The sequence below is a fragment of the Janthinobacterium sp. PSPC3-1 genome (genome assembly GCF_049896105.1).
Classification (GTDB): Bacteria; Pseudomonadota; Gammaproteobacteria; order Burkholderiales; family Burkholderiaceae_D; genus Janthinobacterium.
Genome location: NZ_JAFCTQ010000025.1, coordinates 54,641 through 98,544 on the forward strand (window position 1 = coordinate 54,641; position 43,904 = coordinate 98,544).

At 57.2% G+C, this 43,904-nt stretch carries 34 protein-coding genes (1 of these 34 cut by a window edge); 10 read left to right on the forward strand and 24 right to left on the reverse strand.

From position 1 onward, the window contains the following. The 4 genes from purB to ACP7B7_RS22400 form a co-directional block, all read left to right on the forward strand. Positions 1–910 carry the 3' portion of an adenylosuccinate lyase gene (purB, locus tag ACP7B7_RS22385; protein WP_426078125.1) on the forward strand. The gene continues 470 nt to the left of window position 1, outside the view, so the window shows 910 of its 1,380 coding nt (coding positions 471–1,380); the start codon falls outside the window, past its left edge; the stop codon is at positions 908–910. A gap of 192 nt (positions 911–1,102) precedes the next feature. Then, positions 1,103–1,627: a cytochrome b gene (locus ACP7B7_RS22390; RefSeq protein ID WP_426078126.1), complete on the forward strand. Its 525-nt coding sequence runs from the start codon at positions 1,103–1,105 to the stop codon at positions 1,625–1,627. 47 nt (positions 1,628–1,674) lie between these two features. Continuing rightward, complete coding sequence (locus tag ACP7B7_RS22395) at positions 1,675–2,229, forward strand: YceI family protein (protein ID WP_308924068.1); 555 nt, start codon at positions 1,675–1,677, stop codon at positions 2,227–2,229. 133 nt (positions 2,230–2,362) lie between these two features. Beyond that, positions 2,363–2,938 carry a YceI family protein gene (locus ACP7B7_RS22400; RefSeq protein WP_426078127.1) on the forward strand — a complete coding sequence of 192 codons (576 nt, stop codon included), beginning with the start codon at positions 2,363–2,365 and terminating at the stop codon, positions 2,936–2,938. A gap of 92 nt (positions 2,939–3,030) precedes the next feature. Here the strand turns inward: ACP7B7_RS22400 and ACP7B7_RS22405 are convergent, their stop codons facing one another. The 16 genes from ACP7B7_RS22405 to ACP7B7_RS22480 all read right to left on the reverse strand — a co-directional run bounded on the left by ACP7B7_RS22405 (position 3,031) and on the right by ACP7B7_RS22480 (position 23,868). After that, a complete protein-coding gene (locus tag ACP7B7_RS22405; protein WP_426078128.1) occupies positions 3,031–3,591 on the reverse strand; it encodes a sugar transferase in 561 nt (186 codons plus the stop codon). Beyond that, positions 3,588–4,535: a UDP-glucose 4-epimerase family protein gene (locus ACP7B7_RS22410; protein WP_426078129.1), complete on the reverse strand. Its 948-nt coding sequence runs from the start codon at positions 4,533–4,535 to the stop codon at positions 3,588–3,590. The genes ACP7B7_RS22405 and ACP7B7_RS22410 overlap by 4 nt, the downstream gene beginning before the upstream one ends. After that, a complete protein-coding gene (locus ACP7B7_RS22415; RefSeq protein WP_426078130.1) occupies positions 4,532–5,782 on the reverse strand; it encodes a glycosyltransferase family 4 protein in 1,251 nt (416 codons plus the stop codon). Before ACP7B7_RS22415 ends, ACP7B7_RS22410 begins: the two co-directional genes overlap by 4 nt. Positions 5,783–5,792: 10 nt before the next feature. Beyond that, on the reverse strand, positions 5,793–6,923 hold the full coding sequence (gene wecB, locus ACP7B7_RS22420) for a non-hydrolyzing UDP-N-acetylglucosamine 2-epimerase (RefSeq protein ID WP_426078131.1): 1,131 nt from the start codon (positions 6,921–6,923) through the stop codon (positions 5,793–5,795). Between the two features lie 2 nt (positions 6,924–6,925). Next, positions 6,926–8,029 (reverse strand): UDP-2-acetamido-2,6-beta-L-arabino-hexul-4-ose reductase, encoded by a 1,104-nt coding sequence (wbjC, locus tag ACP7B7_RS22425; protein WP_426078132.1) that lies wholly within the window; start codon positions 8,027–8,029, stop codon positions 6,926–6,928. 3 nt (positions 8,030–8,032) lie between these two features. Then, positions 8,033–9,061, reverse strand: a complete 1,029-nt coding sequence (locus ACP7B7_RS22430; RefSeq protein WP_426078133.1) for a polysaccharide biosynthesis protein — start codon at positions 9,059–9,061, stop codon at positions 8,033–8,035. 71 nt (positions 9,062–9,132) lie between these two features. After that, positions 9,133–10,296, reverse strand: coding sequence for a hypothetical protein (locus ACP7B7_RS22435; protein WP_426078134.1), 1,164 nt, complete (start codon positions 10,294–10,296; stop codon positions 9,133–9,135). A gap of 46 nt (positions 10,297–10,342) precedes the next feature. Beyond that, complete coding sequence (locus ACP7B7_RS22440; protein ID WP_426078135.1) at positions 10,343–11,602, reverse strand: glycosyltransferase; 1,260 nt, start codon at positions 11,600–11,602, stop codon at positions 10,343–10,345. A 66-nt stretch (positions 11,603–11,668) separates the two neighbouring features. Further along, on the reverse strand, positions 11,669–12,928 hold the full coding sequence (wzxE, locus tag ACP7B7_RS22445) for a lipid III flippase WzxE (protein ID WP_426078136.1): 1,260 nt from the start codon (positions 12,926–12,928) through the stop codon (positions 11,669–11,671). Further along, positions 12,916–14,055, reverse strand: a complete 1,140-nt coding sequence (rffA, locus tag ACP7B7_RS22450) for a dTDP-4-amino-4,6-dideoxygalactose transaminase (protein ID WP_426078137.1) — start codon at positions 14,053–14,055, stop codon at positions 12,916–12,918. The genes wzxE and rffA overlap by 13 nt, the downstream gene beginning before the upstream one ends. Positions 14,056–14,058: 3 nt before the next feature. Next, the gene (locus ACP7B7_RS22455; RefSeq protein ID WP_426078138.1) at positions 14,059–14,781 is read right to left on the reverse strand and encodes a GNAT family N-acetyltransferase; all 723 of its coding nucleotides are present in this window, start codon (positions 14,779–14,781) and stop codon (positions 14,059–14,061) included. Between the two features lie 927 nt (positions 14,782–15,708). Then, positions 15,709–16,605, reverse strand: a complete 897-nt coding sequence (rfbA, locus tag ACP7B7_RS22460) for a glucose-1-phosphate thymidylyltransferase RfbA (protein ID WP_426078139.1) — start codon at positions 16,603–16,605, stop codon at positions 15,709–15,711. Further along, the gene (gene rfbB / locus ACP7B7_RS22465) at positions 16,602–17,681 is read right to left on the reverse strand and encodes a dTDP-glucose 4,6-dehydratase (protein WP_426078140.1); all 1,080 of its coding nucleotides are present in this window, start codon (positions 17,679–17,681) and stop codon (positions 16,602–16,604) included. The genes rfbA and rfbB overlap by 4 nt, the downstream gene beginning before the upstream one ends. Before the next feature lie 123 nt (positions 17,682–17,804). Next, on the reverse strand, positions 17,805–19,001 hold the full coding sequence (locus tag ACP7B7_RS22470; protein WP_426078141.1) for a GumC family protein: 1,197 nt from the start codon (positions 18,999–19,001) through the stop codon (positions 17,805–17,807). A gap of 66 nt (positions 19,002–19,067) precedes the next feature. Next, positions 19,068–21,458, reverse strand: a complete 2,391-nt coding sequence (locus ACP7B7_RS22475) for an SLBB domain-containing protein (protein ID WP_426078142.1) — start codon at positions 21,456–21,458, stop codon at positions 19,068–19,070. Positions 21,459–21,888: 430 nt separating this feature from the next. Further along, on the reverse strand, positions 21,889–23,868 hold the full coding sequence (locus tag ACP7B7_RS22480; RefSeq protein WP_426078143.1) for a polysaccharide biosynthesis protein: 1,980 nt from the start codon (positions 23,866–23,868) through the stop codon (positions 21,889–21,891). Between the two features lie 542 nt (positions 23,869–24,410). On the opposite strand from ACP7B7_RS22480, the gene ACP7B7_RS22485 reads away from it, so the two are divergent. Together ACP7B7_RS22485 and ACP7B7_RS22490 are read left to right on the forward strand one after the other, a co-directional pair. Continuing rightward, positions 24,411–24,680, forward strand: a complete 270-nt coding sequence (locus ACP7B7_RS22485) for a GlsB/YeaQ/YmgE family stress response membrane protein (protein ID WP_065307147.1) — start codon at positions 24,411–24,413, stop codon at positions 24,678–24,680. 250 nt (positions 24,681–24,930) lie between these two features. Beyond that, positions 24,931–27,084 carry a S46 family peptidase gene (locus tag ACP7B7_RS22490; protein WP_426078144.1) on the forward strand — a complete coding sequence of 718 codons (2,154 nt, stop codon included), beginning with the start codon at positions 24,931–24,933 and terminating at the stop codon, positions 27,082–27,084. 84 nt (positions 27,085–27,168) lie between these two features. Here ACP7B7_RS22490 and ACP7B7_RS22495 read toward each other — a convergent pair whose 3' ends face one another. Next, the gene (locus tag ACP7B7_RS22495) at positions 27,169–27,624 is read right to left on the reverse strand and encodes a hypothetical protein (RefSeq protein ID WP_426078145.1); all 456 of its coding nucleotides are present in this window, start codon (positions 27,622–27,624) and stop codon (positions 27,169–27,171) included. A 156-nt stretch (positions 27,625–27,780) separates the two neighbouring features. Here ACP7B7_RS22495 and ACP7B7_RS22500 point away from each other — a divergent pair, with 156 nt between their 5' ends. The 3 genes from ACP7B7_RS22500 to ACP7B7_RS22510 all read left to right on the forward strand — a co-directional run bounded on the left by ACP7B7_RS22500 (position 27,781) and on the right by ACP7B7_RS22510 (position 33,754). Beyond that, complete coding sequence (locus ACP7B7_RS22500; protein ID WP_426078146.1) at positions 27,781–29,469, forward strand: M14 family zinc carboxypeptidase; 1,689 nt, start codon at positions 27,781–27,783, stop codon at positions 29,467–29,469. Between the two features lie 91 nt (positions 29,470–29,560). Beyond that, positions 29,561–31,717 carry an FUSC family membrane protein gene (locus ACP7B7_RS22505; protein WP_426078147.1) on the forward strand — a complete coding sequence of 719 codons (2,157 nt, stop codon included), beginning with the start codon at positions 29,561–29,563 and terminating at the stop codon, positions 31,715–31,717. 87 nt (positions 31,718–31,804) lie between these two features. After that, positions 31,805–33,754: a phosphatase PAP2 family protein gene (locus ACP7B7_RS22510; protein ID WP_426078148.1), complete on the forward strand. Its 1,950-nt coding sequence runs from the start codon at positions 31,805–31,807 to the stop codon at positions 33,752–33,754. A gap of 57 nt (positions 33,755–33,811) precedes the next feature. Here the strand turns inward: ACP7B7_RS22510 and ACP7B7_RS22515 are convergent, their stop codons facing one another. The 6 genes from ACP7B7_RS22515 to ACP7B7_RS22540 all read right to left on the reverse strand — a co-directional run bounded on the left by ACP7B7_RS22515 (position 33,812) and on the right by ACP7B7_RS22540 (position 42,524). Next, entirely contained in the window at positions 33,812–35,770 is a 1,959-nt protein-coding gene (locus ACP7B7_RS22515) for a prolyl oligopeptidase family serine peptidase (RefSeq protein WP_426078149.1), read from the reverse strand. A gap of 70 nt (positions 35,771–35,840) precedes the next feature. Continuing rightward, entirely contained in the window at positions 35,841–37,313 is a 1,473-nt protein-coding gene (locus ACP7B7_RS22520; RefSeq protein WP_308924051.1) for an amino acid permease, read from the reverse strand. A gap of 236 nt (positions 37,314–37,549) precedes the next feature. Next, entirely contained in the window at positions 37,550–38,983 is a 1,434-nt protein-coding gene (locus tag ACP7B7_RS22525; protein ID WP_426078150.1) for an amino acid permease, read from the reverse strand. Positions 38,984–39,044: 61 nt separating this feature from the next. Beyond that, positions 39,045–39,506: a RidA family protein gene (locus ACP7B7_RS22530; RefSeq protein WP_308924049.1), complete on the reverse strand. Its 462-nt coding sequence runs from the start codon at positions 39,504–39,506 to the stop codon at positions 39,045–39,047. Positions 39,507–39,660: 154 nt separating this feature from the next. Next, entirely contained in the window at positions 39,661–41,259 is a 1,599-nt protein-coding gene (locus tag ACP7B7_RS22535) for an ABC-F family ATP-binding cassette domain-containing protein (protein ID WP_426078151.1), read from the reverse strand. 152 nt (positions 41,260–41,411) lie between these two features. Continuing rightward, positions 41,412–42,524 (reverse strand): NADH:flavin oxidoreductase/NADH oxidase, encoded by a 1,113-nt coding sequence (locus ACP7B7_RS22540; protein ID WP_426078152.1) that lies wholly within the window; start codon positions 42,522–42,524, stop codon positions 41,412–41,414. A 160-nt stretch (positions 42,525–42,684) separates the two neighbouring features. Here ACP7B7_RS22540 and ACP7B7_RS22545 point away from each other — a divergent pair, with 160 nt between their 5' ends. Further along, positions 42,685–43,221 (forward strand): glycine zipper 2TM domain-containing protein, encoded by a 537-nt coding sequence (locus ACP7B7_RS22545; RefSeq protein WP_426078153.1) that lies wholly within the window; start codon positions 42,685–42,687, stop codon positions 43,219–43,221. A gap of 6 nt (positions 43,222–43,227) precedes the next feature. Here the strand turns inward: ACP7B7_RS22545 and ACP7B7_RS22550 are convergent, their stop codons facing one another. After that, positions 43,228–43,737: a DUF1993 domain-containing protein gene (locus ACP7B7_RS22550; RefSeq protein WP_426078154.1), complete on the reverse strand. Its 510-nt coding sequence runs from the start codon at positions 43,735–43,737 to the stop codon at positions 43,228–43,230. Positions 43,738–43,904: the final 167 nt, after the last annotated feature.

A 43,904-nucleotide genomic window follows, 5' to 3' on the forward strand; every position in this document is an offset into this window, starting at 1 on the left:
GACGCAGATCGCGCACGCCAATGCCGACGTGCCGATGCTGTCGCGCACGCACGGCCAGACAGCCAGCCCGACCACCCTGGGCAAGGAATTTGCCAACGTCGTGGCCCGCTTGCAGCGCGCCGTGAAACGCATCGCCCAAGTCGAGATCCTCGGCAAGATGAATGGCGCGGTCGGCAACTACAACGCCCATTTGTCCGCCTACCCGTCGTTCGACTGGCCGGCGTTCTCGCAAGCCGTGATCGAGCAGCGCCTGGGCCTGGTGTTCAACCCGTACACCATCCAGATCGAGCCGCATGACTACATGGCCGAACTGTTCGACGCCTTTGCGCGCGTCAACACCATTTTGCTGGACCTGAACCGCGATATCTGGACGTATGTGTCGCTGGGCTACTTCAAGCAGAAACTGAAGGCCGGCGAAATCGGTTCGTCGACCATGCCGCACAAGGTCAACCCGATCGACTTCGAGAATTCCGAAGGCAACCTGGGCCTGGCCAACGCCGTGCTGAAACACCTGTCGGAAAAACTGCCCGTCTCGCGCATGCAGCGCGACCTGACCGACTCGACCGTGCTGCGCAATATCGGCGTCGGCCTGGGCTACACCTTGCTGGCCTACGACAGCTGCCTGCGCGGCCTGAACAAGCTGGAAGTGAACCATGCGCGCCTGGCGCAAGACCTGGACGCGACCTGGGAAGTGCTGGCCGAGCCGGTGCAAACCGTGATGCGCCGCTACGGCATCGAAAACCCGTACGAGCAACTGAAGGAACTGACGCGCGGCAAGGGCATTTCGAAAGAAGCGCTGCAAACCTTCGTCAACGGCCTGGCGATTCCGCAAGACGCGAAAGACGTGCTGCTGACCATGACGCCAGCCAACTATATCGGTATCGCGGCGCAACTGGCCAAGGCCATCTAAGTACTGCCCATCCGCACCCGGCGCCGGGTGCGTTGTAGTCCCGCGGGGCGGCCGGCAAACAAATGCCGCCCGCCCCGCGGTTTTTATCCCCGTCTTTCTTGTAGAATCTGCAGCGCCCCTGCGCACTTTGTTTTTCTTTGGTATATTAGGCCGGATTAGTCCTAACACGTACTACTTTCAAGAAAGCCATCGATGCACCGCTACACCACCACCGCCATCATCCTGCACTGGCTGACCGCTCTGCTGATCATCAGCGCCTTTATCATGGGCCTGGTCATGGTCGATATCCCGGGCCTGACCCCCACCAAGCTGAAATATTTTTCGTGGCACAAATGGCTGGGCGTGACGGTGCTGGCGATCGCCGCCATCCGCCTGCTGTGGCGCAAGGCGAACGTGCCGCCGCCGCATCCGGCCAGCATGGTCGCCTGGCAAAAAAAGGCGGCCGACGCCATGCATGTGCTGCTGTATATCCTGATCTTCGCCGTGCCCATTTCCGGCTACCTGTATACCCTGGCGGCCGGCGTGCCGGTGGTCTACCTGGGCCTGTTCCAGCTGCCGGTCATCATGGCGCCGAATCCCGAGCTTAAGCCGCTCTTAAAAGACATTCACTATGTTCTGAACATGACAATGGCTGCGGCCGTTGCCGCCCACGTGCTGGCGGCGCTCAAGCACCAGTTCATCGACAAGGACGGCGTATTGAAACGCATGCTGCCCTGAGTCTGCCCTACCCTGCCTTGCCCACTAAAAATACCAGGAAAAACAAGATGAAAACCACCCAACGCATCGTCCTCGCCTCCCTGCTGGGCCTGTCCGTGGCCGCCACCGCCGCCACCCTGCTGAAAACTGACCCCGCCAAATCCAGCGTGTCGGCCGTCTTCAAGCAGATGAATGTGCCGGTCGAAGCCAAGTTCAAGAAATTCAATATCGCCATCGATTACAACCCGGCCACGCCGGATGCCTCCAAGGCGACAGTCGAGATCGACACCGCCAGCATCGATATCGGCGATCCGGAATACAACAAGGAAGTGGCGAAGAAAGAATGGTTCAACGCGGCCCAGTTCCCGAAAGCGACGTTTGTGTCCAGCGGCATCAAGGCGGCCGGCGCCGGCAAGCTGACCGTCACCGGCAAGCTCAACATCAAGGGCAAGGCCACCGACGTGACCTTCCCGCTGACCGTGAAATCGGAAGGCGGCAAGTACACGTTTGACGGCGCCCTGCCGATCAAGCGCCTGACTTACAACATCGGCGAAGGCGAGTGGAAAGATACCAGCATGGTCGCGGACGAGGTCACCATCAAGTTTCATGTCGCTGCGCAGTAACACCTGAGAAAACGTCCATGACTGCGTTGCTCTTGCCTCGTCGTGCTATTCACACTGCCTTCGGCAAGGCGCCTTGTCCTGAACGTTTTTCAGGCGTTACTCACTCAGATTAACCCCACCCCCTAGGATATTAATGAAACTTTCGCACCTGATGATCGCCATGCTGGCCGCCGCCAGCGCTGGTTCGGCCATGGCCGCCGCCGATACGTACAACCTCGACCCGACCCACACCTTCCCCAGCTTTGAAGCCGATCACATGGGCATGTCCGTCTGGCGCGGCAAGTTCAACAAGACCAAGGGTACCGTCACCCTGGACCGCGCCGCCAAGTCCGGCTCGCTGGACCTGGTGATCGAAGCCGATTCGATCGACTTCGGCCTGGACGCGATGAACACGCACGCCAGGAAAGCGGACATGTTCAACGTGGAAAAATTCCCGCAGATCACCTACAAGAGCAACAAGCTCATTTTCACCGGCGAGCAGTTGACGCAAGTCGACGGCGAACTGACCCTGCTGGGCGTGACCAAGCCGGTCACCCTGAAAGTGGACAAGTTCAAGTGCATCATGCACCCGCGCTACAAGCGTGAAGTATGCGGCGCCGACGCCACGGCCCAATTCAAGCGCGACGACTTTGGCCTGACTTTCGGCCTGCCGGCGTTCTCGCCGGAAGTCAAGCTGGCGATCCAGGTCGAGGCCATCAAGGCAGACTGATCAATCACGGCCAGGACCAAAAAAAGGGGAAGCGCCATGGCGCTTCCCCTTTTTTATACTGCAAGCCAGCCATGCTGGCGGGCGGTACAGGATCAGTGCACGATGCCGTCGCGCCGTACCACTTTCAGCGCAGTCAGCATGATGACCTTGATATCAAAGGTGAACGACTGCAACCGCAGATATTCGGCATCCAGCTTGACCTTCTCCGGTATCGGCAGTTCATCGCGGCCATTGATCTGCGCCCAGCCGGTCAGGCCAGGACGGATCAGATGGACATTTTGCTCGGTGCGCAGGTCGATCAGGTTTTGCTGATTGAACAGCGCCGGCCTTGGCCCCACCACGCTCATGTCGCCGCAGATGATGCACCACAGTTGCGGGATTTCATCGAGGCTGGATTTGCGCAAAAAGCCGCCAACCGGCGTCAAAAAAGTTTTCGGATCGGCCAGCAAGTGCGTCGCCACCACGGGCGTATCGACGCGCATGGTGCGCAGCTTGGGCATGGAAAAAATCCGGTTGCCACGGCCGACACGATCGGACCAGTACAGCACCGGCCCCTTCGAGGTCGCCTTGACCACGATGGCAAGCAGGCACAGCGGGATGAAAAAGATCACAGCCGCAATCAGGCTCATCAGTAAATCAAATGCTCTCTTCATTGTTTGTTTTGACCATTCATCAGAAAAAACTGCTCAACCGTCTTGTCGATTGCCGCTTGCGGTGTCACCACCGGTCGCCAGCCCAACGTCGCTTGCGTACTGGCAATATCGACCTGCAGCGAACCCGCCAGGCGATCAACGACGCCCTGCTTGCCCAGTAATTTGGCGGCGCCCGCCATCAGCGCCACCGGCACCGGCACCAGCAACACGCGTTTGTGCATCGCCCTGGCGATTTTCGTGACCAATTCCTTGACGCCCATGTCCTCCCCATCGGACACCATGAACACATGGCCAGGCGCCGCAGGATGCTTGCTGCACACGATCAGCAGGTCGACCAGGTTATCGAGCGCCACCATGCTGCGGAAGTTGCGGATGCTGCCAAATGGCAGCGGCACACCCTTTTTCACCAGCTTGATCAGGTTCAGGAAGTTTGCCTTCACGCCAGGACCATAGACCAGTGGCGGCCGAACGATCACCACCTCCAGGCCGGTATCGCGGCCCAGCTGCTGCAAAGCCTGTTCCGCCTCCATTTTCGACACCCCATAAGGATCGCAGGGCTGCGGCACATCGGACGCCCTGAACGGCTGCGTGGTGGTCGCCTCGCCATTCACCTTCACGCTGCTGACAAACACGAAGCGGCGCACACCTGCGGCGATGGCTTGCCTGGCCAGGTTCAGCGTGCCGTCGAGATTGACCTCGCGGTAGGCGCGCAGCGGATCGTCATCCTTGTCCGACATGACATGCACGCGCGCGGCCAGGTGAAACACCACCTCGCATCCTGCCAACGCGGCACGCCAGTCGGTGCTGCCATTGAGATCGCCAACATTGACTTCCCCCTCGGTGGCGCCCCTTCTGACTGCGGCGCGGACGGTGGCGCCGCCGGCGCGAAGGGTGCTGCACAAGGCCTTGCCGACAAAACCATTACTTCCGGTGACCAACATCATTGTGGGAGCCTCTGCGGGGATTTAACTTGATTCAACTGCATATCGATAAGCCATTCTTCCAGTTGCGTGATCAGCGTTGCGCGGTTGAACTGCGACGCACTCGTCTGCAAACCATTATTGCCCATGGTGGCACGCTCAGCCGGCGTCATCGCGGCCATCGCCAGTACGGCGTTGGCCAGACCCTCGGCATCACCCGCATTGCAGGTCAGACCGGCGTTCGCTTGCCGCACCACATCGGCACCTTCGCCATTCAGCATCGCCAGCAAGGGAATACCCGCTGCCAGGTAGGATTGCAATTTTCCCGGGATTGTCATCGAGAAAATGGGTTGATCCTTGAGCGAAACAAGCAGCGCGTCAGCATGTTTGAAAAAGCTGGCCATGCGCTCGACCGGATAGCGTCCAAGCAAAATGAAGCAGTCAGACAGCCCGCGCGCGACAACCTGCTCGGCCAGCCAGCCACTGAGCCGGCCATCGCCGACGATTACCCAGCGAATGGCGCGATTGTGCTTGAGCCGTTCGGCCGCAGCCAGTATCGCCGGAAAATCCTGGGCATCACCCACATTCCCGGCAAACATGACGGTAAATACCGACAAATCACTTTCCATTTCGGCCGCAGGAACGACTTCGGTCATGTCGAACACCGACTCCGCCCAGCTTGGGAAATACTCTACCCGTGCCGACGGACCGGCATACTTCACGATATTGGGCACGAACGCGCGCGACTGCGCGAGAACGACATCGCAACGTTTGTACACGAACGAGACCAGCTTGCCGACTGCGCGTAGCACGGCCGGTGATTTGACCACCCCGATGGCGTGCAGGGTCTCTGGCCACAGATCAAGCACCCAGAATGCCAATGGAGCTTTTTTCACCGCCCGCAATGCTGCGGCAGGCAGGCCGACGGTAATCGGCGAAGGTTCATAGCAAAAAATGGCATCGAAGTCGCGGCCCCGCAGTTTCCACAATCCACCACAGGTGGCGCTCAACGCGAAGCTCAAATAATTGAGCATCAGCCGCACGCCACCCTTGCCGCGCGCAGTATGGCGCACACGCACCACTTCCGCACCGGCATACTGGTTGAACTTTTCCGGCGCAGCGAGAAAGTCGCTAAAAAACTCACCTGCCGGATAATTCGGATGGCCGGTCAAGACCGTGACCTGGTGGCCGCGAGTAACCAGTTCGGCAACCAGGTCATTAATGCGGAAGTTCTCCGGCCAAAAGTACTGCGTAACAACAAGTAGACGCACTTCGATACCTCTATTGCTTTTTCCAAACTACGCGATTGACGTAGTCGGTATAACTATGGACGATCCTGACCACTTTGTCCGAAACATTCGGCATGCTGTAATCGGCCACGAGGCGCAGGCTGCGCTGCTCGCCACGCGGCTGGTCCGCCAGGATGGCCAGGCCCTGCAGGATACGATCGACTTCCAGGCCGGTCATCATCACCGCCGCCTCTTCCATGCCTTCAGGACGTTCATGCGCTTCACGCAAGTTCAGGGCCGGGAAGTTCAGGATCGACGACTCTTCGTTAATCGTCCCGCTATCGGACAACACTGCGCGCGCGCTCGCCTGCAGTTTCACGTAATCCCTGAAACCGAGTGGCTTGAGCAGACGCACCAGCGGGTGGAATTTGGCGCCCAGGGCATCGACCTTCTTCTGCGTGCGCGGGTGGGTCGAAACGATCACCGGCAAATTGTAGGTCTCGGCGACCTGGTTCAATGCCTCGACCAGCTTGGCAAAATTTGCTGGCGAATCGATATTCTCTTCACGGTGGGCACTGACGACAAAATATTCGCCTTCGGTCAACCCCAAGCGCGCGACCGCATCCGACGCATCGATGCGCGCTTTGTAGTGATGCAAGACTTCGTACATTGGGCTGCCAGTCTTGATAATGCGATCCGGCAGCAAGCCTTCACGCAACAGATATTCCCTGGCGATGTCACTATACGTCAGGTTGATGTCCGCCGTATGGTCGACAATCTTGCGATTCGTTTCCTCTGGTACGCGCTGGTCGAAACAACGATTGCCCGCCTCCATGTGGAAGATGGGGATCTTGCGACGCTTCGCAGGAATCGCCGACAGGCAACTGTTGGTGTCACCGAGGATCAGGATGGCATCGGGCTGTTCCTGTTCCAGCACTGCATCGACGGCAATGATGATCTTACCGATCGTTTCGGCAGCATTGCCGCCGGCAGCATTGAGAAAATGATCGGGCTTGCGCACTTCCAGGTCCTGGAAGAAAATTTCATTGAGCTCGTAGTCATAGTTCTGCCCCGTATGGACAATGATCTGCTCGCAATATTCATCGAGCTTGGCCATTACGCGCGACAAGCGGATGATTTCAGGCCGCGTGCCCACAACCGTCATTATTTTCAATTTTTTCATCTTTAAACTTTGTACGTTACGGTATCTGGGCGCTGGCGATCAAAGATCTCATTCGCCCACAACATGACGATCATCTCGACTTCGCCCACATTGGTAATGTCATGCGACCAACCTGGCATGGTCTCGACCACTTGCGGAACGGCACCCTCGGTCAACAGCTCATGGGTGTCACCCGTAACGATGTGGCGGAAACGGAAGCGTGCCTGCCCCTGAATGACCAGGAACTTCTCATTTTTCGAGTGATGATAATGGCCGCCGCGCGTGATGCCCGGATGCGCGGTAAAAAACGAGACTTGACCAGAATCCTTCGTCTTCAATAGTTCGACAAACCGTCCGCGCGGATCGGTATGCATTGGGACCAGGTAAGAGAACTGCTCAGGATTGAAAAAACTCAGGTATGTCGAGTACAAGGCCCGCACAAATCCAGTTCCCACCGGCTCGGTCACCAGCGAGGTACGGCTCTCCTTGAAGGCGCGAATCTGGTCCGCCATCGCCCCGACCGTAGTGGTGTAGACGGTCGCCAGTTCCGGCCACAGCACGCCGCCCGGCTGCTCGTCCATCAGCCGGACAAAATCAGCGATAAGGTCATCGATATAGACCAGGTTCAGCACGGCCGCCGGGTCATTAATCTGGATTGGCAAATCATTTGCAATATTATAACAAAATGTTGCGACTGCCGAATTATAGTTAGGCCGGCTCCACTTGCCAAATATGTTTGGCAAACGGTAAATGTACACCGGCGAACCGGAAGCAGACTCCAAGTCAACCAACGCCTGCTCCGCTTTGCGCTTACTGACGCCATAGCTATTCTCGAGCGACGCCTGCGACGAAGATGTGTAAATCAGGGGAATCTTGCGCCCGCTTGCAGCGATTGCAGCACACAACTGTTCGGTCAGTTCCTTGTTACCCGTTGTGAAATCTTCTGGATTTTCAGGCCGGTTAATGCCTGCCAAATGGAAGACGAAATCCACACCGACCAACAACTCTGGGAACTGCTCCGCAGGTGTATCGCGCGTGAACACGACCGACTCCACCTCCCGTTCGCGCAAATGCGTGACCAGATTCTTTCCGATAAATCCATTGGCGCCAGTAATCAGAACGCGCATAACTTAACCCTCCGGCTGGATATACTCGCCCTGGGTCAGCGCCCTGACAAATGGCAGTTTCATTAGTAATGCCATCATGCCTTCGACATCGAGGCGGGTGGTATTGTGCGAGTTATAGTCAGTGGCATCAGAGATACGCAACTCGCCTTGCTCGACGAATTTGCCGTAATTCAGGTCACGTAAATCCGGCGGTACCTGATAGTACTCGCCCAAGTCACGCGCAGCGACCATTTCCTCACGGCTCAACAGCGCTTCATACAGTTTCTCGCCGTGGCGCGTACCAATGATCCTGATCTCGTGGTCAGGCTTGCCCATCAGTTGCGTCAGCGCCCGTGCCAACACTTCCACGGTAGCGGCCGGCGCCTTCTGGATGAAGATTTCACCCGGGTTTCCGTTTTCGAAGGCGTACAGCACCAGATCGACCGCGTCGTCCAGCGTCATCATGAAACGTGTCATGTGCGGGTCAGTAATAGTGATCGGCTGGCCTGCGCGGATTTGCTCAACGAACAGCGGAATCACGGATCCGCGCGATGCCATCACATTGCCATAACGCGTGGTGGAAATCACCGTCGCTTCGCTGCCGCGGGACTTCGCAACGATCACTTTTTCCATCATCGCTTTGGAAATACCCATGGCATTTATCGGATAAACGGCTTTATCCGTACTGAGGCAGACTACTCGTTTAACGCCGCAAGAAATGGCGGCTTCCAACACGTTCTCTGTACCCAAGATGTTGGTTTTCACTGCTTCCAGCGGGTGGAACTCGCAGGACGGCACTTGTTTCAGCGCAGCCGCGTGAAAAATATAGTCAACACCGCGCACGGCATTCAATACAGATTGATAGTCTCGGACATCGCCAATGTAAAACTTCAGTTTCGGATTGTTGTAGCGTTTCCGCATATCATCCTGCTTTTTTTCGTCCCGACTGAAAATACGGATCTCTTTCAAATCAGAATCCAAAAATCGCCGCAATACGGCATTTCCAAACGATCCAGTACCACCAGTGATCAAAAGCGACAAATTAGAGAACATGCATAACCTCACTAAATAATAAAAAAAACACACCGATGCCTATCGACGGATACTCGTAAATAGCGCGCCGACTATATTAACTCCATCGACGTTCCATAATTATTGCATTTTCGCACGTCAATAAGATAGGCTAGATAGCCGCATACCATTGCATACAGCGGCAAACCATAGGTAACTGAATGAATAAAGACCAACATCAAAGCAATTCCAACAAAAAATCCGCGCGCCCTGCCCAGTGCGTCAATTGCAAGATGAAACGGCAGCAAAAATAATGGTAAAGCGAAAAAACCTAACTCCCAAAAAGCCCCCCCTACACCCGACATGATCTTGTCGGTCGGATCGCCCCACCAGTAACTTGGGAACATAGCTTGCGCCTGCACGATCATCTTCGAAAACGAGGACAAGCCCTGCGGTAAGCCGTACCCGTACAATGGCAGCACCAGGTGATAGAACCGCTCTGAAATACTGCCATCAACGTATAAAATATTGCTCGGGTCCTGGAAGAACTGATTGAGCACGTCGAAAATGCGTATGTTCGAGCCAAGTAGCAGATCAGAATTGCCCAGCGAGTAGCCCAACAGCGTCAGTACCGAAATCACACTAACCAGCAACATCACCCTATTCTGCAAATAATATACCAGCAGCATGGCAAAAAAACTCACGATGGCCAAGGTCGACTGCGAGAAAAACAGAAGTTGAAAAATAAGTAGCAGCAAATAACGCTTTTTTACTTTCGCCTCAATATTCAAGCAAAAAACCAATACTCCAAGAGCCAGTAAATTCAAGCCGTACATCGACGGCTCCGGCGTCAGGCCGGTTACCCCGCGTTCAGGGCTGGTACGCACCGACACCAACAGTTCGAACAGATCACGCGAAATAATCATCTGCGCCACGGCAACAATAAAATTGATCCAGATCGCCAAAAAAACGATACGGACGAACTGCCGATGCACATCGAATGGCGGCTGGGAAATCCCCTTTCCGCCCACCGCGCCGTATTTCAAGGAGAAAAACACAGCGTGCGACACCACAAGTGGCGTGCAATAAAATATGGTAGCACGGAAAATAAGCGACACATCATTGACTTCCGTGATCGCAATCGTCAGCCAAAGCCCCACAATGGGAAGCAGGAAATACTTAAAATAACCTACGACCCGACTATATTTCAAAAAATAAATAAGCGCAGCAATAAAACAATAGGGTTGAAGGTCAAGATTAAGCAGCCCAAGAGACACGAAAGGGAACAAAAACAGTAAATTTATGTAGCGCAAAATTATCGACTCACGTGAGACCGTAGGATTGATCCCTACGGTTACGAAATGTAGAAGACAAGTGGAGAGCGTCTAATAACGCCACACCCACAAACGAGCAACATAAGCGCACGCAGTCGATGGTACCCAGGCCTGGCAATTCAGTCTGCGCGCAGTCGCTAAGCGTGGTCATTGAATTAATGGTCGATTCAATCGAGAATTCCTTTGCTTTTTCACGGCATGCTGATGCGATTTCTTCAGCGAAGACCTGATCCGACAAGACACGTTCGACCAAACTTTGCATACTGAAGCGCGGCACGTCCGGAAGATATTCGTTGTACGAATACCCGTCGATATCCGAAAGGAAGCCATATGTTTCCGGCTGCTTGATCGATTCAATACCAACCATCGCCGGAATACGCAACGCGGCGGCCTCAAGTAAAGCTGTACCGCTACCAATAAACAACCTAGCCTGTCCCACATTTTTGCCAAAATCAGAGTACGCCATAGGACCGAAGAAATGAATTCGATGCTTTATGCCGAGAGATTCCGCCAACGCCTTCAGGTCTTCTTCCTCGGAACCGCTTCCATATATATCATAGTGCAATTCGGGATGACGATCCGCCAGTGCCGCCACAATGCGAATAATATGCCCATTGTATGTCTTGAAATTGACCAGGTTGCCGACCGAAACCAGCTTGCCGCGCACTTGTGCAGGCAGGTCCTGCGGCAAGTCTTCGGATATTTCGATACCGATGGGCGCTATCGTACCGCCAGAAAAATCCGTCCCGAAAAAACGCGAGTAGTTGGTCACATTCGCCTGGTTAAAGAACAGGAACTGACTCGCCGGAACAGCATTGAAACATTGTCTAAATGCGCGTACAAAATAAGTATCTTGCGCGTCGAATAAATATTCGTTTTGGTGGTACACGCCGATCGTAGCTCGCACCCCTGCTAGCCGACGCGCCAGTCGGCTGGCAAAAAAAAGGCCGAATATGCCCATGACATGCACGGTAGTGCCGAACTGCCTCAACATATCAAGCAGAGCCCTCCAGCGCACCGGTGCAAATGTCATCAACTGCATCCGGAAAAACACCCCGTGGTCCCAAAGGTAATCGCGCAAGTCAAATACTTGCGCATAACGTTCAAGTTCCGCGCGCAGTTTCTCGTCTACGATGGGGAACATCACAAGTACCGCGACTTTTTGCCCACGACGGTGCATTTCCCGACATGCCCTGATGAGAAAGGTGGTGCCGCCATTAACAGGGAGCGCATTTGCAATAAATATCATTTTTTCATTTTAATTATGACGTACAAGCAAAAATATTATCAAGTATAAAGTAAGGCACAGTACTCCTTACACGTCGCCGCCCTTTCGCAGATAGACCCGTAAAGCTACTTGAACAACAATGAAGTACAAAATATAGGTGGCACAATAAGCGTAACTGGCACCGACCGCACCGTATTTCCCGACAAAGAAATAACACAACAAAACCAAGGTGCTTGCCTGAAAGATTTCAGCACCAATATAAATTTTGGTACTTGCCCTCGCCACCGCAACATATGCGCCGATATATGCCGCGATCTTGAAAGCATCACCCATTAATTGCCAAGGAAAGAAACCCTTCATCGGTAGAAATTGCGGGGAAAAAAGCAGCAGAATAATGAAATCTCGCGCCAGGAAAATCGTCAGCGAAAGCGCCGCCAGCACTGGCATGGCAATTTTATAGACCGACCATACCTCTTTCCCAATTTCACTACGGCTTCGCAACTCAGCCAAACGGGGCAGGTAGTAACTTGCTAGCACGACAGTAATGAATTGCAAATACGCGTCGGAAATCTTGCTGACTGCCTGCCAATATCCAACCTGAACCCAACTATTATTGACCTCAATAATATGTCGCATGACAATTTGCGCCATTTGCATCGTAAATACCGACACCAACAGCATCAGAGAAAACTGCAGGAATTGCCCCGTTTTCACCCGATCCCAAACCGGCATCAAATCACGCAATTTGAACCGCAGTCCAAAAAAATACCAAGGTACAAGAAACAGAATATTTGCCACCGGCATCCAGATTAATCCGTACATTGCACCGTGAATGCCCCAGAAGATACAACCAACGGCGACACCGCTAGCGCCAACGACCACGCCCAATCCATTGACAACGGCAAATGCGTGTACCCGTTTGTGGCCGTTAACTAACCCCATCAACAAATTGGTACAGGCAAGCGCAAATTGTGCCGCAGCCAATACCCGGATCACGTCGGCATAATCGACCGTACCAAAGAGCCAATTCGACAGAGGTGAGGCGAGGCCAAGTAAAATCGCGCCTAATATCACCGATGCTACTAATCCCACCAAACTCGCCGCGCCGATGTAACCTCTTAACTGCTTGTGTTCATCCCTGTACTGCGCGACAAACTTGACAAGACCGGTCGATATCCCGCCGCCGGCAAGGATAGTCATCATCGACATCAGGCTCATGAACTGACCCAGTCGACCCAATCCGTCGGCGCCAATATAGACAGCAATAATTTTTACTACAATCAATCCGGCAAGAAGCTTACTCAGCGTCGATGCTGCGAATAGCAGTCCAACCTTTAGGAGGTGCATACTTCAGCATAAAATGACGCAATAATTCCCGTAATCTTGTCTACCTGCTCATTGGTAAGATCAGGAAACAACGGCAAGCGAACCAGGCAATCGGTGTAGCGATCACTGTTAGGCAGGATACGGTCGCCATGCTGTGCAGCGAAATATGGACTCGAGTGCAGTGATAAATAATGGAATACTGCCATCACGCCGCCCGCCTTGAGCGCATCGATAAGCTTTGTTCGCTCCTCAAGGTCGCGGCAAACCAGATAAAACATGTGCGCATTGTTCGTTGCGTACTCCGGGATCACCGGCAGGGAGATGAGGCCGGCCTGACCAAGTGCAGCCAAGTTTTCGTAATAGCGTGACCATACGCGACACCGTGCCGCCTGGATTATCTCAACGGATTCGAGCTGCGCAAACAAAAACGCGGCAAGCATATCTGACGGAAGAAATGATGATCCAACATCTACCCAGCCATATTTATCGACTTCACCCCGGAAGAATGACGAACGATTAGTACCTTTCTCGCGAATAATTTCGGCGCGCAGGTCGTATTCGGCGTTATTCACAACCAATAGTCCACCTTCACCACACACCACATTCTTGGTCTCATGGAAGGAGAACGCCGACAACGCGCCCAGCGAACCCAACGGCCGGCCACGGTGATAGGAATCGATCCCCTGCGCGGCGTCTTCCACCACAGGAATGCCGTGCGCCGTAGCTACCTCCAGAATACGATCCATGTCACACGCCACACCAGCGTAATGCACCACTACGATGGCCTTGGTCAGGGGTGTAATCAAGCGCTCCACTTCGGCCGCATCGATATTCGGCTGGTCGGCTTGGCTATCGGCAAACACCAAGGTCGCGCCGCGCAAGGCGAACGCATTCGCGGTCGACACAAAGGTGTACGACGGCATGATGACTTCATCACCTGGTTGGATGTTCAGCAAGATCGCGCACATCTCGAGTGCATCGGTGCATGACGTTGTCAACAAGGTCTTGTGAAAGTCAAACTTCTGCTCAAACCAGGACTGGCATTTTTTGGTAAATTCGCCATCGCCAGACAGCTTGCGGTTATCCAGTACTTTGGCGATATTTGCTAACTCGTTACCTGTTAAATAAGGTCGATTGAAAGGAATCATTATCTAGAACCACTTATGAAATGTGTAAATGCTGTTTCGCGGCTCGAAGCCTTGACGACACCACACCTTTTGCGGTGCAGTATTTGTTATTTGAGTTGATACAAGAAGTTGACTTATTTCATTCTCCGAACACCAATTTTTCGCCAGTCGGACCAGGGAGGTGTACAGTCCATGCGCTTGGTATTCCGGGTGTACACCATTCAAGACAATTTCCGCAGATTTGCTATTCAACTTTTTCAAAGTCAGAAACGCGACCACTTGATCATCTTTGCAGATCAGCAGCACCGCATCCGCAACAGGCTGCGACAGGCATGAAGCACGCGCCCAAGAGGAATAAACCAGATCCGAATCAACTGTACTCAATTTTGGATCGGCATGGTAATGGCCGGAATAATTTTTGAATGCCATTTGCGCGCAACACTCAACCAGATCCGCATCCTGCTCACTGGCGATACGCCAACTGTAGTCATCCGGCAATATCACCGGGTGCACCGAAATTGCCTTTTGTAAAAAGTAGACCAGCGTATCCATTAGCTGAAAACCGGCCTCTTCCATCGCGTGAACGAGTTCAATTTCAGAGGTATCACAGCGTGCGATCAGTAACTCCACCGCGCGCATAGCACACCAGTCGATCAAGCCATGAATACTTTCACCCTTCTCGATCGACACTTTCGCTGTGACAACACCAAATCGATCCTTGTCTATCGACGACAATGCAACTTTCATATTAAATTTCTATTCCTTTATCATTCTGACGCAATGCACTGAATATTAAATTTTTAAATATATACGGCAATCAAGAAACCGAAAAGAAATGCTTATAAATTTACGTCACCGCATTTCAATACACATGACAGAACTTCAAACTGGAGCACAGGCACGGTTAAAACAATGACCACGCATACCGCTGTGGCCACTGTAATTTCCATAACAGGAATAAGCGTTTTACCGGTAAAAACCCTTTTATATATTCCACAACGAGATTAATAATAATCTGGAAATAGAAAAAAGCACCATGCTTGCAAAGAAACGGGAGCGCACTTTATTGGAAGCGACCATCGCTAAAAAAGGGAAAAATCTCCAGCTTCAGCCTCTGTGCCCCGAAGCATAGAACAAGAAAATAGAAGTTCAGAGCCACAGTCAAAACCTACCAGATCATTCTCTTTTTATATTTTTATACAAAAATAAATTGAAAGCACAAGAGGATTTTTTTCACACAAATAAATCATCATTGATAATCTGCGCGGCGAAATAAAATATCAGATAACTGAAAAATTCTGACGCCCCCAAACCATCCTGAAAAATGGCATAACCTTCAAGTACACCCGCATTTTTCAAAAAATCAAATGTACTTGTATAAAAAATTCCATCACCGACTGTCGAATGCAATGACAAAACATGTCTGAACGATCTCAATCAATGCCACCGAGACGATTTCAGGAACTGTCAGTATTGAAAACTTTACAAGGCAACGATAAGATAATCGACAGACTCTACCTGAGTGGATTCCACTCAAATAAAAAAACACCTCTCGCAAAGGCATTTACAATTATCGGGCTTAATCGTCAAATCTGCTCCCGACTTAGATTTTCAAATAAAAAACCGGGAGCAAGACTGAGGGTGATGCAGCAAGTTACCCTAACACTTGACAACTTAAACGGTCCGTTCCTTAAGAAGGCGCAAAAGGTATTGTCCATATCCATTCTTCGCCAGCGGCTGGGCAAGCTTTTCAAGAGCAGCTGCGTCAATATATCCTTTACGATAAGCAATCTCTTCTGGGCAAGCTATTTTCAAACCTTGGCGATGCTCGATCGTGGCAATGAACTGCGATGCCTCCAGAAGAGATTCATGAGTCCCGGTATCAAGCCATGCCATACCTCGCCCCATGAGCTCTACGTTCAACTGCTCGCGTTCCAAAAAAACACGGTTAACATCAGTGATCTCCAGTTCACCACGTGCTGACGGCTTGATTTCCGCAGCAATATCGCAAACTTGGCCATCGTAAAAATAAAGGCCAGTAACCGCATAATTAGACTTTGGCTTGCTCGGCTTTTCTTCGATCGACAATACTCGTCTATCGGCATCAAATTCAACCACTCCGTAGGGCTTGGGATCTTGAACGTGATACGCAAATACCGTCGCACCGTCCGTCCGCTCAGCAGCTGTACGCAGCTTTGCTTCCAGATCCGTACCGTAAAAAATATTATCGCCGAGAATCAGTGTCGATGGTGCGCCGCCTAGAAACTGGCGTCCAATGATGAATGCTTGGGCCAATCCGTCTGGCGTTGGCTGAACGGCATAGCTAAGGTTCAAACCCCATTTGCTTCCATCACCCAGCAATTCCTCAAAACGACCTGTATCCTGGGGCGTCGAGATGATGAGGATGTCACGAATACCAGCCAACATTAATGTGGTAAGCGGATAGTAAATCATTGGCTTGTCATATACCGGCAATAATTGCTTAGATACGACAGTGGTCACAGGATATAAGCGCGTGCCAGACCCGCCTGCCAAAATGATGCCTTTGCGCCGATTCACCACCGGATTCATGCAACCTCCTGCTGGTCGGCGCGCTGAACATAATTTTTATCCAGCCATTTGAAATAATCGCCAGACTGAACGTTACGCACCCAATCCTGATGTGTCATATACCATTCGACCGTCTTCCTGATGCCGGTTTCAAAAGTTTCCGCCGGTTTCCAGCCTAGTTCATGCGCCAACTTGCGCGCGTCAATCGCGTAACGTCGATCGTGACCAGGCCGGTCAGCAACAAAAGTGATCTGGTCACGATAACTGCCGCTTTCCTTTGGCGCGAGTTGGTCAAGGATATCGCAAAGCGTGTGCACAACCTCTAAATTGGCCTTTTCATTCCAGCCGCCGATGTTGTATGTCTCGCCAAGCCGCCCACCTTGCAGCACGCAGCGAATTGCCGCGCAGTGGTCGCCGACATACAGCCAGTCACGCACTTGCTGTCCATCGCCATAGACCGGAATCGTTTTGCCCGCGCGAGCATTGGCGATTGCCAAAGGAATTAGCTTTTCCGGAAAATGGTATGGCCCGTAGTTATTTGAACAATTGGTGGTCAACGTTGGAAGACCGTAAGTGTGGTAATACGCGCGCACCAGATGATCGGCAGCCGCTTTGGACGCGGAATATGGACTATTGGGTGAATAAGGTGTGGTCTCGGTAAACGGCGCATCATCTGGACTGAGCGACCCGTACACCTCGTCGGTCGACACATGCAGGAAACGAAACGCCGCTTTGGACTCGTCTGACAGAGCGGACCAGTATGTGCGCGCGGCGTCGAGCAGCGTGAAGGTACCGTTGATGTTGGTGGTGATAAATTCACCTGGACTATGAATTGAACGGTCCACATGACTCTCTGCTGCAAAATGAACGATTGCGCGCGGCTTATAGGTCGCCAGCAATTGATTGACCAAGGCTAAGTCGCAAATATCGCCGTGGACAAAAATGTGCCGCGAATCCTCCGCCAACGCAGCGAAATTGCTCTTATTTCCTGCGTAAGTTAACTTATCGAGATTGATAACTGGCTCATCACACTGCGCCAGCCAGTCAAGAATAAAATTGGAGCCGATAAATCCCGCGCCGCCAGTTACTAGAATCATGGAACATCTCATAAAAAAACGTTGCACGTCTCGAAAACATGAGAACGTGATCTAAATTAGGAAATATCTCAATTAAAACAATATTTCCCACGATAAATAAGTTTCGACCTGCGCGTATTAGCTTTACTTAAATTGAAGATACGTTTTGAATTTTTTCCAACGCACGATAGTTTTGGGATCCTGCTTCATTTTCTCGCAAATTTCCGCAACAAATACGCAAGCAAACGCAGCAAACAACGCCAACGCTGCAGCCATCAAAGTCATGAGCGCACGCTTTGGCTTGAATTTTTTCTCAGGCTCGATCGCAATATCGAGAACTTGAATCATCGATGTATCTTTCGCCTCGTCGAGACGCGCAACTTCGTATTGTTTCGCGAGAAGTTCATAGAGCATCTGATAATATTTCACATCGCGCAGGAGCTTGATATTGGCGAGTCCAATCTGTTTCTTATCATCTGACGCAGACTCTCCTGCAAGGGAGGGACGCCCATTCTCAAGTTTCGATAACTCGGCACGCGAACTGTTTAACTCCTGCTGGGCGCGCTTGTAGTCTTGATTATTTGTCGTAACGAACGCTTGCATGGAGTTCAACTGAATTTCCTTAGCGGAAATCTGCGCGCGCAACCGAGCCACCGTTTCGACAATGGCGCGGCTGTCGCTATCTACATTAATGACGCCATGAGTATCGAGTGCTCCTTTAAGCGTCATTTCGGCGTTAGCAAGATTGTTTTTTGAAAGCTCGAGCTGCTTCTCGAAAAACATTCTGCGTTGTGATGCTTCGGTAACCGCCAGCACTCGCGTCAATTGAAATAACTCATCGACATACGAATTAGTTAAAAGTGCGACGCGTTTCCTATCTTGGTCCTCGACATCAATTGTAATCAGCCCATCCTTACCGACTGCTATCGTCGTGTTCGACTCAAGTATTCTGCGCGCCTGCTCCATCGATTTGGTGTTGTAAATTTTCTTCAAATCGTATTGGCCGATGAGCTTGTCCGCAATAGTACGGCTTCTCAGCATTCCAATATAGAGGTCATTCGGATTTTTAATACCCGCCAATCCAGTTGCTGCCCCTCCCAGTTGAGACAGTAGCGCGGCAGCGCCCGATTGTGCCTGTTGCGGCGGCAAAAATTTAGAACTTGCCTTGTAAACATCAGGCATTGCAAAAGATAGCCCAGCCGCAGCGATTGCGACTATTAATGGGAGACCAATAATGAGCTTTTTATGCTTTGCGAGCACAATTAATAAGTCAATAAAACCGGTCTCGCTGTCAACGATATCGCCGTGTGATTCTGCAACAATGGTCCGCGTGTCGTTCATGCTTGTAAGTCACTTAATGTGGTCAGAATTTATATCGTTTATATTGCGAGAATTTTCATAATCGCATTAGTTGCGCAATGTTTTTACGGCCGCAGCTCCAAGCCCGAAATTCGCAAATATCTGAGCCCATTCACGCGTGCCCTGTGTGAACTTGGACCAAGAAGTTTCCTTGTCAAACTTTTCCGGCACAACGATAGAATCGCCCGGCATGACTATTACGCCGCCAATACCGCCAAATGTCCAAGCACTCGTGTCGCGTGCCACCACGCTTCCATCGGTGCGCATGATAAAGACGTTTTCCACATCCGCGTCGGTTGTCAGTCCAGCCATGTTCAAGTAATCCTTCAAGCGGGTATTCGAACGCCACATTGGCGACGCCTCGGCATTGACAGCGCCAAATATATGGACAAACTCGGGCTTTGCCGCGATCACGAGACGATCACCATTTTCCAGCTTAAGTTGAGGCAAGCGCGCAAATGATCGCTCCGCCGGGTCGAGTCCGAACGCTATGCGGCCGGTTGGCTTAAGTTGCTTGAAACGGGAAATATTTTCTTTAGCCAGTTGCAGTTCCGTCTGACGTTGCGCTTCTGCTGCCTGCGCATCATTCGTGCTGAGCGCGCGGGCATTTGCCACACTTTTCGACTGCTCGATGCGCAACTGGTTTTCCAGTTTGGTAGCAGCTTTTTCCAAGTTATTCTGTTGCTCCACGCGAACCTGCTCGCGATAGAAAGCCGTGCCAAAAAAATAGGCATCCGGCGTCGTGCCGCCAGCCCGCGCCAATAAAGATTGCAGCGTTTCGCCGGCAGTCATCTGGTACACACCCGGCACTTTTACTTCACCTTCAACCCGCACAAATATGCGGCGCTTGTCCATTGGTACGGCGACGTCCTGCTGGGAAAAAATCGTGACCGTATCGCCCGGCTGCAGCTGTACATTGTCCGGGCTGGATGGATTGGAAAATACCTTGCCCAGGTTAAATGGAATCAGGCTGACCGTCAGGTCGGAGCGATTGATACGCTCCACAACCGCATAGTCCCAGTTGATCTCATCAATCAAACCACCGATACGTGATGCGATATTGCCGGCTGCTTCGTTGGTCACACTGTCATTTTCGCCAGTACTGACGGCGCCGTTCTGGCGCTTGATCGAACTACGGGTAATCAGATATTCGCGATTAGGAATCAGGTCGCTGACGCGCATTCCCGGCAGAAACGGTGCGCGAATGGATTGATCCACATTGCCGCGCAAGATGACCGCGTTCGAAAAATCGGGCGTAATTGAGGTAATGTTGAGTACGTCGCCGTTTTTCAGCGTGCGCTTCAGCCCCTCGCCAGACAATGCAAACTGCTCTACGCTACGCGGCTGACTCTTGCTGGCATCGATACGCTCGAGGTAGGCGCGGCGCGGATCTGCCACGACCGGCATGCCGCCAGCGACATCCAGCATCGATTCGATCGTATCGTTGGCCGTGCGCAGTTCATAAATGGCAGGAGTATTGACCTTGCCGACCAGTGCCACATGGCCAGTGGCCGCCGGGATGTAGATCGAATCACCATCCTGCAGCTTGATGTCGGCGGACTTGTCGCCCTTCGCGATAAATGCATACAGATCCAGATCTGCCACGACCTTGCCAGCACGCTTGACTTGCAGGTGGCGCATGCTGCCATTGGCGTTTGGCCCGCCGCTGGCAAACAGCGTGGTCACCAGGGTCGACAGGCTCGATACCGTGTATGTGCCTGGACGGCTTGCCTGACCTACCACATACACCGTAATGGCACGCAACTTGCCAAAGCTGACGTTGATCGTGACACCTTTGTACAGCGTTGCAACCGCCCTGCGGATAACCGACTCCGCATCGCTCGCCTTCACGCCGGCCAAAGCGACGGGACCGACTGTCGGAATCGATATCTGTCCATTGCGGTCGATCGTTGCGCGATAGTCGATATCGATGCTGCCCGTACCGCGTATCATCAGCTCATCGCCCACACCCAGTGGATAGTCGGCAGGCACCGGCGCACCCGAGATCGGGGTAAACGTGGCAGCGGCGTTGGCGAAGAACTGCGCACCAAATACTGGCAGGATCTTGCCAGTGCTGTCGGCAATAAATTTTTGAAACTCACTGCTACCGACTTCCGGTCCGCGAACGCTGCGCGATGCTGCCTGCCTCGTGCCTGCAGCAGAACGCGGAGACGTTCCAGATGCATTTCCCTCAGCGCTGTTATCAGCGACGTTAGCGTTCGCGATGCTGACTCGCCGTGGCATCTCCGAAGCAGCAGCACCGGCACCGGCACCGGCACCTGTGCTGGCACCTGCACCTGCACCTGCACCTGAACTCGCACTTGCAGGAGTGAGCGCTTGACCAAACATTTCTTCTTTGCTAACACCATCCTGGGCGGAAGCAGCGATGGAAGCAACGGTTAGAACAACTGCTACGAGGCAACGGGTGATTTTGGTCATTGATGAATTCAGTTTAGGAGGAGGAGCTTGATGGCGATAAATGCGCATGCCATTTTAGCTTAAATCATGGAGGCTGGAAAATATATTTTAAAATAGTCAATACTTTAGTGCCATAAACGTTGCAAATTTATGCGTTGCAATTACAGTAATATCCACAAGGTAATAGCTGGCTGATTCGACATTCTTCAACGACTTCACACTTGATCCCATCACTGCGCATGACGACTTTTCATAAGGCTGCAGAATATATCACAAGGTCGAAAAATCACCTTGGACAATAGATTTTGCCAGCATCCCGTATCATGTGCCGCACATTGAGGAGACCGGGACGCACCGCACGCATTCGAATTGCGCCCCAACAAGGCGGGCGGCCGGATTGATGCTGCCAGATACAAGGCACCAATCAATCCAGTCGGAGTATTAACTACGATCAATGCATAGAGGGCACGATCACATGGCCGAGGTCAGCGCGCTGAGCCACGCTAGATATGTCCGGCAAGGCGCGACTGGCAACAGCATGCTGCGCAGTTTGCTGCCATATATTGTCGGAAATATCCGATGACGGCGCATATTCCTGCACAATTTTTTGCAGATGCAAGCGGATCGCGTTGTGATCGAATCGGGCGCAAGCGTCCTCCAGTTGCTGCAGCATTTGCTGGAGCACCGGCCACTCGAATTCGGCTTCCTGGGCGCGCATGATCAGCGGGTGATCGGTTCCGCTGACATTGCTGCCGATGAGCAATTCCTCATATAACTTCTCGCCGGGGCGCAAGCCAACATAATTGAGCTCGATCGTGCCAGCCGGCGTGTCCGGTGTTTTGACTTCCTGGCCACTCAAGTGCACCATGCGCACGGCGAGATCCGCGATACGCACCGGCTCACCCATGTCGAGCACGAAGACGTCGCCGCCCTTGCCCATGGCGCCAGCCTGGATCACCAGCTGCGCCGCTTCCGGAATGGTCATGAAGTAGCGGGTAATGTCGGGATGGGTCAGGGTAATCGGGCCCCCGCCAGCGATCTGCTTGCGGAAAAGCGGCACCACCGAACCCGACGAACCGAGCACGTTGCCGAAACGCACCATGGAGAAGCAGGTGCCGGTTTCCTTGCGCGCAAACGCCTGGAGCACCAGTTCGGCCAGGCGCTTGGTCGCACCCATCACATTGGTCGGGCGCACCGCCTTGTCGGTGGAGATCAACACAAAGCATGCCACCTTTGCCGCGACCGCCGCCTTGGCCATGCTGAGGGTGCCATAGGCATTATTACGGATACCTTCGATCGGATTGTGCTCCACCAGCGGCACATGCTTGTAGGCAGCGGCGTGATACACCGTGTCGACCGCGAACGAGCTCATGATGCGCGTGCATTTTTCCGTTTCCAGGGCCGAACCGACGAAAGCAACCAGCTCCACGCTCAGTTCACCTGTGGTACGGATCTCGCGCAGCTCCTGTTCGATGGTGTAGAGCGCGAACTCGGAAATATCCAGCAAAATCAGTTTGCTGGGTTCGAGCGCGATGATCTGGCGGCACAGTTCGGAACCGATCGAACCGCCCGCGCCGCTGACCATCACCGACTTGCCGGTAATGCAAATCGACAGCAATTCGGTATTCGGCGCCACCACGTCCCGGCTCAGCAAATCCTCGATTTCGATCTGGCGCACGTCTTCTACGCGCGCATTTCCCTTGACCAGGTTGCTGATCGGCGGAGTGACCTTGATGCGCACTGTCAGCATGGCAAGCTGGTCAAGAATCACGCGCTGCTCCCTGCGGCTCAGTTGCGGCATCGCCAGCAAGACGGTGGTGATGTTGTACTTTTTGACCAGGCGTTCAAGCTCGCTCGAAGGATAGACTTTGATGCCACGTACGATCGTATTGACACGCTGGGGATCATCATCGATAAAAGCAATCGGCAGGTATTCATTGCCTGGATTGATCGCATTCGCCAGCAAGCTTCCCGCTTGCCCTGCGCCATAAATCGCGACGCGTGTTTTGTTGAGGTGACTATTCTGGCTCAGGAAGCCACGCGCCAGAAAGCGGCTTGATAAAACATAAAGGATGGCGGCCAGCCAATAAATAATGAATGTCTTGACTGAAAACAGGGTACCAGGCAGGGCCAGGCCCAGCACGGCCAGAATCAGTGTCGAGATGGTAACGGCGCGCAATGCAGTAAAGATGATCTTCTGATCGATATAACGAATCACCGCGCGGTACAGCCCAAAATGCACGAACACCGGCATGGAGATCAGGCCTGCTGCAAGGGCAATCCACAAGTACTGCACAGGCAGCTGCAGGCTATGTCCTTGGGTCTGGAGCAGTGCCGAAAAATAGAAGATGACCGGAAGACAAAGCACATCCGCAGTCGCAGCGATGAGCCGCTTCTGGTTACGAGGAAGGCTCAGGAAAATGTTTTTCATGGTTTGATGACTCAAAAGGGGGGCACAATTGCCCGCCCGAAGTGCAGGATCCCGAAAGGGATTTTTAACAATTGTGGAATGTTACCTGAAATTATTTTGAGCTTGTGAGGTTTTACCGTATATGCAACAATCAAAAATTGATAGGCAAGCTTATTTTGGCCCAATTATTGCCAAAAATGAAAGAAATACGGGTATTTTTCACTGCTTGCTTGCCCCTTGGCGGCATCATAATCCCCTTTTGATGCGCCCATCTCAATGATTTACTGCCAAGCAACTAACGACAGTGCTTTGCATTAATAATGTGCAATTTTTTCCAAAAATACAAGTAGTGCATCGTGCAGTGGAAGCAGAATAAGCAACCATATTCATCCGTGTTAAACGTGCCGCAAGGTAAATTTAAATTGTTGTTTGTCGCCATAGGCAAACACACGTTGCAAGTTAATCCACTGGACTTTTCAATCGTGCGGCATCAATATCAAATTGCCATCCCGGTGCATGCCCCACGCACTGGCATTTCATTCATCCACCGCGCGGAGAATCACATGAATTTCATTATCTGGATTGTTATTGGCGGCATCATCGGCTGGCTGGCCAGCATGGTCATGAAAACCAACGCACAACAAGGCATTTTCCTCAATATCGTGGTCGGCATCGTCGGTGCGTTCCTGGGGGGCTGGCTGCTGTCGCCGCTGTTCGGCACCAGCACCATCAATAGTGACAATTTCAGTCTCGCCTCCCTGCTGGTGTCGTTCCTGGGGGCCGTCATCCTGTTGGGCATCGTCAATTTGTTGCGCCGAGGTAAGATGCGTTAAGCCAGCGTCACGATACTGCGGCTGTCAAAACGATAGCCGAAAAACAATAATTTTTACCATGGCCGGGCCGCGCAAGCGCCCGGCCATTTTCATTCGCGCTCTGGCGCATGCGCGACAGTTGGCCTTGTGATACGGAAAATGTCATTGACTAGTCACACTTCGATACGGATACTCCATGTCGCCCGCTGAAAAAATCACCGGGTACACACGCTGATTCCGACTTCCCTTCATGTAAAAGACCAGAACTCGAATGAAAAAATCCCTGATTGCGCTCGCTATCCTGAGCAATTTTGCACACGCCGACGAAGGCATGTGGATGCCACAACAGCTGCCACAAGTAGCCAAGGAATTGAAAGCCGCCGGCCTGAAACTGGACCCGGCCACCCTGACCAAGCTGACCGAATTCCCGATGGGCGCCATCGTCAGCCTGGGCGGTTGCTCGGCCTCGTTCGTCTCGCCGCAAGGCCTGGTTGCCACCAACCACCACTGCGTCTACAACAGCGTGGCGGTCAATTCCACCAAAGAGCGCGATCTGCTGGCCAACGGTTTCCTGGCCAAGACTTTTGCTGAGGAACTGCCGGCCGCGCCGGGCAGCCGCATCTTCGTTACCTCCGCCGTGACCAATGTCAGCGACAAGATCATCACCGCCGACGTCGCCAAACTGCAAGGCAAGGCACGCATCGACGCGATCGAGAAAAACCAGAAGAAACTGGTCGCCGAATGCGAAAAAGAAGCGGGCTTCCGCTGCACCGTGTCGGCCTACTATGGCGGCCTGGAGTTTTACCTGATCAAGCAACTGGAAATCCGCGACGTGCGCCTGGTGCATGCGCCTCCGGCCGGCGTGGGCAAATTCGGCGGCGACACCGACAACTGGATGTGGCCGCGCCACACGGGCGACTACGGTTTCTACCGCGCCTATGTCAGCAAAGACGGCAAGGCTGCCGACTTCAGCAAGGACAACGTGCCATACCAGCCGAAACACGTGCTGAAACTGGCCAAGGATGGCCTGAAAGAAGGCGACTTCGTGATGGCGCTGGGCTACCCTGGCCGCACCAACCGTCACCGCCTGCCGTCGGAAGTGGCGTTCACGTTTGACTGGAACTACCCTGCCTTCGTGAAAGCCTCGGGCGAAACGCTGGCCATCATCGCGCGCGAAACCAAGGACAACAAGGATGTCGCGCTGAAATACGCAGGCCAGGTTGCCGGCGTGAACAATTACTACAAGAACCGCCAGGGCATGCTGGACTCCTACGCGGGCAGCGATTTCCTGGCACGCAAGACGGCCGAACATGCAGCGCTGAAAACCTGGGTCAACGCCAACGCCGCCCGCAAGGCGGAGTTCGCCGGCGACATCGAGCAGGTGGAAAAGCTGATCGCCGAGCGCGATGCCGACACCAAGCGCGATTTCTTCCTCGGTTACGCACAGCCACGCCTGCTGAACACGGCACGCAGCCTGTACCGCCTGGCCAATGAAAGCACCAAGGCTGACACCGAGCGCAAATCGGGCTACCAGACGCGCGACCTGCCGCGCCTGGAGTCAAGCATCACCTCGGTCGAGCGTACCTACGATGAAAAAGTCGACAAGGCGCTGGTACTGAACAGCCTGACCAAGTACGCCGCCCAGCCAGCCGCCCAGCGCCGCGCCAGCTTTGACGCCGCCATCGGCATCAAGGACGGCATGTCGCAAGCCGACCTGGCCGCCGCCCTGGACAAACTGTATGCCGGCAGCAAGCTGGCCGACAAGGAAGAACGCAAGGCATGGCTGAAACGCACGCCTGCAGAATTCCAGGCCAGCAAGGATACCTTTATCCAGGCAGCGGTCGCCATGTACCCGGATTCGCTGAAAAACGAAGCGGAAGACGAAGAACTGTCGGGCAAGATCCAGCAATCGTACGCCAACTACATGAAAGCCAAGATCGCCTTTATGAAGAGCAAGGGCCAAGCCGTCTATCCTGACGCCAACAGCACCCTGCGCGTGACGTTCGGCAAAGTGGCCGCCCGTGACCATGGCGCCGACGGCACCACCTGGACCGCGTTCACCACCGTCAATGGCGTGGTAGCGAAGGCCACCGGCGAAGGCGAGTTCAATGCCCCTGCCAACCAGCTGGCGGCGATCAAGGCCAAGGACTTCGGCAAATATGTCGATGCCAAACTGAAAACCGTGCCGGTCGATTACCTGGCCACCTTGGACATCACCGGTGGCAACTCCGGTTCGGCAGCGCTGAACTCGAAAGGTGAATTCATCGGCCTGGCCTTCGATGGCACCTTGGACTCGATCATTTCCGATTGGGACTACAACAAGGCCAATACCCGTTCGATCCAGGTCGACCTGCGCTACATGCTGTGGAACATGAAGCATGTCGATCACGCCGACAACCTGCTGAAAGAAATGGGCGCGGAGTAATCGCGAACAGATAACAACAACCCATAAGCCCCGCAACGGGCAGTGGTAGCCTGAGCCACTTCTTCGGAAGTGGCTTTTTTTCGTCTAGCGTTTGATATTGGAGAACCGGTACGGCGAAGCTTGTGGCTGCTCGCCACGCAGTATCACGCGCCGGCCATTTTCCAGCGGCAGGGCCAGGTCGGCGCCCGGATAGCGCTGCGCCAGCAGCGGATAATCCACCGCGTCCATGCCCGCCGCCGGGATCACGATGCGGTAAGCATTGTCGCCAAAGTCCAGCAATAGCGCGGGCCTGTCGCCAGGACCCGGCAACGCCGTGATGCGCACACGCACCTTGCCCTTGCGCCGGGTAATGGACTGCCACAACGGCAAGCTGCCCGACCTCAAGCGCAGATCGACGGCTTGTGCTGACGGTGCGCCATCGAGCGCCAGCAGCATGCCGCGATAGCGGATCAAGGCGCCGGCGCCGGCCAAGGTGACGGAACCGTCATGGGGCGCGGCCCAGGCCCAGCCGCAAGTCCAGAGCAGAACGATGGTGATCATGCGCATGGCGCCTCCCGGGAGTGAGGCTGATTGATAACACGGCTGACGAAACCACTTCCTGCACCGCATCAAGCCGCAAGCGCCGGTGCTACAATTGCCGCCTAGTCGGCGTACTTACCCAGCGCGCCGTTCCCACCTTCCCAGACTCACACCGCCATGCCACAAGACTTGCGCACGACCTACGAACTCGGTAACCACAACCAGACCACGACCTGGCTGGAATGCATCACTTTCTACAAAGATCTCGCCGCCCGCTACCCGCAGGTGCTGCATTTCGAACAGATCGGCCTGTCCGACTCGGGCGTGCCCATCCATGCTGGCGTGGTCAGCGCCGACGGCGTATTCGACCGCGAGCAGATCAAGCAGGCGGGCCGCACCGTGTTTTTCAACAATAACGGCATCCACCCGGGCGAACCGGAAGGCATCGACGCCTGCATGGCCATCGTGCGCGACCTGTGCACGCAGCCGGAGCGCCTGGCCGCGCTGGGCACGACCGTGCTGCTGTTTATTCCGATCTACAACGTCGATGGCAGCCTGAACCGCGCCAATACCTCGCGCGTCAACCAGGATGGCCCGGAGCAGTTCGGCTTTCGCGGCAACAGCCGCCACCTGGACCTGAACCGCGACTTCATCAAGTGCGACAGCCTGAACGCGCAAGTGTTCAACCGCCTGCTGGCCAGCTGGGACCCGGACGTGATGGTCGACACGCACACGTCGAACGGCGCCGACTACCCGTACACCATGACCCTGATCCACACGCAGACAGACAAACTGGGCAATGGCCTGGGGCCGTTCCTGCAGGACACCATGCTGCCGCATATTTTTGCAGAAATGGAAAACGCTGGCTGGCCCACCTGCCCGTATGTGAATCCGGTGCAGGACAGCCCGGACCACGGCATTGCGGAATTTTTGGAAGTGCCGCGCTTTTCGACCGGCTTCGCGGCCCTGCACCATGTGATCGGCTTCATGCCCGAAACGCATATGTTGAAACCGTTCGCCGACCGCTACGCCTCGATGCGCGCCCTGCTCGACATCACCATGGCGTTCACGGTCGAGCACGGCGAGCAGATCCAGCAATTGCGCGCCGCCGCGAAAACGGCCGGCCGCACGCGGCCTGAGTGGCCCGTCAGCTGGACCATGAACGAAGCACAGCCATCGACCTTCCGCTTCAAGGGTTATAAAGCGCAGTACACGCCGAGCGTGATCGGCAACTACCAGCGCCTGTCGTACGACCGTACGCAGCCGTGGGAGCGCGATATCCCCTATTACAACCGCTTCGACGCCGATGTCGTGGTGCCAGCGCCGAAGGCTTATGTGGTGCCGCAGGCCTGGCGCGAGGTAATCGAGCGCCTGCGCTGGAACGGCGTCGAAATGACGCGCATCACCAGCGAACAGACGGTAACGGCGCGCTACTATCACATCAAGGAAGTGGGCACGCGGGCCACCGCCTACGAAGGCCATATGTTCCATGACACGCTGGAGCTCGAAACACATACGGCGCAGTTCACCCTGCAAGCGGGCGACTATCTGGTGAGCCTGGACCAGGACAATGCCCGCTACGCGGTGGAAACGCTGGAACCGCAGGCGCACGACAGCTTTTTCCGCTGGGGCTTTTTCAACAGCGTGCTGGAGAAGAAGGAAGCATTTTCCGACTATGTATTCGAGGACATGGCGTCCGAGCTGCTGCGCGACGAGCCGGCGCTGGCTGAAAAATTTGCCGAATGGAAGACGGCCAATCCGGATCTGTTGAGCAATCAGGAAGCGGTGCTTGACTTTATCTTTGAACATTGTGAACGCTTTGCCGAACCTGAATGGCGCCGCTATCCGGTGCTGGCCCTGATGTAAGTCCGGGCCGCAAGTAGTCGTCTTATCCTGGCGCTGCATCGGAGACCCCGGTGCAGCGCCTCTTTCTGTGCTCTACCCACAAGGTACAACCATGCACTACGCACTGAACCTGCGCACCTTTATCTACAGCCATTACTTTTACCTGGGCTTGCGCGTGGCCATCGGCCTGGTCGGCCTGACCCTGCTGACCTTGGAAATCAGCGACAGCAATACCGCCATGACGGTCTGCATCGGCGCGCTGTGCACCACCCTGATGGACATGCCCAGCCCGCTGCGCCACAAATTCAATGAAATGCTGGCCTCGGTGCTGCTGTGCAGTTTTGTGACCCTGCTGATCAGCCTGTGCGGCCCGGTGCAATGGCTGCTGATGACGGTGCTGGTGCTGGTCAGTTTCCTCGCCAGCATGATGGTGGTCTACGGCAAAAAGTCGATGCCCTTGCAACTGGCCGCGCTGTTTATCATGACCATGTCGATGGAACACCAGATGACCTGGCAGCAGTCGTTCCACCATGCGGGCCTGTTCATGCTCGGTGGCCTGGCCTACCTGAGCTACGCGATGGCGGTGGCCTGGGTCTTGCGCCACCGTATCAAGCAGCAGGTGCTGGCCGAAGCGCTGTTCGAACTGGCCGCATATATCGACATCAAGGCCGATTTTTACGATGCCCGTTTCAACCTGACGGAGCAATTCAACAAGCTGGTGCGCCATCAGAGCATCCTGGCCGACCGCCAGCAGGCCTCGCGCGACCTGATTCTGCGCAGCCACAAGAACAGCAAGGACGCCATCGTGGTGCAAGTCCATGTGTGCATGCTGGACCTGTACGAGCTGATCCTGTCCACCCACACCGATTACGCGCTGCTGCGCCAGCACCTGGCCGACTCCGACGTGCTGACCTCGCTGCACGACCTGGCCTACAAGGCGGCGCGCGATATCGAATCCGTCGCCTACGCCGTCACGCGCAAGCGCGCCTCGTATGCGCAAATCAATTACGACAAGGAATGGGCCGACATCGAGGCGGAAATTGCCCGCCTGCAGGCCAGGGGGGACAGCGCGCAGGAAGCGCTGGCCACCTTGCGCGCGCAGCGCAACAAGATCCGCGCCATCCTGAAAATGATAGCCGAACTGCACCTGGCCAGCCAGAAAGTGTATGCCGACGTGCCGTTCTGGAGCGGGGCCGACATGGCGCCCTTTTTGTCGCAGCAAAAGTACGAGCTGGCCACCCTGCTGTCCAACTTGCGCCTGGAGTCGCCGATCTTTCGCTTCGCGCTGCGCGTGGCGATGGCCATTTCGGTGGGCTTGCTGATCGGCCACTGGCTGCCATATGCGGCGCACAGCTACTGGATCGTCTTGACCATCGTCATTATCCTGCGGCCCACCTTCAGCATGACGCGCCAGCGCCGCGCCGACCGCATTATCGGCACCATTATCGGCTGCGTGGCCACCGCCATCGTGATCCGCTATGTGCACAGCAATATCGCGCTGATGGCAATTCTGTTCCTGTCCATCGTTGCCACGCCCACCTTCATCTACCTGCGCTATCGCTATACGGCCATTGCGGTGAGCCTGATGATTTTATTGCAAATGCACCTGGTAGCGCCCAGCAACCCCAACCTGGTCAGCGAACGCCTGATCGACACGCTGATCGGCGCGGCGGTGGCGACCGTGTTCAGCTTTGTGCTGGCCAACTGGGAATACCAGAGCCTGCCACGGCTGATCCGCCAGGTGCTGACCGTCAACCTGTCCTACATGCAGGCCAGCTTCGAGCTGCTGCAGGGCAAGTGCTTCGACGATTTCGCCTACCGCATCGAGCGCAAGCGCCTGATGGACAGCCTGGCCGCGCTCAGCTCGGCCTTGGTGCGCATGCTCGACGAGCCGGCCAGCAAGCAGCGCGCGGTGGAAGACATCAATCTGTTTATCGTGCAGAACTATCTACTGGTGGCCCATGTGGCGGCGCTGCGCTCGATCCTGGGCCGCCATGCCAGCCAGCTGCCGGTGGCGCCCGTGAATGCCCTGCTCACGCACAGCCATACGCAAGTGTGCAAGACCCTGTCGCGCGCGCTGGACCAGCTCGACAACAAGGCGTCCATCAGCGCGCCGCAGCCAGCGCTGCCTGCGCCCTCGGTGGACGATGTCAGCTGGTCGGGCTGGCCGCTGGTGCAGCGGCGCATCCGACTGTTGCAGGCCGATGCCGACAAGATCGTGGTGCATAGCGCGGCGATCGTGCATATCGTTGCACTAAGGAAATCATAGCCAAGGAAACCATGTCATGAAGACGTAACAAGCGGCCGTTATGCTGCGGAGGTTTTTTCCAGCCTCCCACTACGTCAAGGTTTCCACATGCACGCATTTCCCATGACCCGCCGCCTGCCACTGGCACTGGCCATCAGCGCCGCCCTCGCCCTCGCCGCCTGCGGCGGTTCCGACCATAATGAAGAGGCAGCACTGGTGATCCCGGCCGCACCGGCCGACCAGGGCGCGCCTGATACGGCGCCACCGTCCGCCACGGCGATCCCGTTTGTCGACAATGTGGCCAGCAACCAGCGCGGCGACGCCCGCTACGCCACCGCCGCCACCAACGCCGGCGTGCGCGTGCTGATCGGCATGCTCGATATCTGGAAACCCTTGACGGAAATCGTCGACGCCGGCGTGACCGCGCCGGCCGTGGGCGCCTTCCCGGCCGTGACGCAATCGGCCTGGACCGGCGTGCCGAATGACGGCACGCCGACCGGCACCATCGTCAACGCGGCCGTGCACAAGGCCAATATCGATTACGCCATCAAGGTCACGACGGGCCGCACGCCGGCCCAGGAACTGGCCGCCTACCTCGACGACCGCCGCGGCAAGGGCTACAGCATTACCGACGGCATGGGCCCGTTGACCGACGCCTGGCGCAGCGCCGCGCGCCAGACCACCAGCATCAACGAGATCGCGGCCGATGCCACCAGCAAAGTGTACAACGACAGCGGCAACAATACGGGCGTGGCCGGCAGCGACAACGCCGAGTTCGGCACAGTGGTCAGCCTGGTCAATGCGATGGGCAATAACGGCTCGACCGAGCCGGCCAAGCGCTTCTACAAATATGCGCGTCCTTACCGCTGGAGCAGCGAAGTTGTTCTGGTGCCGGCCCTGGTGCCGGCCAAGAGCAGCACGCCGGCCACCGATGGCGGCTTTACCAGCGGCCATACGGCCGAGGCCGTTCGTGGCGCGCTGGGCATGGCGTATGCCCTGCCGGAGCGTTACCAGGAGATGATGGCGCGCGCACTGGAACTGGGCGAAAACCGCATTATCGCCGGCATGCACTCGCCGCTGGACGTGGTCAGCGGCCGGATACAGGCGCAAGCCATCGTCGCGGCCAATCTGCTCGACGCCGAAACAGCCAAGATCAAGGCGGCCGCCGTCACCCAGGCGCACACGACCCTGATGGCGAAAACCAATACCACCGCCGACACCCTGTATGACTATGCCCACTCTGGCACCAACGACCGCTTTGCCGACTATGCCACCACCAAGGCCGCCTATATCCGCCGCATGACCTTCGGCTTTGCGCCGATCGGCTCGACCACGCTGCCTGCCGTGGTGCCGAAAGGCGCGGAAGTGCTGCTGGAAACACGCTTGCCGTATCTGTCCGAGGCGCAGCGCCGCGTGGTGCTGAAAACCACGGCCATGCCATCGGGCTACCCGGTGATGGACGATGCTGAAGGCTGGGGCCGCTTGAACCTGTTTGCCGCCGCCGATGGCTATGGCGTATTTACCGGCAACGTCGTGGTGGCGATGGATGCGGCCAAGGGTGGCTTCAACGCCGTCGACCGCTGGCGCAACGACATCAGCGGCGCAGGCAAGCTGAACAAGCAAGGCACGGGCACCCTGAAACTGGGCGGCAACAACAGCTGGAGCGGCGGCACGCAGGTCGAAGCCGGCCGCCTGGAAGCGCTGTCGGCCACGGCCTTCGGCAAGGGCGACGTGTATGTCAGCGGCGGCACCCTGGTCAGCAATGCTGCTGGCAGCCTGACGCTGGCCGCCAAATACACGCAGCTGGCGACCGGCAACCTGGAGTTGAAACTGGGCAGCGGCCAGGGCGGCCGTTTGACGGTGGCAGGCGCGATGACGGTGGCCGGCGGCAGCCTGAAGGTGACGTTCCAGAACGGCTACAAGCCGGCCGCGGGCGACACCCTGAACGTGATCGGCGCAGCCAGCCTGAAGGGCAAGTTCGACAGCATTACCGTCGACGGCTTCAAGGTTACGCCAACCTACACGGCAACGGGCTTGCAGCTGAAGCTGGACGTGTAAGTTCGTATCAGAAACTGAAAAGCCGCTCATCGAGCGGCTTTTTTCGTTTACTTCGGTTTATTTCAAATAACGTTCAAACCACGCCAGAGTACGCTGGCGCAGGTCGCGCTGGTGCTCGGGCTTGCGGAACGAATGTCCCTCGCCGTCATAGATGAACAGGGACGACGGCACGCCCATGGCGCGCAGGCCGTGCCAGAATTCCAGCGACTGGGCGGCCGGCGTTTCCACGTCGCGCTCGCCCACATAGATCAGGGTCGGCGTGACCGCCGCCTTGATGGTCGAGAGCGGCGACGCATTGCGGTAGACCTCGGGATCGTCATAGGCCGAGGCGCCGAAGAAGGGGATCATCCACTGGTTGATGCCGTTCTGGCCGTAATAGCTGATCCAGTTCGACACGCCGGCGCCAGCCACGGCCGCCTTGAAGCGCGTGGTGTGGGTCACACCCCACATGGTCATGAAGCCGCCATACGAGTGGCCCGTCAGGCCGAGCCGCTGGCCATCGACGGGCGCGATTTTTTCCACCGCGTCGATGCCGGCCAGGATGTCGCGCCAGTCGCCGCCGCCGAAGTCGCGCATATTGGCGCGCGTAAATGCCTGTCCCTGGCCAAAGCTGCCGCGCGGATTCGGCAAGAAGACAAAATAGCCCTTTTCCGTCATCTCGCGCACCTGCGCGCTGGCCAGCTCACCAGGCCCGACATAACGCGGCGAGGCGGCGGCGCCGGGGCCGCCATGGACGACGACGATCATCGGATGCTTCTTGTCCGCGTCAACCTTCAAGGGACCCAGCAACCAGCCTTGCACCTGATAGCCCTCATTGCTCCAGCCGACGTTCTGCACGCTCAGTTGCGGCGCCAGGGCATCGTTGTCGCGCGTGATTTTCTTCAAGCCGGTCAAGGGCCCCGCCACCAGGTGTGACGCCCGCGTAAAGTCCTCCTGCGCGGCGGCGGCATGTTGGCCATCGGCGCTGAACGACAGGCGGCCATCCGAACCACCGCTGCTGACTTCGCCGAGCAGTTGCGGCGCGGCCGGCCCCGTTTGCGGATCGAGTTTCACCAGCGCCAGTTGCGAGTCGATCAGGGCCGTGGCCAGCAGGCCATTGCCGCGCCAGACAACGCCATTGAAGGTGCCGCGATAGTCGGGTGTGAGGTTCTGCGGCGTGCCGCCGGCCAGCGGCACGGTATAGATGTCGCCGCCGATGGAACCGAAGTCGCTCATCAGGCCGCCGACAAACACCACGGTCTTGCCGTCCGGAGAGACCGATGGCAGGTTCAGCTGCATGGCCGGCGCGGCGATCTCGCGCAGCGCGCCGCTGGCCGCATCGACATGGCTCAGTTTGGCCACCCACCAGTTGCTGTCGCCATTGCCCTGCGCGCTGGTGGCGACAAAACCATGGCCGTCCGGGGTCCAGTTGTATTCGTACACATAGGTGTCGGCGGGCGAGACCAGGCGCAGTTCGCCGCCCGAGGCCGCCACCACGGCGATACGCTGGGCGTCATCCTCGCCGCCCACTTCGCCCACCTGGCGCGCACCCGCTTCCACCGCGCCGGCCAGCTTGCGCGCGCCGACCGTCGCCAGCAAGGCGAGCTGCCTGCCGTCGGGCGACCAGCGCGCCGTGCTGGCCACGCCCTTGATGCTCAGCAATTCTTTTGCCTCGCGCTTGCCTGGACCCAGAGTCGCCAGGAACAGGCTGGCCTTGCCGGCCTTGGCGTCGTAGGCGACAAAGGCCAGCTGTTTGCCGTCGGGCGACCAGCTGGGCTTGTCGTAGGAACACACGGCGCAGGGGTCGAACTGCCGCACCATGGCGCCGCTGCCGGCGTCGCGCACCACGATGGCCGCATGCGGCCGTTGGACCTGGCCCCCGGTGTCGCTGGACTCGATGGCCACGATGCGCTGGCCGTTGCCGGACAGGGCCACGGCGCGGTAGTCGCGCAGCGATGGCGTGGCACCCGCTTGTGCGCTGGCAGCGAGCAAGGCGCTGGCCAACAGGCCCAGGCTGGCGATTTCGGTTATTTTCATGATGTAATTCCCGGTTAGAAATGAAAAAAACCGCCGGCAAGCGCGGCGGTTTCGAGTGGTCATGCCAGGGTCAGCGTCCCTGCTTGCCCAGGTGCGAGTGGCGTATGCTGTACAGGAAATAGATGGCCACCGTGACCGCCATCCAGACGCTGAAGACAACAAAGGTGGTATGTGGCAAGTCGCGCATGATGTACAGGCAGGCAAACACGCTCAGGCCCGGGATCACATACGGGCCGAACGGCACGCTGAAGCCTTCGATGCGGTTGGCGCCCTGCTTGTGGCGCAGCACCGGCACCGCGATCGACACCACCATGAAGGCGGTCAGGGTGCCGATGCTGACCATATCCCACAAATAGGTGGCGTCGACGGAGCCGGCGACGAGCGCCACCACCAGGCAGACGATCAGGGTATTGCTGACCGGTACCAGGGTGCGCGGATGGATCTTCTGGAACGATTTCGGAATCAGGCCGTCGCGGCTGATGGCGAACAGGATGCGCGTCTGGCCGTAGATGGTGACTAGGGTCACGCTGAACACGGAAATGACGGCGCCGGCCGACAGCACCAGCGCCGGCCAGGCGTGGCCGGTGACGTTTTGCAGGATCACCGCCAGGCCCGCTTCCTGGCCTTCAAACAGTTTCGCCTGCTGCGCGCCAAGTGCGGCCACGGCCACCAGCAGATAAAACACGGTGACGATCAGCAGCGCGCCGAGGATGCCGCGCGGCACGTTGCGCGTGGGATTTTTCACTTCGTCGCCAGCCGTGGCTACCGTATCGAGGCCGATAAACGAGAAGAACACGGTGCCGGCCGCGGCCGTGACCCCCGTCATGCCGGCAAAGCCCTTGCTGTTGTCGGTATTAAAGAAAGGAAAAAAATTGTCGGCGTTAAAGCCGGAGAAGGCCACGACGATAAAGAACACCAGGATGGCCAGCTTGATCAGCACCATGACGGCGTTCATCAGGGCCGATTCCTTGGCGCCGCGCAACAGCATGAAGCAGCACATGCAGATCAGGAAAATAGGCGGCAGGTTGATATGGCCGGCATGAAACTCCATGCCGTTCGGCCCGGAGACGATCATCGGCGTGCGCAGCATTTCCGGGATATGCCAGCCAAACGCGTTTTCCAGGAAGTTGTTCAGGTAGGACGACCAGCCGATGGCCACCGCGCTGCCCGCCAGGCCATATTCGAGCAGCAGGCAGGCGGCCATGATAAAGGCCAGGAATTCGCCGACGGTGGCGTAGGCAAACGAATACGAGGAACCCGAGGCGGGAATGCGGAACGACAGCTCGGCATAGCACAGGGCCGTCAGGCCCGCCGTGACGGCGGCGATCAGGAAAGACAGGATGACGGACGGGCCGGCCTTGGGCACGGCTTCGACCATGGTAAAGAAGATGCCCGTGCCGATGGTGGCGCCGACGCCGATCATGGTCAGGGAAAACAGGCCGATGGAACGGCTCAAGCCGCTGCTGCTGAGGCCTTCACCAGTGCCGCTCGTGGTATCGATCGGTTTGGTGCGGCAAAGTTTCTGGACCAGGGTTTGGCTCACTAGCAATCCTTTTAGGAGGCGGGTCATGACGACTGAAAACGCATGAAAATGGTGCGTGGTCTTTACCTGGCAAAAAGCCGGAAACAGTACAGTCCATTTTCAAAACTAAGCGATTATAGGGCTTTCACCGGCCCAGCCGAACAGATCTTTGATGCAAGGAAACAACGGCGGCGGCAATAAAAAGCGCGCCGCTGCAATCGCAGGGGCGCGCCAGGATACCGGCCGGGGCCTAGAACTTATTTCTTGTTCGGCAGATGAATGTCCGCCGGCGGCCAGCCCGCCTCATAGCCTTGCGGCACTTCTTCGCCACGCTCTTTCGGCGCCAGGCCCAGCACGTAATACAGCACGGTCAGCAGGATCAGCCAGGCCGGGCCGATCATCAGCGCGATGCGGGTATCGGGGAAATACGCCATCAGGCCGATCACCAGCGCCAGGAAAGCCAGCGAGAGCCACGAGCCATAGGGTGCGAACGGCATGCGGAAGGCCAGGTTTTTGATCTCCAGCGGGCTCAAGGTCTGGCGGAAGCGCATCTGCGTGACCAGGATGATGCCCCAGGTCCAGATCGCGCCAAAGGTGGAGATCGAGGTGACCCAGATAAACACTTTTTCCGGCACCAGGTAGTTCAGCAGCACGCCGATCAGCAGCGCCAGCACCGACACCATGATGGCGCGGCGCGGCACGCCACTGGCCGTGGTCTCCGCAAACGCCTTCGGCGCCTGGCCCTGCAGCGCCAGGTTGTACAGCATGCGGCCGGTGCTGAAGATGCCGCCATTGCACGACGACAGCGCGGCCGTCAGCACCACGAAGTTGATGATGCCGGCGGCCGTCTTGATGCCCAGGCGCTCGAAGGTCATCACGAAGGGGCTGCCGGTGGTGCCGATTTCATTCCATGGGTAAATCGACAGGATCACGAACAGCGCGCCGACATAAAAGATCAGGATGCGCCAGAACACGGAATTGATGGCGTCGGGGATCGATTTTTTTGGATTCGCCGCTTCGCCGGCCGTCAGACCTATCATTTCCACGCCCAGGTAGGCAAACATCACCATCTGCAGCGACATCAGCACGCCTTGCGCGCCATTGGGAAAGAAGCCGCCATGCGTCCACAGGTTGGAAATGCCGATCGCCACGCCATCGTTGCCCAGGCCAAAGATGATCATGCCGGCGCCGCCGACGATCATCAGGATGATGGTAACGACCTTGATCAGGGCAAACCAGAATTCGAATTCGCCGTAGGCTTTCACGGCCAGCAAGTTGACGGCGCCCATGGAACCCAGGGCGGCCAGCGCCCAGATCCAGCGCGGCACGTCGGGAAACCAGATGCCCATGTAGATGGCGACGGCGGTAATTTCCGCCACGCAGGTGACCAGCCACAGGAACCAGTAATTCCAGCCCGTCAGGTAACCCTGCAAGGGTCCCAGGTAATCCTGCGCATAGCGGCTGAAGGAGCCGGCGACGGGATTGTGCACCGCCATTTCACCGAGCGCGCGCATGATCATGAAGATCACCGCGCCGCCGATGATATACGACAGCATGATGCCGGGACCGGCCATGCGGATCGCATTGCCCGAGCCCAGGAACAGGCCCACGCCGATCGCGGCGCCCAGCGCCATCAGGCGTATCTGTCGCTCACCCAGGCCACGGTGCAAACCTTGATCTTTCGATTTCATTACTTCGTCTCCGTCTTTTTATGATGCACCGGCCGCTTGCGTGCCGGTGCAGTTAATGCATTTACTCTGCCAGCTCTGCAATCAGTTCAATCTCGACGCACGCGCCGAGCGGAATCTGCGCCACGCCAAAGGCGGAGCGGGCGTGCTTGCCGCTATCGCCGAACACCTCGACGAACAGTTCCGAGGCGCCATTGGTGACCAGGTGCTGCTCGGTGAAGTCAGGCGTGGAATTGACCAGGCTCATCACCTTGACGATGCGCTTGACCTTGTTCAGGTCGCCACCGCAGGCGTCCTGCAGGGTGGCGATCAGTTCGATGGCGATGCCGCGCGCGGCCAGTTTTCCCTCTTCCGTGGTCGTATCCTTGCCCAGCTGGCCGACCCAGACCTTGCCGTCCTTCTTGGCCAGGTGGCCGGACAGGAACACGGTATTGCCGGTGCGCGCATGCATCACATAGGCGGCGGCCGGCGCGGCAACGGTCGGCAATTCGATATTGAGGGCTTTCAGTTTTTCGTAAAACGACATGCTATTTCTCCAATAAAACAAAGTGAACGATGACCAGAGCGGCGCACATGAAATATAACTGTGACAACAATTCCAGATTAAACCCCATCATAGGGGGGAATGCCCAGTTTAAGTTCACAAATAGGCGTGGTTATTCAGTGGATTATACCGACAATCACCTGTTTTCCGCCTTGGCGGCCAAGTGCAGGCCGGGCTCGTCGAGGCGCAATTGCTGCAGGAAGGCGTGATCGTGCGAGACCACCAGCAAGGCGCCCTGGTACTGCGCCAGCATCTGTTCCAAAGCTTGCAAGCTGGCCAGGTCCAGGTGATTGTCGGGCTCGTCGAGCAGCAGCAATTGCGGCGGCGCCTCGGCATACAGCTCGGCCGCCAGCGCCACCTTCATCCGTTCGCCGCCGCTGAGCAAACGGCTGGCCATGGTGGCGCGCGCGCCGGCAATGCCCAGCAGCGCCAGCCGCGTGCGCAGTTCGCCTTCCGCCATGGTGGGATGGCGCGCCTGCAAGCGCTGCACGGCGCTCAGCTCGCCGTCACGACTGCCCGCATGCTGGTCCAGCCAGGCCAGCCTGCCATGGCAGATCGCCTCGCCGCTGCTTGGGGCCAGCAGGCCGGCGATCACGCGCAGCAGGGTCGACTTGCCGCTGCCATTGTCGCCCGTGACGGCCAGCCGGCGCGGACCGGACAGCAGCAGTTCAAGCGGCTGCGCACTGCCGTGCGGCAGCACCAGCCCACGCAGTTCCAGCATCAGCTTGCCATTCGGCACACGGCTGTCGGGCGCCAGCAGCAGGCGCTCGGCATCGGGCGCACAGCGTTCGCTGGCCTCGCGCACCCGCTGCTGGCGCTCGGCCCGGGCCGCCTGCGCGCGCAGGCGCAGCTTGCCCTGGCTGTCCTGGCTGCCTTCTTTTCGGGCATCGAGCAGCAGCTTGCTTTGATTGGCGTGACGGCCGTCGCGTTCGCCGCGCGCCACATGGCGCTGCTGGCGTTCTGCCAGTTTGTGCGCCTCGCGCTGCCCGCGTTTTTCAGCGGCTCTTTCGGCCTGCAGGGCGCTGGCAAAACCTGCCTGCTCGGCCGCGCGTTGCTGCGCATAAAACGCGTAATTGCCACCGTAGCTGCGCAAGCCCCGGGACGACAGCTCGACGATCTCGTCCACATGCGCCAGCAGGCCGCGGTCGTGGCTGATCAGCAGCAAGCCGCGCGGCCAGCGCGCAATTTGCTGCACCAGCCTGGCGCGCTGGGTGGCATCGAGATGATTGCTCGGCTCATCAAGAATCAGCCAGTCGGCCTGCGACAGCCAGGCGCCGGCCAGCGCGATCCGCTGGCGCTCGCCACCGCTCAGGCTGGCCGTGGACGTATCGGGCCGCAACTGGCCCAAGCCGATCTCGTCCAGGGCTTGCCGCAGGCGCGTACCGGCATCCCAGCGCTCGCCCACCAGCGCGTAGTCCGCTTCATCGATGGCACCAAAGGCAATGCGATCGAGCGCGGCCAGCACGCCGTCGACGCCGGCCAGCGCGGCAACCGTGGGAAAGTGCCCGGGAGCCAGTTCCTGCGCCACATAATGGACCAGGCCGTCGCAGCGCACGGCGCCACTGCTGGGCGTGGCTTGTGCCGCCAGCAGCCGCGCCAGCACGCTCTTGCCCACGCCATTGGCGCCGACCAGGCCGACGCGGTGCGGCGTGAAGGAAAACTGCAAGTGGTGAAACAAGGGCGTGCCATCGGGCAGCACATGGGAAAGACGATCGAGTTGCAGTAATGCAGGCATGCGGATACTCCTTGTACAAGGCTGGCAAACCCGCGCGGGGGCGGGATGGGCTGGGCCGTGCACAAGCACGGCAGTATCAATGGCGCATGTCGAATGTCCTGGAGAATGAGGTAAAGAGCGGCCAGTGTAGCAGAGGATGCGGGATTGCTCCTCTAACGCTGGCCTTGCGTCGTGTCGCCAAACAGGTTTTTATACTCGCGCGGCTGCGAGCGCCAGTACTGCGGCGGGGCCTGCACCTGGGCGCCCAATTTGGCCGCCGCATGCCAGGGCCAGCGCGGATCGAACAGCATGGCGCGCGCCAGCGCCACCATGTCGGACTGGCCGCCGGCGACAATGTCCTCGGCCTGCTGCGCTTCGGTGATCAGGCCGACGCTGATGGTCGGCATGCCGGTTTCCGCCTTGATGCGTTCGGCAAAGCCCACTTGGTAGCCGGGGCTGAGGGGAATCTGCTGCTGCGGCGACACGCCACCGCTGGAGACGTGGATAAAGTCGGCACCGAGGCGCTTGAGTGCATGGGCAAACCGCACGCTTTGCTCGATCTCCCAGCCGCCCTCGACCCAGTCGGTGGCGGAGATGCGCATGCCGACCGCCACGCTGGCGGGTACAGCAGCGCGCACGGCCTCGTACACTTCCAGCGGAAAGCGCATGCGGTTTTCCAGTCTGCCGCCATACGCGTCCGTGCGCTGGTTGGCCAGCGGCGACAAGAATTGATGCAGCAGATAGCCATGCGCGCCATGCAGTTCGATGCCTTCGATACCGAGCGCATGGACCCGCTTGGCGGCGGCGACAAACGCGGCTTTTACTTGCAGCAAACCGGCCTCATCGAGCGCGATCGGCACCGTTTCACCGGGCGCATGGGCCAGCGCCGACGGCGCCACCGTCTGCCAGCCGCCTTCCGACAAGTGCACGCAGTTGCCGCCCTGCCACGGCGCGCGGCTCGACGCCTTGCGGCCCGCGTGGCCCAGCTGCACGATCAGCGGCATCGATGCATGGCGGCGTATCGCCTGCACCACCTTGCCCAGCGCTTGCTGGTTGGCATCCGACCACAGGCCCAGGTCCTCGGCCGAAATGCGCCCCTCCGGCGAGACGGCGGTCGCCTCCGTCATCAGCACGCCGGCGCCCGACAGCGCCAAGTGACCCAGGTGGATCATGTGCCAGTCGGTGGCGTTGCCGTTCTCGGCAGAATACTGGCACATGGGGGCGATGGCGATGCGGTTGACCAGGGACAGGGGGCCCAACTGGTAAGGCGTGAATAACTGGCTCATGGATGACTCCGGCTTGATGAAGCACAGATGGTACCGCGATCAGAAAAACGGTGGATTACACCTGCTTACGTTTGATACAGCGCAACGTCTATCCTGCCGCGAGGAGCACCGGTACTCTGGACACATCGTCAACCCAGACATTGTTTTTCAGGAGACCAGCATGAACAGCACCGCTACCAGCACCACCGCCCGCATCCACCCCTTGATGGCCGGCGCCGCCATTTCCGCCACGGTACTGTGCCTGGTCGGCGCGGCATCGATTGCCGGCATCTTGCCCAACTCGCGCGCCAATGTGCCAGCCCCGGCCATCCCTGCCGAACTGGCGGCCAGCAATCTGGCGGCGCCGGTGGCGGCACCGGTGGCCGCGCCCGTGCTGGCGCAAGCCGCGCCAGCGCCAGCGCCAGCACCGGCCCCGGTCGTGCACAAACGCGTGGTCCATCGCGTGGCGCAAGCGCGTCCGGCCAGCCGCGACGACGATTACGCCTACCGCGAACCGGTACGCCAGCAGCCAGTACAGGCACAGGCGCCCGCCCAGCCCAACTATGTGGGCATCGGCACCGGCGCCGTGATTGGCGGCCTGATCGGCAACCAGGTGGGCGGTGGCCGCGGCAAGGCGCTGGCGACGGTGGCCGGCGTGATCGGCGGCGGCTTCCTGGGCAATGCGGTGCAGAACCAGGTGCAGCAGCCGCAGCGCTAGGAAAAATCAGTCGTAGGGACCGAGATAGTCGAGCTTGCCGATGGTCACGCCGTTGTTGCGCAGGATGGCGTGCACCATCGAAACGTGAAAATAGAAGTTCGGCAGCGCAAAGCTGAGCAGATAATCGTCACCGGCAAACTTCGTACCCTCGTCGGTCCAGTTCAGCACCACTTCGCGCTGGGCGCTGCCCGCCATCTGGCCGGCATTCACGCCTTCGACATAGGCGATAGTGTCGGCGATGCGCTGCTGCAGCTGCTCGAACGACGTTTCATTGTCCTCGAATTTGGGCGCGGGAATCGCGCTCAGGCGCTGGACCGACAGCTTGGCCGTATCGCTGACGCGCTGCACCTGCGCCGTCAGGTCCAGCATGTCGGGCGCCAGCCGCGCACCCAGTAGAATTTCCGGCACGATGCCGCCCTGCTCGACATGGGCCTGCGCTTTTTCCAGCAGGTTTGAAACGACGCGCAAGCCGCGCGCGAAGACGGGGACGGTGGCCTGGTACATGGATACGGACATTCTTCACTCCTGAGTGTTGGCGATCAGCCAGTGTAGCCGAGGCCGGCCGAAGCCGTGCGTACGCTGCGCCACGATGCCAGGATAAAAAATGGTTCATCGCACTTTACCGGGGAACGCATCCTTGATTTTCAGAAAGAAGTAGGATGCGTCCCGAAATCCGTAAGCCA

Coding starts and splice junctions, on each gene's coding strand:
- ACP7B7_RS22390 (WP_426078126.1), top strand. CDS start 1,103: ATGCACCGCTACACCACCACCGCCATCATCCTGCACTGGCTGACCGCT.
- ACP7B7_RS22395 (WP_308924068.1), top strand. CDS start 1,675: ATGAAAACCACCCAACGCATCGTCCTCGCCTCCCTGCTGGGCCTGTCC.
- ACP7B7_RS22400 (WP_426078127.1), top strand. CDS start 2,363: ATGAAACTTTCGCACCTGATGATCGCCATGCTGGCCGCCGCCAGCGCT.
- ACP7B7_RS22405 (WP_426078128.1), bottom strand. CDS start 3,591: ATGAAGAGAGCATTTGATTTACTGATGAGCCTGATTGCGGCTGTGATC.
- ACP7B7_RS22410 (WP_426078129.1), bottom strand. CDS start 4,535: ATGATGTTGGTCACCGGAAGTAATGGTTTTGTCGGCAAGGCCTTGTGC.
- wecB (WP_426078131.1), bottom strand. CDS start 6,923: ATGAAAAAATTGAAAATAATGACGGTTGTGGGCACGCGGCCTGAAATC.
- wbjC (WP_426078132.1), bottom strand. CDS start 8,029: ATGCGCGTTCTGATTACTGGCGCCAATGGATTTATCGGAAAGAATCTG.
- ACP7B7_RS22430 (WP_426078133.1), bottom strand. CDS start 9,061: ATGTTCTCTAATTTGTCGCTTTTGATCACTGGTGGTACTGGATCGTTT.
- ACP7B7_RS22440 (WP_426078135.1), bottom strand. CDS start 11,602: ATGATATTTATTGCAAATGCGCTCCCTGTTAATGGCGGCACCACCTTT.
- wzxE (WP_426078136.1), bottom strand. CDS start 12,928: ATGCACCTCCTAAAGGTTGGACTGCTATTCGCAGCATCGACGCTGAGT.
- rffA (WP_426078137.1), bottom strand. CDS start 14,055: ATGATTCCTTTCAATCGACCTTATTTAACAGGTAACGAGTTAGCAAAT.
- ACP7B7_RS22455 (WP_426078138.1), bottom strand. CDS start 14,781: ATGAAAGTTGCATTGTCGTCGATAGACAAGGATCGATTTGGTGTTGTC.
- rfbA (WP_426078139.1), bottom strand. CDS start 16,605: ATGAATCCGGTGGTGAATCGGCGCAAAGGCATCATTTTGGCAGGCGGG.
- rfbB (WP_426078140.1), bottom strand. CDS start 17,681: ATGATTCTAGTAACTGGCGGCGCGGGATTTATCGGCTCCAATTTTATT.
- ACP7B7_RS22470 (WP_426078141.1), bottom strand. CDS start 19,001: ATGAACGACACGCGGACCATTGTTGCAGAATCACACGGCGATATCGTT.
- ACP7B7_RS22475 (WP_426078142.1), bottom strand. CDS start 21,458: ATGACCAAAATCACCCGTTGCCTCGTAGCAGTTGTTCTAACCGTTGCT.
- ACP7B7_RS22480 (WP_426078143.1), bottom strand. CDS start 23,868: ATGAAAAACATTTTCCTGAGCCTTCCTCGTAACCAGAAGCGGCTCATC.
- ACP7B7_RS22485 (WP_065307147.1), top strand. CDS start 24,411: ATGAATTTCATTATCTGGATTGTTATTGGCGGCATCATCGGCTGGCTG.
- ACP7B7_RS22490 (WP_426078144.1), top strand. CDS start 24,931: ATGAAAAAATCCCTGATTGCGCTCGCTATCCTGAGCAATTTTGCACAC.
- ACP7B7_RS22495 (WP_426078145.1), bottom strand. CDS start 27,624: ATGATCACCATCGTTCTGCTCTGGACTTGCGGCTGGGCCTGGGCCGCG.
- ACP7B7_RS22500 (WP_426078146.1), top strand. CDS start 27,781: ATGCCACAAGACTTGCGCACGACCTACGAACTCGGTAACCACAACCAG.
- ACP7B7_RS22505 (WP_426078147.1), top strand. CDS start 29,561: ATGCACTACGCACTGAACCTGCGCACCTTTATCTACAGCCATTACTTT.
- ACP7B7_RS22510 (WP_426078148.1), top strand. CDS start 31,805: ATGCACGCATTTCCCATGACCCGCCGCCTGCCACTGGCACTGGCCATC.
- ACP7B7_RS22515 (WP_426078149.1), bottom strand. CDS start 35,770: ATGAAAATAACCGAAATCGCCAGCCTGGGCCTGTTGGCCAGCGCCTTG.
- ACP7B7_RS22525 (WP_426078150.1), bottom strand. CDS start 38,983: ATGAAATCGAAAGATCAAGGTTTGCACCGTGGCCTGGGTGAGCGACAG.
- ACP7B7_RS22530 (WP_308924049.1), bottom strand. CDS start 39,506: ATGTCGTTTTACGAAAAACTGAAAGCCCTCAATATCGAATTGCCGACC.
- ACP7B7_RS22535 (WP_426078151.1), bottom strand. CDS start 41,259: ATGCCTGCATTACTGCAACTCGATCGTCTTTCCCATGTGCTGCCCGAT.
- ACP7B7_RS22540 (WP_426078152.1), bottom strand. CDS start 42,524: ATGAGCCAGTTATTCACGCCTTACCAGTTGGGCCCCCTGTCCCTGGTC.
- ACP7B7_RS22545 (WP_426078153.1), top strand. CDS start 42,685: ATGAACAGCACCGCTACCAGCACCACCGCCCGCATCCACCCCTTGATG.
- ACP7B7_RS22550 (WP_426078154.1), bottom strand. CDS start 43,737: ATGTCCGTATCCATGTACCAGGCCACCGTCCCCGTCTTCGCGCGCGGC.